The 57,671-nt window shown below is 71.6% G+C and carries 47 protein-coding genes, 2 tRNA genes and 2 pseudogenes (2 of these 51 cut by a window edge); 29 read left to right on the top strand and 22 right to left on the bottom strand.

The annotated features are described in order from the left end of the window. Both OG559_RS11950 and OG559_RS11945 read right to left on the bottom strand, forming a co-directional pair. Nucleotides 1–2,746 carry the 5' portion of a transglycosylase domain-containing protein gene (locus OG559_RS11950; RefSeq protein WP_405115164.1) on the bottom strand. It extends 161 nt beyond the left edge of the window, so 2,746 of the gene's 2,907 nt are visible here — the first part of the coding sequence; the start codon lies at nucleotides 2,744–2,746; the stop codon falls past the left edge of the window. Nucleotides 2,747–2,937: 191 nt separating this feature from the next. Beyond that, complete coding sequence (locus OG559_RS11945) at nucleotides 2,938–3,402, bottom strand: DUF5318 domain-containing protein (RefSeq protein WP_405115162.1); 465 nt, start codon at nucleotides 3,400–3,402, stop codon at nucleotides 2,938–2,940. Nucleotides 3,403–3,577: 175 nt separating this feature from the next. On the opposite strand from OG559_RS11945, the gene OG559_RS11940 reads away from it, so the two are divergent. The 3 genes from OG559_RS11940 to OG559_RS11930 all read left to right on the top strand — a co-directional run bounded on the left by OG559_RS11940 (nucleotide 3,578) and on the right by OG559_RS11930 (nucleotide 5,960). Continuing rightward, a complete protein-coding gene (locus OG559_RS11940) occupies nucleotides 3,578–4,216 on the top strand; it encodes a PadR family transcriptional regulator (RefSeq protein WP_387022351.1) in 639 nt (212 codons plus the stop codon). 23 nt (nucleotides 4,217–4,239) lie between these two features. Continuing rightward, nucleotides 4,240–5,319, top strand: coding sequence for an inositol-3-phosphate synthase (locus OG559_RS11935; protein WP_405115160.1), 1,080 nt, complete (start codon nucleotides 4,240–4,242; stop codon nucleotides 5,317–5,319). A 110-nt stretch (nucleotides 5,320–5,429) separates the two neighbouring features. Continuing rightward, on the top strand, nucleotides 5,430–5,960 hold the full coding sequence (locus OG559_RS11930) for a hypothetical protein (RefSeq protein ID WP_405115158.1): 531 nt from the start codon (nucleotides 5,430–5,432) through the stop codon (nucleotides 5,958–5,960). Between the two features lie 22 nt (nucleotides 5,961–5,982). On the opposite strand, the gene OG559_RS11925 is transcribed toward OG559_RS11930, so the two are convergent. Continuing rightward, entirely contained in the window at nucleotides 5,983–6,462 is a 480-nt protein-coding gene (locus OG559_RS11925) for a methylated-DNA--[protein]-cysteine S-methyltransferase (protein ID WP_405115156.1), read from the bottom strand. 100 nt (nucleotides 6,463–6,562) lie between these two features. Between OG559_RS11925 and OG559_RS11920 the strand changes: the two genes are divergently transcribed. The 4 genes from OG559_RS11920 to OG559_RS11905 all read left to right on the top strand — a co-directional run bounded on the left by OG559_RS11920 (nucleotide 6,563) and on the right by OG559_RS11905 (nucleotide 10,406). Further along, nucleotides 6,563–7,084 carry a SigE family RNA polymerase sigma factor gene (locus tag OG559_RS11920; RefSeq protein ID WP_405115154.1) on the top strand — a complete coding sequence of 174 codons (522 nt, stop codon included), beginning with the start codon at nucleotides 6,563–6,565 and terminating at the stop codon, nucleotides 7,082–7,084. Then, nucleotides 7,081–8,181, top strand: a complete 1,101-nt coding sequence (locus OG559_RS11915) for a hypothetical protein (RefSeq protein WP_405115152.1) — start codon at nucleotides 7,081–7,083, stop codon at nucleotides 8,179–8,181. Before OG559_RS11920 ends, OG559_RS11915 begins: the two co-directional genes overlap by 4 nt. Before the next feature lie 134 nt (nucleotides 8,182–8,315). Beyond that, on the top strand, nucleotides 8,316–8,828 hold the full coding sequence (locus OG559_RS11910) for a hypothetical protein (RefSeq protein ID WP_405115150.1): 513 nt from the start codon (nucleotides 8,316–8,318) through the stop codon (nucleotides 8,826–8,828). A gap of 51 nt (nucleotides 8,829–8,879) precedes the next feature. Beyond that, nucleotides 8,880–10,406: a flotillin family protein gene (locus OG559_RS11905; protein WP_405115148.1), complete on the top strand. Its 1,527-nt coding sequence runs from the start codon at nucleotides 8,880–8,882 to the stop codon at nucleotides 10,404–10,406. Between the two features lie 131 nt (nucleotides 10,407–10,537). Here OG559_RS11905 and OG559_RS11900 read toward each other — a convergent pair whose 3' ends face one another. Next, entirely contained in the window at nucleotides 10,538–12,610 is a 2,073-nt protein-coding gene (locus tag OG559_RS11900) for a S8 family serine peptidase (RefSeq protein WP_405115146.1), read from the bottom strand. A 231-nt stretch (nucleotides 12,611–12,841) separates the two neighbouring features. Further along, entirely contained in the window at nucleotides 12,842–14,302 is a 1,461-nt protein-coding gene (locus tag OG559_RS11895; RefSeq protein WP_405115144.1) for a CCA tRNA nucleotidyltransferase, read from the bottom strand. Between the two features lie 126 nt (nucleotides 14,303–14,428). On the opposite strand from OG559_RS11895, the gene murJ reads away from it, so the two are divergent. The 7 genes from murJ to OG559_RS11860 all read left to right on the top strand — a co-directional run bounded on the left by murJ (nucleotide 14,429) and on the right by OG559_RS11860 (nucleotide 23,129). Next, nucleotides 14,429–16,174 carry a murein biosynthesis integral membrane protein MurJ gene (gene murJ, locus OG559_RS11890; protein ID WP_405115142.1) on the top strand — a complete coding sequence of 582 codons (1,746 nt, stop codon included), beginning with the start codon at nucleotides 14,429–14,431 and terminating at the stop codon, nucleotides 16,172–16,174. A 461-nt stretch (nucleotides 16,175–16,635) separates the two neighbouring features. After that, nucleotides 16,636–18,237: a protein kinase family protein gene (locus tag OG559_RS11885; protein WP_405115140.1), complete on the top strand. Its 1,602-nt coding sequence runs from the start codon at nucleotides 16,636–16,638 to the stop codon at nucleotides 18,235–18,237. A 43-nt stretch (nucleotides 18,238–18,280) separates the two neighbouring features. Then, nucleotides 18,281–19,162: an RNA polymerase sigma factor SigM gene (sigM, locus tag OG559_RS11880; protein ID WP_405116595.1), complete on the top strand. Its 882-nt coding sequence runs from the start codon at nucleotides 18,281–18,283 to the stop codon at nucleotides 19,160–19,162. Further along, nucleotides 19,159–20,163 carry a hypothetical protein gene (locus OG559_RS11875; RefSeq protein WP_405115138.1) on the top strand — a complete coding sequence of 335 codons (1,005 nt, stop codon included), beginning with the start codon at nucleotides 19,159–19,161 and terminating at the stop codon, nucleotides 20,161–20,163. Before sigM ends, OG559_RS11875 begins: the two co-directional genes overlap by 4 nt. Before the next feature lie 219 nt (nucleotides 20,164–20,382). Continuing rightward, entirely contained in the window at nucleotides 20,383–21,336 is a 954-nt protein-coding gene (gene trxB / locus OG559_RS11870; RefSeq protein ID WP_405115136.1) for a thioredoxin-disulfide reductase, read from the top strand. Between the two features lie 78 nt (nucleotides 21,337–21,414). Then, nucleotides 21,415–21,738: a thioredoxin gene (gene trxA / locus OG559_RS11865; RefSeq protein ID WP_405115134.1), complete on the top strand. Its 324-nt coding sequence runs from the start codon at nucleotides 21,415–21,417 to the stop codon at nucleotides 21,736–21,738. A 221-nt stretch (nucleotides 21,739–21,959) separates the two neighbouring features. Continuing rightward, a complete protein-coding gene (locus OG559_RS11860) occupies nucleotides 21,960–23,129 on the top strand; it encodes an N-acetylmuramoyl-L-alanine amidase (RefSeq protein ID WP_405115132.1) in 1,170 nt (389 codons plus the stop codon). A gap of 111 nt (nucleotides 23,130–23,240) precedes the next feature. Here the strand turns inward: OG559_RS11860 and OG559_RS11855 are convergent, their stop codons facing one another. Next, nucleotides 23,241–23,906, bottom strand: coding sequence for a GNAT family N-acetyltransferase (locus OG559_RS11855; protein WP_405115131.1), 666 nt, complete (start codon nucleotides 23,904–23,906; stop codon nucleotides 23,241–23,243). A gap of 300 nt (nucleotides 23,907–24,206) precedes the next feature. Between OG559_RS11855 and OG559_RS11850 the strand changes: the two genes are divergently transcribed. After that, on the top strand, nucleotides 24,207–25,520 hold the full coding sequence (locus OG559_RS11850; protein WP_405115129.1) for a PLP-dependent aminotransferase family protein: 1,314 nt from the start codon (nucleotides 24,207–24,209) through the stop codon (nucleotides 25,518–25,520). Between the two features lie 7 nt (nucleotides 25,521–25,527). After that, nucleotides 25,528–26,520, top strand: coding sequence for a D-alanine--D-alanine ligase (locus tag OG559_RS11845; protein ID WP_405115127.1), 993 nt, complete (start codon nucleotides 25,528–25,530; stop codon nucleotides 26,518–26,520). Between the two features lie 47 nt (nucleotides 26,521–26,567). Here the strand turns inward: OG559_RS11845 and OG559_RS11840 are convergent, their stop codons facing one another. The 9 genes from OG559_RS11840 to rpmH all read right to left on the bottom strand — a co-directional run bounded on the left by OG559_RS11840 (nucleotide 26,568) and on the right by rpmH (nucleotide 35,791). Beyond that, entirely contained in the window at nucleotides 26,568–27,314 is a 747-nt protein-coding gene (locus tag OG559_RS11840) for a hypothetical protein (RefSeq protein ID WP_405115125.1), read from the bottom strand. Nucleotides 27,315–29,472: 2,158 nt separating this feature from the next. After that, a complete protein-coding gene (locus OG559_RS11835) occupies nucleotides 29,473–30,534 on the bottom strand; it encodes a ParB/RepB/Spo0J family partition protein (protein WP_405115123.1) in 1,062 nt (353 codons plus the stop codon). A gap of 27 nt (nucleotides 30,535–30,561) precedes the next feature. Then, nucleotides 30,562–31,917, bottom strand: coding sequence for an AAA family ATPase (locus tag OG559_RS11830; RefSeq protein ID WP_405115121.1), 1,356 nt, complete (start codon nucleotides 31,915–31,917; stop codon nucleotides 30,562–30,564). A 265-nt stretch (nucleotides 31,918–32,182) separates the two neighbouring features. Next, nucleotides 32,183–32,956, bottom strand: a complete 774-nt coding sequence (gene rsmG / locus OG559_RS11825; protein WP_405115119.1) for a 16S rRNA (guanine(527)-N(7))-methyltransferase RsmG — start codon at nucleotides 32,954–32,956, stop codon at nucleotides 32,183–32,185. Nucleotides 32,957–33,107: 151 nt separating this feature from the next. Continuing rightward, nucleotides 33,108–33,701 (bottom strand): protein jag, encoded by a 594-nt coding sequence (locus tag OG559_RS11820; protein WP_405115117.1) that lies wholly within the window; start codon nucleotides 33,699–33,701, stop codon nucleotides 33,108–33,110. Nucleotides 33,702–33,918: 217 nt separating this feature from the next. Further along, nucleotides 33,919–34,914 (bottom strand): membrane protein insertase YidC, encoded by a 996-nt coding sequence (gene yidC / locus OG559_RS11815; protein WP_405115115.1) that lies wholly within the window; start codon nucleotides 34,912–34,914, stop codon nucleotides 33,919–33,921. 3 nt (nucleotides 34,915–34,917) lie between these two features. Then, the gene (yidD, locus tag OG559_RS11810; RefSeq protein ID WP_396671843.1) at nucleotides 34,918–35,205 is read right to left on the bottom strand and encodes a membrane protein insertion efficiency factor YidD; all 288 of its coding nucleotides are present in this window, start codon (nucleotides 35,203–35,205) and stop codon (nucleotides 34,918–34,920) included. After that, nucleotides 35,202–35,618, bottom strand: a complete 417-nt coding sequence (gene rnpA / locus OG559_RS11805) for a ribonuclease P protein component (protein ID WP_405115113.1) — start codon at nucleotides 35,616–35,618, stop codon at nucleotides 35,202–35,204. Before rnpA ends, yidD begins: the two co-directional genes overlap by 4 nt. Nucleotides 35,619–35,653: 35 nt before the next feature. Continuing rightward, a complete protein-coding gene (rpmH, locus tag OG559_RS11800; protein WP_088959667.1) occupies nucleotides 35,654–35,791 on the bottom strand; it encodes a 50S ribosomal protein L34 in 138 nt (45 codons plus the stop codon). A gap of 587 nt (nucleotides 35,792–36,378) precedes the next feature. Here rpmH and dnaA point away from each other — a divergent pair. The 5 genes from dnaA to OG559_RS11775 all read left to right on the top strand — a co-directional run bounded on the left by dnaA (nucleotide 36,379) and on the right by OG559_RS11775 (nucleotide 43,025). Continuing rightward, a complete protein-coding gene (gene dnaA, locus OG559_RS11795) occupies nucleotides 36,379–38,232 on the top strand; it encodes a chromosomal replication initiator protein DnaA (RefSeq protein ID WP_405115111.1) in 1,854 nt (617 codons plus the stop codon). Nucleotides 38,233–39,091: 859 nt separating this feature from the next. Next, nucleotides 39,092–40,225, top strand: coding sequence for a DNA polymerase III subunit beta (gene dnaN / locus OG559_RS11790; protein WP_405115109.1), 1,134 nt, complete (start codon nucleotides 39,092–39,094; stop codon nucleotides 40,223–40,225). A 41-nt stretch (nucleotides 40,226–40,266) separates the two neighbouring features. Further along, nucleotides 40,267–41,139 carry a phosphogluconate dehydrogenase (NAD(+)-dependent, decarboxylating) gene (gene gnd, locus OG559_RS11785; RefSeq protein ID WP_405115107.1) on the top strand — a complete coding sequence of 291 codons (873 nt, stop codon included), beginning with the start codon at nucleotides 40,267–40,269 and terminating at the stop codon, nucleotides 41,137–41,139. Nucleotides 41,140–41,155: 16 nt separating this feature from the next. Then, a complete protein-coding gene (gene recF / locus OG559_RS11780) occupies nucleotides 41,156–42,289 on the top strand; it encodes a DNA replication/repair protein RecF (RefSeq protein WP_405115105.1) in 1,134 nt (377 codons plus the stop codon). Between the two features lie 172 nt (nucleotides 42,290–42,461). Next, nucleotides 42,462–43,025, top strand: coding sequence for a DUF721 domain-containing protein (locus OG559_RS11775; protein WP_405116592.1), 564 nt, complete (start codon nucleotides 42,462–42,464; stop codon nucleotides 43,023–43,025). Nucleotides 43,026–43,028: 3 nt separating this feature from the next. Here the strand turns inward: OG559_RS11775 and OG559_RS11770 are convergent, their stop codons facing one another. Beyond that, the gene (locus OG559_RS11770; protein ID WP_405115103.1) at nucleotides 43,029–43,256 is read right to left on the bottom strand and encodes a hypothetical protein; all 228 of its coding nucleotides are present in this window, start codon (nucleotides 43,254–43,256) and stop codon (nucleotides 43,029–43,031) included. A 103-nt stretch (nucleotides 43,257–43,359) separates the two neighbouring features. On the opposite strand from OG559_RS11770, the gene OG559_RS11765 reads away from it, so the two are divergent. Then, nucleotides 43,360–43,860, top strand: coding sequence for a MarR family winged helix-turn-helix transcriptional regulator (locus tag OG559_RS11765; protein WP_405115101.1), 501 nt, complete (start codon nucleotides 43,360–43,362; stop codon nucleotides 43,858–43,860). Here the strand turns inward: OG559_RS11765 and OG559_RS11760 are convergent. After that, on the bottom strand, nucleotides 43,845–44,399 hold the full coding sequence (locus tag OG559_RS11760) for a hypothetical protein (protein ID WP_405115099.1): 555 nt from the start codon (nucleotides 44,397–44,399) through the stop codon (nucleotides 43,845–43,847). The two genes, OG559_RS11765 and OG559_RS11760, sit on opposite strands and share 16 nt — an antisense overlap. A gap of 528 nt (nucleotides 44,400–44,927) precedes the next feature. On the opposite strand from OG559_RS11760, the gene gyrB reads away from it, so the two are divergent. The 6 genes from gyrB to OG559_RS11730 all read left to right on the top strand — a co-directional run bounded on the left by gyrB (nucleotide 44,928) and on the right by OG559_RS11730 (nucleotide 50,958). Further along, nucleotides 44,928–46,874: a DNA topoisomerase (ATP-hydrolyzing) subunit B gene (gene gyrB / locus OG559_RS11755; RefSeq protein WP_405115097.1), complete on the top strand. Its 1,947-nt coding sequence runs from the start codon at nucleotides 44,928–44,930 to the stop codon at nucleotides 46,872–46,874. Between the two features lie 130 nt (nucleotides 46,875–47,004). Continuing rightward, entirely contained in the window at nucleotides 47,005–49,527 is a 2,523-nt protein-coding gene (gene gyrA, locus OG559_RS11750; RefSeq protein ID WP_405115095.1) for a DNA gyrase subunit A, read from the top strand. Between the two features lie 3 nt (nucleotides 49,528–49,530). Beyond that, entirely contained in the window at nucleotides 49,531–50,442 is a 912-nt protein-coding gene (locus tag OG559_RS11745; protein ID WP_405115093.1) for a DUF3566 domain-containing protein, read from the top strand. Between the two features lie 151 nt (nucleotides 50,443–50,593). Then, nucleotides 50,594–50,667: transfer RNA gene (locus OG559_RS11740), tRNA-Ile, on the top strand. A 43-nt stretch (nucleotides 50,668–50,710) separates the two neighbouring features. After that, entirely contained in the window at nucleotides 50,711–50,839 is a 129-nt protein-coding gene (locus OG559_RS11735) for a DLW-39 family protein (protein ID WP_350880278.1), read from the top strand. A gap of 43 nt (nucleotides 50,840–50,882) precedes the next feature. Next, nucleotides 50,883–50,958 (top strand) — tRNA-Ala (locus OG559_RS11730). 179 nt (nucleotides 50,959–51,137) lie between these two features. Here the strand turns inward: OG559_RS11730 and xerC are convergent. The 4 genes and pseudogenes from xerC to OG559_RS11710 form a co-directional block, all read right to left on the bottom strand. Beyond that, a pseudogene (xerC, locus tag OG559_RS11725) lies at nucleotides 51,138–51,521 on the bottom strand (tyrosine recombinase XerC); the annotation flags it as partial. 243 nt (nucleotides 51,522–51,764) lie between these two features. Next, on the bottom strand, nucleotides 51,765–52,163 hold the full coding sequence (locus OG559_RS11720) for a hypothetical protein (protein ID WP_405115091.1): 399 nt from the start codon (nucleotides 52,161–52,163) through the stop codon (nucleotides 51,765–51,767). 112 nt (nucleotides 52,164–52,275) lie between these two features. Further along, a complete protein-coding gene (locus OG559_RS11715; RefSeq protein WP_405115089.1) occupies nucleotides 52,276–52,407 on the bottom strand; it encodes a hypothetical protein in 132 nt (43 codons plus the stop codon). Nucleotides 52,408–53,085: 678 nt separating this feature from the next. Beyond that, nucleotides 53,086–53,268, bottom strand: a pseudogene (locus OG559_RS11710) (uridylate kinase); the annotation flags it as partial. A gap of 210 nt (nucleotides 53,269–53,478) precedes the next feature. Between OG559_RS11710 and OG559_RS11705 the strand changes: the two are divergent. After that, nucleotides 53,479–54,444 (top strand): L-threonylcarbamoyladenylate synthase, encoded by a 966-nt coding sequence (locus OG559_RS11705; protein WP_405116590.1) that lies wholly within the window; start codon nucleotides 53,479–53,481, stop codon nucleotides 54,442–54,444. A gap of 60 nt (nucleotides 54,445–54,504) precedes the next feature. Here OG559_RS11705 and OG559_RS11700 read toward each other — a convergent pair whose 3' ends face one another. Continuing rightward, nucleotides 54,505–57,671: the 3' portion of an HAD-IC family P-type ATPase gene (locus OG559_RS11700; protein ID WP_405115087.1), read on the bottom strand. 1,375 nt of this gene lie beyond the right edge of the window; only the last 3,167 of its 4,542 coding nucleotides appear in the window; its start codon lies off the right edge, out of view; the stop codon is at nucleotides 54,505–54,507.

Below are 57,671 nucleotides of genomic sequence, written 5' to 3'. Positions count from 1 at the left end.
TACCGGGGGTCGGCGGGCACAGGATGTTCAGTGGGTCGCAGTTCGGCTGCCCCGGCTGGGTCGGCGGGGTCGGCGGGGGCGGCTCGGTGCCGTTGCCGGCGTTCGGGTCGCCCATCCCGGTGACCGAGGGCAGGCTCTCCTTGTTCCTGCCGTCGAGCGCGGCGTTCATGTACCGCTGCCAGATGGCGCCGGGGAGCATGGAGCCGCCGATGTCATCGCCGTTCTTGGCCCTGATCTGCGGCTTCTTCGGATCCTTGCTGCCGACCCAGACCGCGGTGGCGATCTGTGGGGTGTAGCCGACCATCCAGGCGTGGGCGTTGTCCTTGCTGTCGTACTCCCAGGTGCCGGTCTTGCCCGCCGCCTCCCGGCCATTCGCCAGCGACCGGCTGTTGGGACCGGGAATCTGCTTGAGGACGCTGGTGACCTCCTTGGCCACCTCCGCGCGGATCTTCGGCTGGGGATTGAGCTTCTCCCCCTTGACCAGCTCCCACTCGCCGGTGTCCACGTTCTGCTTCTCGACCTTCATCACGAAGTGGGCCTTGTTGTACATGCCGGCGTTCGCGAGGGTGGCCAGGCCGTTGGCATGGTCGAGGACCGTCACCGGGTACTGGCCGTAGCCGATCACGTGGTAGAAGGGCTCGGGGGCGACATCCTCGCCCTTCTTCTTGGTCAGGTCGACCGGCTTCGGCGGGTTGTCGGAGGTGGTCCACATGGTGGTTACGCCGGCCGCGCGGGCCATGTCGACCACCTTGGCCGGGCCGATCTTCTCGGTGACGTGGAAGAACGGCACGTTGTACGACCGGATCGTCGACTCCTCCAGGGTGCACCACGTCTTACAGACACCGGCGCCCCGGCCCGCGTTCTGCACCTCGTTCTTGAAGCCCTCCGGCTTGAACGGGGTGGCGTCCCAGTGCGACTTCACGGAGATGCCGGCGTTGATCGCGGCGGCCAGCGTGTAGACCTTGAACGACGAACCCGGGGCGTGGCCGCCGGTCAGGTTGCCGGCAGAGTCGGTGTTCTTGCCGGCGTAGTCGAAGTCTGCGCCGCTGTCGCCGCCGTAGTAGGCGAGCACCCGGCCGGTCTTCGGCTCGATCGAGACCACCGCCGCCATCAGGTTCTTCGGCTGATCGGCCAGCTCCGAGTTCTTCTTGGCCCGCATCGCGGTGTTCTCCGCCGCGCCCTGGAGCTTCGGGTCGATCGTGGTCTGGATCCGGTAGCCGTCCTCACGCAGCGCGTCTCCACAGCTGATCTTGCCGGCCGCCCCTGAGTTGGAGCAGATGCCCCACTGCTCCATCTCCTCGCGGACGTAGTTGATCACGTTGCCGCGGGAGGTCTTCACGCCGAACGCGGCCGAGCCGGCGGCCTTCGGGCTGAGTACGTTCGGGTACTGCGCGTCGGTCGGTCGTTGTGGCTTGTTCGGGGCGTTGATCCAGCCCTTGGCGGCCATGCCGTCGAGCACATAGGTCCACCGGGACTTCGCGTCGGCCGGGTTGACCGCCGGGTCGTAGCCCCTGTGGGTCTCGCTGGCGACCGGCTGCTTGATCAGCGCGGCGAGCACCGCGGCCTGGGCCACGGTGAGCTTCTTGGTCGGCACCGCGAAGTAGGTCTGCGCCGCCGCCTCGATGCCGTACGCGCCGCGCCCGAAGTAGATCACGTTCAGGTAGTGCTCCATGATCTCGGCCTTGGTGTAGTCCTCGCTGAGCTTGGAGGCGAGGATCGCCTCCTTGACCTTCCGGGCGTACGTGTCGTCCTTCAGGCTCGCGTAGGCGTTACGGGCGTACTGCTGGGTGATGGTCGAGGCGCCCTGCTTGTCGCCGTTGGTGAGGTTGTTCCACGCGGCCCGGGCGATGCCCTTGTAGTCCACGCCGGAGTGCTCGTAGAAGCTCTGGTCCTCCGCCGCGGCCACAGCGTCCTGCACGTGCTTCGGGATTTCGTCGATCTTGACGAGCTGCCGGTTCTGGTCGCCGAGCCTGGCCAGGACCGTCTTGTTGTCCTTGGCGTACACCGTGGTGGACAGCGGCAGCGGCAACTGCTCGGGCAGCACGACGGTGGTGGAGTAGTACGTGAAGCCGACGACGCCGATGCCGGCCAGCATGATGAAGATCGCGAAGCTGGCGATCAACATGTTGATCCGACGACGCTTCTTCGCCCGCGCGATCGCCTTCGGGTCGCCCGCGCCGCGACCACCACGACCGCTCCGCCCCGGCCCGGTGGGCCCGCCGGGGCCCCCCGGCCCGCCCGCACCGCCGCCGGACACCGGGGCCACCCCGGCCCGGCCGACGGTCGCCCGGCCGGCGAGCCCGCCCACCGCAGCGGACCCGACGCTCGCCCGCCCGGCGGAGCCGACCCCGACCGAGGCCCGCCCTGCCGGGGCGCCGCCGGGCGCCGGGGAGACGGGCACCGAGGCCCGGCCCGCGCCGGCCCGCCCGGCCGCCGGGGCGCCGGGGACCGGCACCGAGGCCCGGCCCGCACCCGCGCGCCCGACCGAGGCGGACCCCACCGAGGCGGAGCCGGCGACGCCGCCGCGCGGCGGCGGCACGGACGCCGAGCCGCCCACCGAGGCGCGGCCACCGGCGCCCCGGGGCGCGACCGAGGCACGGCCGCCCTGTGCCGTACCCTCTGGTGACCAGCCGTTGCCGCGGGCGTCGTCGCCGCGGCCGTGCGCGTCGGGCGTGCCTGAGTCGCCGTTGGCGCCCGGGATCTGGGCCCGCCCGCGCGAGGAGCTGGGATCGCCGTACGAGTTCATTCCTCACACCCTGCCGGTCGCGGTGGGACGCGATCGCGCCGCCACCGGGTTGCCGTGAGCTGAAACACGCGACGTCCCCGCCCGAGCGTGTCGGGTCGGGGGCGTTACTTCAGGATCAATCGGGCCAATCAGGCCAAAGGGCTGTCGGTCGTCCCGTCTTCTCCACACCGGGTCAACCGAACCAGCTGGATTCACCGTTGCGCCTCTCGCCTCCGCCGAACGGCCGGACCGGCGCCCGCGGCCGAACCGCCCACCACGCCCTGCTCCGACCCGGCCTCCGTGTCACCGGCCAGCCCATCCCGGCCGAGCAGGTACTGCTCGACGAGGTGGTTCCAGTCGCAGCCGAGGCACACCTCCACCACGAAGACCTGGAACTCACGCAGCGTCATCGCCAGGACGGGCAACTCGGTCAGAGTACGCGCCTGCCCGGCGGACTGCTTGAGCTCGTCCCCGTAAATGTAGTGGACGTGGGTGAGGTTCTCGCTGCGGCAGATCGGGCAGCGGTTTTCGGTCGGTTCCCCGTGGAACCGGGCGGCGTTCTTCAGGTACGGGGAGGCGTCGCAGACGTCGTACGTGCCGACCCGGCCGGCGAGGAGTTCGCGCAGCACCGCCCGCTTCCGGAGCGAGTAGTCGACCACCTGGCGCTGCGTACGCATGCGGAGAAGGGTACGCGGTCGGGCCCGACGGGGCGACCACCGTCACATTCCGTCACCCCGGGAACTCGCTTCGAAAGGTTTGCCCTGATCCTGGGTGAGCCGCTAACGTGCGATGTATCGGTCCGATACATCGCGGTGGTTACGCCCACGCATCAGGGGTAAGAAGGGGTGGCCCGTGCTCGAGCTCGCCATCCTCGGCCTCCTCCAGGAGTCCCCGATGCACGGCTACGAGCTCCGCAAGGAGCTCGCGGCCAAGTTGGGCGCGATCCGGGCGGCGATCAGCTACGGCTCGCTCTACCCGACGCTACGCAGGTTGCAGGCGGCGGGATGGATCACCGAAGCCGCCGAGACCCCCGCGACCGCCGAGGAGGTTCCCGCGCTGACCAGCCGGCGAGGTCGGGTGGTCTACAAGATCACTGCGGAGGGCAAGGAACGCTTCGCCCAGCTCATCGGGCAGGCCGGTCCCGAGACGTACGACGACACGGGCTTCGGTGTGCACTTCGCGTTCTTCGCCCGCACTGACCAGGCGACCCGACTCCGCATCCTGGAGGGTCGCCGCCGAAAGATCGAGGAGCGTCGCGAAGGTCTTCGCGACGTGCTGGGCCGGGCGGCCGAGCGCCTCGACGCGTACACCCTGGAACTGCAACGCCACGGTCTCGACGCCTGTGAGCGCGAGGTCCGCTGGCTGGAGGAGCTCATCGCCAATGAGCGCTCCGGCCGTGCCCCGACGGTCCCGCGAGCCGGGACGGTTGGCGGCCGACGAGATAACGACAGCCCGCCTCCGCCTGGAGAGTCCAGGAAAGAGCGGCCGTGATGAAGAAGAAGGAGGCAGACGCTATGGGCTCCGTCCGCGTCGCCATCGTCGGTGTGGGAAACTGCGCCTCGTCCCTCGTGCAGGGCGTGGAGTACTACCGCAACGCCGACCCGAACGACCGCGTCCCGGGTCTCATGCACGTCACCTTCGGCGACTACCACGTCTCGGACGTGGAGTTCGTCGCGGCGTTCGACGTGGACGCCAAGAAGGTGGGCATGGACCTCGCGGAGGCGATCGTCGCCAGCGAGAACAACACCATCAAGCTCTGCGACGTGCCGCCGACCGGCGTCAGCGTGCAGCGCGGCCCGACCTTCGACGGTCTGGGCCAGTACTACCGCGAGATCGTCGAGGAGTCGGACGCCACGCCGGTCGACGTGACGCAGGCGCTGCGCGACGCGCAGGTCGACGTCGTCGTCTGCTACCTGCCGGTCGGCTCCGAGCAGGCCGCCAAGTTCTACGCCACGGCCGCGATCGACGCCGGCTGTGCGTTCGTCAACGCCCTGCCGGTCTTCATCGCCTCCGACCCGGAGTGGGCGCAGAAGTTCACCGACGCGGGCCTGCCGATCGTCGGCGACGACATCAAGAGCCAGGTCGGCGCCACCATCGTGCACCGTGCCCTGGCGAAGCTCTTCGAGGACCGCGGGGTCGAGCTGCTGCGCACGTACCAGCTCAACTTCGGCGGCAACATGGACTTCATGAACATGCTGGAGCGCAAGCGGCTGGTCTCGAAGAAGATCTCGAAGACCCAGTCGGTCACCTCGCAGATCCCGCACGAGATGCAGAAGAGCGACGTGCACATCGGCCCGTCGGACCACGTGCCGTGGCTCGACGACCGCAAGTGGGCGTACATCCGCCTGGAGGGCCGCTCCTTCGGTGACACCCCGCTCAACGCCGAGCTCAAGCTCGAGGTGTGGGACTCGCCGAACTCGGCCGGCGTCATCATCGACGCCGTCCGGGCCGCGAAGATCGCCCTGGACCGGAAGATCGGCGGCCCGATCCTGTCGGCCTCGTCGTACTTCATGAAGTCCCCGCCGGTGCAGTACTCCGACCACGACGCGCACGCCGCCGTCGAGTCCTTCATCAAGGGCGAGGTCGAGCGCTGACGCGCTGACCACCAGCACCACCGCGAGGGCCGGGTCCGTCGGGACCCGGCCCTCGCGTTTCGCGCCGACCACCGCCCTTCCTCCTCCGGCGCGGTAGTAAGGAGCAAACCGTGGATTCCTCGCAGATCGTCGCCCAACTCGCGCACCGGGCCCGCGACACCCCGTACGCGGTGACCCCCGTCCCGGGCGGCGCGCGGGTCGGGCTGGCCGTGGCCGACATGCGCTGGCACACCCTGTTCCACCGCAGCGGGCTCACCATCGAGCACGCCGTCGTGCTGCGGTTCGACGACGCGAACCGGATCTACACCCGGCAGCAGGAGAACCGGAGGCTGAGCTACCGGTTCGGCATCGACGGGCGGGTGATCGGCGCCTCCCTGAGCGCGAGCGTCTTCAAGGGCACCCAGATCAACTTCCGGCGCGGCGCGGTCGTCGGCCGGCACGACGACGGCAGCCTGGTGCGCGGCTACCGGTTCGACTCTCGCGAGCTGACCTCGTTCGTTGACTCTGTGCTCGTCCCGTCGGGGTGGAAGCGGGCCATGGACCGGAGCACGAAGATCGGGCTGGTCGCGGGGATCGCGGGGGGCGGGATCGCGGTGCTGACGCTGATCTGCCTGGGCGTCGCGATCCTCGTCACGGGCTGAGTCGCCCCCGCCGGCCCGCCGGTCACGACCAGGCGCGTTGCAGGGCGATCCGGGCCTCCAACTCCAGCAGCGTCACCTTGCGGGGCAGGCCGCCGCCGAAGCCGACCAGCTTCGCCCCCGCGCCGACGATCCGGTGGCAGGGCACGATCACCGGGATCGGATTGCGGTTGCAGGCCACCCCGACCGCTCGCGCCGCGCCCTGGTCCCCCACGGCCTTCGCCACCGCCCCGTACGTCATCGTCTCCCCGTACGGGATGCGGGTCATCTCCCGCCACACCGCCCGCTCGAACTCGGAGCCCCGGCGCACCGCCACCGGCACCGTGAACTCGGTCAGCTCGCCGGCGAAGTACGCCCGCAACTCCTCCACGGCCCGCCCGGACAACTCGTCGCCGGGCGTCTCGGCCGCCGCCGCCACCCGCCCGAAGTGCGCGCCGCACACCCCGGCGTCGTCGGTGGCCACGGAGAACTCGCCGATCGGCGAGTCGAGGACAGTCCAGCGCACACCCCCATTCTTCCCTCCCGGTCCGACCTCGCCGCGATCAGGCCGCCCGACGAGGCAAGATTCCGGCTCCGGTGGGCGTCTTGACCATCGGAGGTGGGCGGTGACTGAGGTGACCGACGGGGAGTTCACCGCGTTCGTCAACGAGCGGGGCGCGGCCCTGCTGCGCTTCGCGTACGCCCTGGCCGGCAGCCAGCACGGCGCGGAGGACCTGCTCCAGAACGCGCTGGCCAAGGCGTACGCGCGGTGGCCGCGAATCCGGGGTGACGCCGAGCCGTACGTGAAGAAGATCCTGTACCACGACCAGGTCTCCGGCTGGCGACGCCGATCCCGGCGGCCCGAGGTGCCGGTCGACGTGCTGCCCGAACCCCCGGCCGAGCGGGACAGCGGGCACGACGTCGACCTTCGGATGCTGCTGCGGGACGCACTGCTGACGCTGCCGCCCCGGCAGCGGGCGGTGCTGACCCTGCGGTACCTGGAGGACCTGAGCGTGGAGCAGACCGCCGCCCTGCTCGGCTGCCGGACCGGGACGGTGGCCAGCCAGGCGTCCAGGGCGTTGGCCAAGCTCCGGCAGTTGGTGCCCGACTTCGCCGACCACGCCGACAGGCCGGAGGTGAACCGATGAACTCCTCCGCCGAGGAGGCGCTGCGGGCCGCCGTACACGAACTCGCGGGCGAGGCCCGTGCGGTCCCGGACCTGGCGGCCGGTGCGCTGCGGCGCGGCCGGCGGGTGCGGGCCCACCGCCGGGCGATGGTGGTGGCCGTCTCAGTGCTCGCCGTCGCCGCCATGATCCTGCCGTTCGTGCTGCTGCGGCATCGCCCGCCGGTCCTGCCGGCGGTGCCCGAGCCGACCGTCAGCGCAACCCCCGGCCCGGACCTGCTCCCGACCCCGGGCCGGGACTGGACGACGTCGCCGCTGGTCCTGCCGGGAGGCTGGGTGGTCGGCAGCGCCCTGCGCGACGGCACCGGCTGGGTGCTGGACCGGAGCCGGAACCGCTACCAGCGCGCCGCCGGCTACGCCGGGGTGTGGCCGGCACCGAGGGGCGCGTTCAGCGCTCTCGTCGACGCCAACCGGCCCCTGGAGATCGGCCTGGGCGACACGGCCCGGGGCCGGACCACCTGGATCCGCGTCGGCCCTGGCGTCGGGCCGCTGCAGTGGTCGCCGGACGGTCGGCGGCTGGTGGTGACGATCAGCGACAAGGACACCGGGGGACGGTTCATCGGCGTCCTCTCCACGGACGGCGGGTTCCGTCGCTACCCCGTCGACACCGTGCGCTACTTCTGCACCGACCACTGCTTCTTCACCTGGACCCGGGACGGCCGGGAGGTGGCGCTCCAGCAGACCGACGCGTTCGCCCCCCGGTCCGAGTCGGCGCGGCACCCCCGCCGGGGCGTGCAGCTCTTCTCCGCCGACGACGGCCGGCCGACCCGGTTCGTGGCCGTGCCCGGCGACCCGGTCGGCCCGTGGGCCTGGTCGCCGGACGGCCGGCTGGTGGTGGTGCAGGGCCAGGCCGAACCACTGCTGGTGGAGACTGCCACCGGCCGGGTGCTCCGGGCCCTGCCGACGGCAGACACCGTCTTCGTCTCCGACGACCGTCTCCTCTACCGGCGTCCGTACGGCTACCGGGACTACGTGCTCGCCGATCCGACCGGGCGGGAGCTGGCCCGGCAGCCCGTGCCGCGCGAGGTGGCCACCCTGGACCTCTCCGCCACCCCGCGCTGAGCGTGCACCGGCCCCGCCTCCGCCGGTGCGCCCTGCCCCGTGACCTCCACCTGACGCGCCCTGCCCCACCGCCTCCGCCAGGGTGTGGGCACCGCCGCCGGGTGACCTTGCGCGGCGGCGCTACCGTGCAGCTCATGGCCCCGGGGACGCTCATCTTCCTGATCATCGGCGGGGCGGGCGTCGCCGTGCTGGCGCTGGCCCTGCTCGGCGCGGAGCTGTTCCAGTTCGGCCATCCCGACGTCGACGGGCCGGTGTCCGTCGAGGCGGTCGCCGGTTTCACCGGCGCGTTCGGCTTCGGCGCCGCGATCGTCAACGAACTGCTCGGCGGGCGTACCCCCGGGATGATCACGGCGGCGGTGGCCGGCGGCGCGCTGGCGGCGGTGCCCACGGCCTGGGTCGCGGTCCGGCTCAGCCGGGCGGCCCGTACCATGCGGACCGACCCCACCCCGACCCGCAACGACCTGGTCGGCGCGCTCGGCCTGGTGGTGACCCCGGTGCCGGTCGACGGGTACGGCGAGGTCCGGGTCCGCGTCGCCGGCCAGCCGGTGAAGCTCAACGCCCGCGCCGACGAGCCGATCCCGGTCGGCGCCCAGGTCTTCGTTGTGGAGGCCCTGAGCGAGACCAGCGTGTACGTCGAAACCTACTGAGCCCTGCCGCAGGGACCCACCAACCCCTCACCCCCTCGGAGCGGAAGTCGCATGCCCCTTCTCATCGCCATCGGCGGCGTGGTTCTCCTCGTCGTCTTCCTCCTCCTCTTCGTGCTCTCCCGGATCAAGGTCGCCGGGCCCAACGAGGCGTTCATCGTCACCGGCCGCAGGGGCCGGACCACGCACACCGCCGACGGCGGCCGGTCCACCGACAACTCCGGGCAGAAGGTCGTCCTCGGCGCGTCGGTCTTCGTCCTGCCGGTGGTGCAGAAGATCCAGTCGCTGGACCTGTCCAGCCGTCGCATCGACGTCGGCATCAAGGGCGCGGTGAGCAAGCAGGGCATCCGGGCCGACCTGCACGGCGTCGCCATCGTCAAGGTCGGCGGCACCGAGGACGCGATCCGCGCCGCCGCCCAGCGTTTCCTGCACCAGCAGGCCGAGATCGACAACTTCACCCGCGAGGTGCTGGCCGGCGCGCTGCGCTCGATCGTCGGCCGGCTCACCGTCGAGGAGGTCATCCGGGACCGGGCGGCGTTCGCCAGCGCGGTGGCCGAGGAGGCCGAGCACTCGATGACCAACCAGGGCCTGGTGCTGGACACCTTCCAGCTCCAGGACATCGTGGCCGAGGGGTCGTACCTGCAGGACCTGGGACGCCCGGAGGCGGCCCGGGTGCTCAAGGACGCCTCGATCGCCGAGGCCCGGGCCCGGCAGCAGGCCGAGCAGGAGCGGCTGCTGGCCGAGGAGGCCATCGCCGAGGCGAACCGGAACCTGTCGCTGAAGCAGGCCGCCATCCAGGCCGAGATCGACGCCGCGAAGGCGAAGTCGGCGGCGGCCGGCCCGCTCGCCCAGGCCGAACGGGACCAGGCGATCCTCTCCGAGCAGCAGAAGGTCGCCGAGCGCAACGCCGAGCTGAAGCAGCGCCAGCTCGACACCGAGGTGCGCAAGCCGGCCGACGCCGCCCGGTACAAGGTGGAGCAGGAGGCCGAGGCGGCCCGCAACGCGGCCGTGCTGAACGCCGACGCCCAGCGGCAGGCCACCATCGCCGCCGCGCAGGCCGTCGCCGAGCAGTCCCGGCTCACCGGTGAGGGCGAGCGGGCCCGCCGGGCCGCCCTGGCCGAGGCGAACGCGATCGAGGGCGCCAAGGAGGGCGAGGCCGAGCAGCGCCGGCGCTCCGCGATCGCCGAGGCGGTCGAGCGGGAGGGGCAGGCCGAGGCCGCGGCCATCCTGGCCAGGGGGCAGGCCGAGGCCGACGCGATGGCCCGCAAGGCCGAGGCGTTCGCCGCGTACGGCGAGGCGGCGGTGCTGGACCTGCTGGTCCGGGTGCTGCCGCAGGTGGTCGAGGCGGCCAGCGCGCCGATCGGCGCGATCGACAAGCTGACGGTGATCTCCACCGACGGGGCGTCCTCGCTGACGAAGTCGGTGGCGAGCAACGTGGCGCAGGGGCTCCAGCTCGGCACCGACCTGACCGGCATCGACCTGGCCGGCCTGCTCGCCAAGCTGGGCGGAGGGCAGAACGTCACTGCGGCGGCCGACCACGGCGGCCGGGCCGCTGTGGACGGAAGCGCCAGCGACCGCTGAGTCACGCCGAGGCCGGCCGGACCCTTGCGGGTCCGGCCGGCCTCGTCTGTGGGGCGGGAGAAAACCGGCGCCCGCCGGACCTCCCCGGTGTGGGGCGGTACCGACGGGCGCCGGGTTTGGTGCGAGGGCCGTCAGGCGAGAGCGATGGTGAACTGCTCCGAGGAAGTCACCGAGGTGCTCTTGGCGATCAACGGCTTGGTGCCACCGGCCTCGGCCGTAACGATCATGCCGTTGGCGTTCGAGTACAGGTGGACAGTGCCGTCCGGGTGGTGCCAGCCGACGAAGAAGGCTTCCCCGTCGATGACCTCGGTGCTCTTGGCCAGCAGCGGCGCAGCGCCGCCGTTCTGTGCGACCACGTACTTGTTGTTGACCAACGCGCGGAGGGCGACCCACCCGGAGCCGAGGTCGACGAGCTCGTACTTCTCCCAGGCGCCGGCGGAGGTGCCGCGGGCGATCAGCGGCTTGTTGCCGCTGCTCTCCGCCGTGACGAAGTTGCCGTTCACCTTGGCCTGCATGCCCACGATCGGGTTCGGTGCCTCGAAGTCGAACTTCTCCCACGCGCCGATCGAGGTGCCGCGGGCGATCAGCGGCTGGTTGCCGGCGTTCTCCGCCACAACGTACTTGCCGTTGATCTGCGCCTTGAGGCTGATGCTGCCGTCGGTGTTGTTGAACAGCTCGAACTTCTCCCACGGACCGATCGCGGTGCCGCGGGCGATCAGCGGCTTGCTGCCGGCGCTCTCCGCCACGACGTACTTGCCGTTGATCAGCGACTTGAGGGCGACCAGCCCGCTGCCTGCGGAGACGACGTCGAACTTCTCCCACGCGCCGAGCTGCCAGCTGCGGGCGATCAGCGGCTTGCTGCCAGCGCTCTCCGCCACGACGAGGGAGTCGTTGATCCGGGCCCGGAGGCCGACGGAGCTGCGGCTGACCGGGGCCGCATTCACGTGCAGCAGCCGGTCGATGCTGCCCGCCGGGCCGAGCACCGCGCCGGAGATGCCGTTGGTGACGATGGCGTTGCGCACCTGCTGCGGGGTCCAGCTCGGGTGCTGGGCGAGGAGCAGTGCGGCGGCGCCGGCCACGTGCGGCGCGGCCATCGACGTGCCGTTGATCGTCTCCTGCGCGTCGGTGCCACCGATCCAGGCGGAGGTGATGCCGACGCCGGGGGCGAACGTGTCCAGGCAGGAGCCGTAGTTCGAGAAGGCGGCCATCATGTCCACCCGGTCGGTGGCGCCCACGGTGATCGCGGCCTCGGCCCGGGCCGGCGAGTACGAGCAGGCGTCGTCCGCCTCGTTGCCGGCGGCGACGGTGTAGCTGACGCCGGAGGCGATGGAGGCGGCGAGCGCGTCGTCCAGCGCCACGTCCGCCCCTCCGCCGAGGCTCATGTTCGCCACCGCCGGCTTCTGGGCGTTGTTGGTCACCCAGTCGATGCCGGCGACGACCTCCTCGGTCGTGCCGTAGCCCTCGCAGTCGAGGACCCGCACCGCGACGAGGTCGATGTCCTTGGCGACGCCGTACGTGGTGCCGCCCACGGTGCCCGCCACATGCGTGCCGTGCCCGAGGCAGTCGGACTCGATCCCGTCGGCGACGGCGTTGAACCCGAAGCTCGCCCGGCCACCGAAGTCCTGGTGGTCGATGTTGATGCCGGAGTCGATGACGTACGCGGTGACGCCGCTGGCCGACGTCGGGTACGTGTACGAGTTGTTCAGCGCGGGTGCGACCTGGTCGATCCGGTCCAGGCCCCAGGAGGGCGGGTTGGTCTGGGTGCCGCTCGCGGAGTACTTGCGGACCGGCTCGACGTACGCGACGTCCGGATCCGCCGCCAGGCGCTTCGCCTGGGCGGGGGTGAGCTGCGCGGAGTAGCCGCGCAGGGCACCGGTGAAGACCTTCCGGACCTTGCCGCCGTTGGCCTCCGCCAGGGCCTTCACCGTGCTGCGGGTACTACTCGGGCTGGCCTTGCCGTTCTTGAGCTTCACGATGTAGCGGCCCGGCACGACGCCCTTGTCGGCGCCCTTGCCCGCCTGCGTGCGCTTCGGAGCGGTCAGGGCCGGCCGCACCGGCCCGCCGGCGGCGTCCGGGCTGACCGCGCCCGGGCTGGCCTGGGGGTTCGGGGTGGTCGGGTTGGCCATCGCGGCACCAGTTGTGGTGGCGCAGACGATGGAGGTCACGGAGGCGAGCGCGAGGCCGGCCACCGTAGAGCGGCGCATTACGCCACGACTTCTCAAAGAAAACTCCCCGTTGCAGCATCAACCATCCAGCTCGGATGGCCGAGGAATGATGATTCCGGCCTCACACTGATGGACAGGAGGCCTGGATGATGTTGCACCATCATGGACGCTCGGCAAGGGGAATTACCTCAGCCGATCGGTCGATACGATGCCGACTCGTCGTCAACTTCCCGACTGTAAGGGCCATCGAAACCTCGGCGGAGCCCTCGGTCAGCCGACGATGCCCTGCTCTCGGGCCCAGCGCAGCAGCTCCGCCTCCGCCTCGTCGCGGTCCAGCGGGCCGCGCTCCAGGCGCAGCTCCTTCAGATGCTTCCAGGCCCGGCCGACGAGCGGCCCCGGTGGCACGCCGAGCAGTTCCATGATCGCGTTGCCGTCCAGGTCGGGGCGGACCCGGGCCAGGTCCTCCTCGGCCTCGATCCGGGCGATCCGCTCCTCCAGCGCGTCGTAGTCCGCCGCCAGGGCGGCGGCCTTGCGCCGGTTCCGGGTGGTGCAGTCCGAGCGGGTCAGCTTGTGCAGCCGGGGCAGCAGGTCCTCGGCGTCGGTGACGTAGCGGCGCACCGCCGAGTCCGTCCACTCGCCCCGGCCGTACCCGTAGAAGCGCAGGTGCAGGCCGACCAGCTTGACCACCTGCGTGATGACGTCCTTCGGGTACTTCATGGCCTTCATCCGGGCCTTGGTCAGCCGGGCGCCGACCACCTCGTGGTGATGGAAGCTGACCCGGCTGTCCGACCCGACCGCCTTGGTGGCCGGCTTGCCGACGTCGTGCATCAGCGCAGCCATCCGCAGGACGAAGTCGCAGCCGTCGGTCTCGTACGACACGGCGTTGCTGACCACGGTAAGGGTGTGCTCGTAGACGTCCTTGTGCTGGGCGTGCTCGTCGATCTCCAGCTTCAACCCGGTCAGCTCGGGCAGGAAGCGGTCGGCCAACTCGGTGTCGACCAGCAGCCGAAGGCCGGTGATCGGGTCCGCGCCGCAGAGCAGCTTGGTGAACTCGTCGCGGATCCGCTCGGCGGTGATCCGGTCGAGGTCGGCTGCCATCCGGGCCATCGCGGCGCGCACGTCCGGGTGGACGGTGAAGCGGAGCTGGGCGGCGAACCGGGCCGCCCGCAGCATCCGCAGCGGGTCGTCGCCGAACGACTCGGCGGGGGTGCCGGGGGTGCGGATCACCTTGGCGGCGAGGTCGTCGAGGCCGCCGTGCGGGTCGGTGAACCGGTGTCCGGGCAGGCTGACCGCCATCGCGTTGATCGTGAAGTCGCGGCGCCTCAGGTCGTCGGCGAGGTTGGTGCCGTACTCGACGACGGGGTTCCGGCTGACCTGGTCGTACGCCTCGGCGCGGAAGGTGGTGATCTCCAGCCGCAACCCGTCGCGCTGGCAGCCGATGGTGCCGAAGTCGCGGCCGGTCTCCCAGACCGACTCGGCCCAGCCCTTGATGATCCGCAGGGTCTGGTCGGGGTGGGCATCGGTGCAGAAGTCCAGGTCGTCGCCGAGTCGACCGAGCAGGGCGTCGCGTACCGACCCGCCCACCAGGTGCAGCTCGTGGCCCGCCCTGGCGAACCGGCGGCCCAGCTCGTCGGCGACGGGGGAGACGCGGAGCAGTTCGGCAACGGCGTTGCGCTGCGCGGCGGTGAGCTCGCGGCGGTCAGCGGCGTGGGGAACGGAGGCTTCGGACATGGGATCGCCAGCGTATCGGGCCGGTGGAGGAACTGATCCGCCGGGCGCGGGTAGGCGGTGGGGTTGACTATGGTCATGTGGTGCGGGCCGGTGCCCGGCTCCGACGTACCCCATGGAGGCTGGAAGATGAGCGGCGGTCTCTACCGCAGCGCGAACGCCGCGCAGGGCGGCGGCCGACCCCCGGGCGACGACGCCATCTTCATCTCGGCGGAGCCGTTGAACCAGCCCGCCGTGGAGGCGACCGCGCCCCCGCAGGAGGTCGTCGCGGAGACGAGCGCCGCGACCAACAGCGCGGTGATGGCGATCGGCAGCCTGGTCAGCCGGGGCACGGGCTTCCTGCGCACGCTCGTGCTCACCGCCGCGCTGGGTGGTGCCCTGGTCGGCGACGCCTACACCACGGCGCAGATCTTCCCGGGGATGGTCTACGAGTTCCTGCTCGGCGGCATCCTGACCAGCGTCCTGGTCCCGGTGCTGGTGCGCCGGCGCAAGACCGACGACGACCGGGGCCAGGCGTATGCCCAGCGGCTACTCACCCTGGCGGTGATCGCGCTGGCCGTGGCGGCGGTGATCGCGGTCGCGATCGCCCCGGTGCTGACCTGGCTGTACGCCAGCGACCAGCAGACCGGCGACTACCGCGGCCTGGTCAACGCGCTGTCCCGACTGATGCTGCCGATGATCTTCTTCACCGGCCTGAGCGCGCTGATCAGCGCGGTCCTCAACACCCGGGGCCACTTCGCCGCCCCGATGTGGGCGCCGATCCTCAACAACATCGTGGTGATCGCGACCGGCGGCCTCTACATCGCGATCTTCGGTGCGAAAATCGTCGAGCCGGACGAGATGACGTTCGGGCGCATCCTGTTGGTCGGCGGGGGCACCCTGCTCGGCGTGGCGATCCAGGCGGCCGGCCTGCTGCCGGCGCTGCGCAAGGTCGGCTTCCGCTGGCGGTTCCGCTTCGACTTCGGCAAGCTCGGCCTCGCCGAGCTGGGCCGGCTCGGCGCCTGGATGTTCTGCTACGTCGCGGTCAGCCAGCTCGGCCTGATCGTGGTGTTCAACCTGCTCAGCCGGGCCAGTGGCGAGAAGGCGGCCGGCCCGCTGATCTACAACAACGTCTTCCTGCTGCTGATGATGGCGCACGGGATCATCGCCGTATCGATCATCACGGCGCTGATGCCCCGGATGAGCGCCGCCGCCGCCGACGGCCGGTACGCCGACCTCGCCGCCGACCTGTCCCGGGGCACCCGGACGGTCACGGCGGTCCTCGCCCCGATCGGGGTCTGCTACGCGGTGCTCGCCGCCCCGATCGCCTTCGCCCTGTTCCAGCACGGCGCGTTCACCGAGCAGAACGCCCGGGACACCGTCCCGGTGCTGGTCGTGGCGGGCATCGCGCTGGTGCCGTTCGCGATCAGCCAGCTCTTCACCTTCGCCTTCTACGCGCTGCCGGACACCCGGACCCCGGCCCTGATCAACATCCCGGTGGTGGGGCTGCGGGCGGCCGTACAGATCGGCCTCTTCTCGCTCTTCGCGGCGAGCTTCGCCGCCGCCGGGATGATGCTCGGCAATGCCGTCTCGTACGTGGCGGCAGCCGTCATCTCGGCGTGGCTGCTGCGCGGCCGGGTGGGGCGGATCGGGATGGGGCAGATCAGCGGCACTTTCGTGCGGGTGGCCGCCGCCGCCGCCGGGGCCACCGTCGTCGGGTTGCTGGTAGTGAAGCTGCTGCCGGGCGACGACGCACCCACACTGGTCCAGTCGGCGGTGCAGATCGTGGTCGGCGGCGCGGTCATCGGTGGGACTTACCTGGGGCTGGCCCTGGTGCTGCGGATCAGGGAGATCACCGAGGTGATCGGGATGGTCCGCAGCCGAATCGGGCGCTGACCCGGGACCACGCCGGGTCCGACCGGCAGGTGCCCGGCCCGGGCTGGCACGCAGGGTGACTGGGGATCACCAGGCTGGGGATACACCTGTGGATAACTCAGCGATTCGCGGGTCAGCGACCGTAAGTGCCTGTGGACAACCAGCCGAAAGGTTGAGCATGGCGGGCCGTTGGGTGGGGAATTCGGGCGGCGGAACTGGCCCGCCACACCGGTACGGCCCCTGCGACGACTACTTGCGGTCAACCTCTAGATTGGCCAGTACATGTGCCAGCAACGCGGCCGACAACGGCCGTAACCGGACGAGTCCGGCATGTCCCGGCACCTCCGCCGGGTACGGCGGGAAGATGACATGTCGGCGAGACGGGCAACCCGGGTAAGGTCGCTCTCGACGGGTACGGCTGAGCCAGGCGTTCCACGTCGGCACCGTCGGCCGGTTCCTCAACAGGCAGAGCGGGAAGCCACATGCCCAGCAGCGCGGGTCCATCGATCGACACGATCACCGAGGGAGGACGGGTGACCCAGGTCGGCGAGGGTCAGGAGGCAGCGGAGAGCGCGCCGCCGATCATGACCTTCGGTGCTCCCACGGCGGGTGAGATCCTCGCCGAGCGGTACGAGCTGGTCGAGCACATCAACAACGACAGCGCTGGCCGGCTGGTCTGGCGCGGAGTCGACGTCGTGCTGCGCCGTCCCGTCGCGGTCGTGCTGCGCTACCCGGGCGGCGACTCGGCCACCGAGATGCTCCAGGCGGCCGTCGCGGCCAGCCGGGTGATCCACCCGAATCTGGTCGGCGTCTACGACGCCATCGACGAGGCCGAGCGGGCGTACGTGGTCCGCGAGTGGGTGGACGGGCAGTCCCTGCGGGAGCTGGTCGCGGACGGCCCCCTCGACCCGGGCCGGACGACCGCGATCGGCAACGCGGTGGCCAGTGCGCTGGCCGCCGTGCACGCCACCGGCATGGTGCACGGCAACATGCACCCCGGCACCGTGATGATCAGCGAAGAGGGCCGGGTGGTGCTGGCCGACGCCCGCACCGACGGCGCCGACAGCCAGGACAACGACGTCCGGGCGATCGGCGGCATCCTCTACTTCGCCCTGACCGGACACTGGCCGCACGCCGAGGCTCCGCTGCACGGCGCCACCGCCGGGCACGGCCGGGCCGCCATCCCGGACGCCGTCCGCGATGCCAGCGGAGCGATCGCCGCGCCGAGGCAGGTCCGCGCCGGCGTGCCGGCCTACCTCGACGACCTGACGATGGATCTGCTCGACGCCGGGATCGCCCCGCCCCCGTCGGACGTGCTCGCGGCCGAACTGGGCCGGCTCGACATCCCGATCGAGGAAGAGCCGTACCTGGAGCCGGCCGGCCCGCTGCGGTTCGCCGCGGAGACCGGCGACGAGCCGTCCCCACTGGCGTCGGTGGGCGGCCGGAAGGTCGCCATCGGCATCGCCGGCCTGCTGGCGGTCGCCCTGGTCGGCCTGCTCATCGGGATCAGCGCGCTGGGCGGGGACGACGATCCTCCGCAGACCGAGCCGGTGGCCCGGCCGTCCAGCAGCGCCCCGCCCAGCGAGGCGGCCCCCGCCGCCACGCGCAAGCTCTCGCCGAGCGACGTACGCATCATCGACCCGGACAGCAAGCTCCGCGACGAGCTGGGCGGCGCCGAGAAGGTGATCGACGGCGACCAGGACAAGGGCTGGGACACCGACACCTACACCCAGCCGAACTTCGGCAACCGCAAGAGCGGCATGGGGGTCTGGATCGACCTCGGCGAGGAACGCACGGTCAAGTCGGTGCAGGTGAACCTCTCCGCCACCGGGGCGTCCGCCCAGCTCTTCGCCGGCAAGACCGACCCGCCCTCCACCTCGGCCGGCGACAAGTCGCTGTTTACGAGCTATAAAACGAGCCCGGTCGGCCAGCCGTTCGAGGAGCACGACGGCACCACCATGACCTTCAACGGCTTCGACGCCGACACGAAGTACCGCTTCCTGCTGTTCTGGCTCACCGCGCTGCCCTCGAACGACCGGGGCTACCAGGTCACGGTCCAGGAGATCACGGTCCAGGGGTCGTGAACCGACGACCGTCGACGGGTCGCCACCCGGGGCGGGCGTGGTGATGGACGGCCACGGCGAGCGGACCACAGACGTACCGGTGGACGGCCAGCGCCGTCCGCCGGTCGCCGTTCCGGCCGGCTCCGTCCCGGGCGTCGGACCGAGCGACGTGGAACTGCTCCGCGCCCACGTCGCCGGCGACCGGTACGCCTTCACCGAGCTCTTCCACCGACACCGGGACCGGCTCTGGGCGGTGGCCCTGCGGACGGCCGGCGACCGAGAGGAGGCCGCCGACGCGCTCCAGGACGCGCTGCTCTCCGCCCATCGCGCGGCAGCCCGTTTCCGGGGCGATTCCGCCGTCACCACCTGGCTGCACCGGATCGTGGTGAACGCCTGCCTGGACCGGATCCGTCGCCGGCAGGCGCACCCGACCGTTCCGCTGCCGGACGGGACGTACAGCCCCGACGACGGCCCGTCGACCGGCGGGGTGGAGCCGGCCGCCCCCGTCCAGGACCACGACACCGCTCTGGTGGTCCGCCAGGCCCTCGCCGAGCTGCCGGTCGAGCAGCGGGCCGCGCTGGTGCTGGTGGACGTGCAGGGCTACCCCGTCGCCGAGGTGGCCCGGATCCTCGACGTCGCCGAGGGGACGGTCAAGAGCCGCTGCGCCCGGGGCCGCGCCCGACTCGCCGTGGCCCTCGGCCACCTGCGAACGGGCGTCGTTCCCGGCGGGACGACCGACGAGCGCCCGAACCTCCGGTCCGGGCGGGTCGCCCCGCCGCAGGAGGGGCGGGCCGGAACGCGCGGCCGGGACGCCGCCGAACCCGACGGCGGGAGCATGGCCGGGCCGGACGTGCCCGTCGTCACCCGGGGGAACCCTCGGCAGGCGGGGGGCGTCCGATCTGGGTCGGGGCACTCCCGGCGCGACGCCAACCAGGAGGAATCGTGACGGCCGGGGGGTTCAGGGAGGTCGACCACGACCTGCTCGCCGACTACCTCGGTGGTGCGCTCGACAGCACGCCGGACGAGGCAGTCGTGGCCCGGCTGGTCGAGCAGGACCCGGCCTGGGCCGAAGCCCACGACGCGTTGGTGCCGGCTCTGGCCCGGGTCGGTGAGGACCTCGCGGCCTGGGCCGGTCCGGCCCCCGAGATGCCGCTCGCGGTCGCCGACCGGATCGCCGCCGCGCTGGCCGGCGCCGGCCCGGGTACGCCCACCGCCAACCCCACCACCGTGCCGGACGCCACGGACCGGACCGGCCCCGACCACGCGACCCACGTTCCGGCCGCGCTGGTCCCGACCCAGCCGTCGGGCGGGTCACGCCGGGCCGCCGGCGGGTCAGGGCCGACGACCGGGCGTACCGGGACCGCCGGTCCCGGCCGGCGCGGACGACGCTGGGCCCGGATCGCCGGGCCGGTGGCGCTGGCCACGGCGTCGGTGTTCGCCATCGGGCTGGGGCTCAACCGGTTCGTCACCGAAACCACGCAGTCCGACAGCGCGTCGACCACCGCCGCCGGGGCTGCACGGGGCGCGCAAGACTCGTTCCGCGCGGCCGGCACCCCACAGCGCAGCGGCACCGACTGGACGCCGGAGGCGCTGGCCACCGGGGCCACCAAGGCCACCGGCGTGCCGCCGACCGGGCCGGCCAAGTCGTTGGGGCAGGGATCGGCGGGGCCGCCGGCCGTCGGGGGGGAACGCCTCCCGGCGGCTGATGGCCTCTACCGGCTCACCACACGGAGCGCCCTGGACTCCTGCCTCGCGGCGGTCAGCACCGAGCACGGGGCCGGTCCGCTCACCGTCGACCTGGTCGACTATGCCCGGTTCCGGGGGGACCCGGCGCTGGTGGTGCGCTTCGTCGACCCCTCCGGGGCGCGCTGGGCGTGGGTCAGCGGCCCGGAGTGCGGCGTACCCGGATCCGGGGCCGACACCCGCTACCGGGCGCGGGTAGGGTGAGGTCGCGGTGCGCCGGCCGGCGTGACCGGCCGGGCCCGGCGAGACGGAATCGGCGTTGCCGTCCTTCCACGTGACCTGACCCACCGGATGACCGGCTCGGGAATCCCCACTTCGTACGATGGCGTTCTGCAAGTCAGGAGCCGGCGTCCGCGTGGCGGCGGCACTCAGACCGACATCGGTGTGCGCGCCGATGGCGACCACACACATCGGGAGACGGCAGTGGACGAGGTCCGCAACCTGATCATCATCGGCTCCGGGCCGGCCGGTTACACGGCGGCGGTCTATGCCGCGCGCGCCAACCTCAATCCCCTGATCATCGAGGGCGTGCAGTCCGGTGGCGCACTGATGACGACGACCGAGGTGGAGAACTTCCCCGGGTTCGCCGACGGCATCCTCGGCCCCGAGCTGATGGACAACATGCGCAAGCAGGCCGAGCGGTTCGGGGCCGAGTTCCTCACCGACGACGTGACCCGGGTCGAGCTGAAGGACACCGGCAGCGTCGGCTCCGACGCGGTGAGCACCGTCTGGGTCGGCGAGACCGCATACCGGGCCAAGGCTGTCATCCTCTCCACCGGTTCGGCCTGGCGTCCCCTGGGCGTGCCGGGTGAGCAGGAGTACCTCGGCCACGGCGTCTCGTCCTGTGCCACCTGTGACGGCTTCTTCTTCCGCAACCAGCACATCGTGGTGGTCGGCGGCGGTGACTCGGCGATGGAGGAGGCCAGCTTCCTCACCCGGTTCGCCGAGTCGGTCACCATCATCCACCGGCGCGACTCGTTCCGGGCCAGCAAGATCATGGCCGAGCGGGCGCTGGGCAACGACAAGATCAAGGTCGAGTGGAACGCGGTGGTCGAGGAGGTCCTCGGCGCCGACGGCAAAGTCACCGGTGTACGGGTCCGCAACGTGCACACCGGGGAGAGCAAGGTTCTCGACGTCACCGGCGTCTTCGTGGCGATCGGTCACGACCCGCGCAGCGAGCTGTTCCGCGACCAGGTCGAGCTGGACGACGAGGGCTACGTGAAGGTGCAGGCCCCGAGCACCCGGACCAGCATCCCGGGCGTGTTCGCGGCCGGCGACGTGGTTGACCACACCTACCGGCAGGCGATCACCGCCGCCGGCACGGGCTGCGCCGCCGCCCTGGACGCCGAGCGCTTCATCGCCACGATCCAGCCCTGAGCCGGCAGCACCAGCGACGCCGGCGCGGCGTGGCACCGAACGACGAATGAGTCGAACCGCATCTGGAGGAGAGTCATAGTGGGAGCGACAAGGGCGGTCACCGACGCGAGCTTCGCCGCCGACGTGTTGAAGTCCGACAAACCGGTGCTCGTCGACTTCTGGGCCGAGTGGTGCGCGCCGTGCCGCAAGGTTTCGCCGCTGCTGGAGGAGATCGCCGGCGAGATGGGCGACCAGGTCAGCATCGTGAAGCTCAACATCGACGAAAACCCGGAGACGGCCCGCGCCTACCGGGTGATGTCCGTGCCGACCCTGACCGTCTTCAAGGACGGCGAGCCGGTCCGGTCCATCGCCGGCGCCAAGCCGAAGGGCGAGCTGGTCAAGCTGATCCAGTCCGCGCTCTGACCGACGCGTTCCGAAACCCCCGCGCCCCTCCCGGGTGCGGGGGTTTCGGGTTTCCGGCCCTTGACCTGCGCGGACATCGCACCTCGACGGGCCGGACCGCATAGCCTCAACCAGGGGGCGTCCGGTGGTCGGCCACGCCGCGCCCCGTCGCCGCCCGGGTCGTAGGCCCGCCTCCGGCGTCGCGGGACGACCGGCCGGCAACCGTGCGAAGGGGGTCGAGCGTGCGTCCGATCCGACCCGGTGACCGGGGACCGGCGGTGACCGAGATCCGCGGTGTGCTGACCGGCCTCGACCTGCTCCCCGCGACGCCCACGGGCGACGACGACAATTTCGACGCCGTGACCGAGCGCGCGGTCCGGGCGTTCCAGCAGTCCCGCGGGCTCAGCGTGGACGGGCGGGTCGGCGCGGAGACGTGGCGCGCTCTGGACGCCGCCCGCTGGCGGCTCGGCGCGCGGACCCTGTACCACGCGGTGCCGGAGCCGCTGATCGGCGAGGACGTCCGATCGCTGCAGGAACGCCTGCTGGAGATGGGGTACGACGTAGGTCGCGCAGACGCCATCTACGGCGTGCGCACCTCCCGGGCGGTGGCCCAGTTCCAGCGGGAGATGGGGCTCAAGCCCGACGGCTCCTGCGGCCCGTACACCATGGGGGCGCTGCGTCGCCTGGGGCGCAAGGTGGTGGGCGGCCGGCCGCAGTGGCTGCGCGAGTCCGACGCGATCCGGCAGACCGGCCCGGCCCTGGTCGGCCGGATCGTGGTCATCGACCCGGGGCACGGCGGCACCGATCCGGGGGTGGTGGTGCCGGACGGGCCACTGCGCTGGACCGAGTCCGACCTGGTGCACGACCTGGCCAGCAGGCTGGAGGGGCGGCTCGCCGCTTCCGGGGTGCGGGTGCAGCTGACCCGAGGGCCGGCGCCGGGGAGCTGCCTGCCGGACATGGAGCGGGCGCAGCTGGCCAACTCCCTGGGCGCGGACGTGTTCATCTCGCTGCACACCGACGGGCACGCCAATCCGGAGGCTGAGGGCGTGGCGACCTACCACTACGGCACCGACAACGGGGTCACCTCGGCCACCGGTGAGCGGCTGGCCGGGCTGGTACAGCGGGAGATCGTGGCCCGTACGGGGCTGCGGGACTGCCGGACCCACGCCAAGACGTGGGACCTGCTCCGGCTGACCCGAATGCCGGCGGTACGGGTGGAGGTGGGCTACCTGACCTCCCCGGCGGACCGTGGACGGCTGATCGACCCGCGCTTCCGGGACCGGATCGTCGAGGCGATCGTGGCCGCCGTCCAGCGGATGTACTTCCCGGTCGAACGGGACGTGCCCACCGGCTCGATCGACGTCAGCGAACTGCGCGCGGCGGTCGCGGCCGGCCGGGTGGCGACTGCCTGATCCGGCCGATCCGCTGCCCGAGCACGTGAGCGGGGCCGGCCCCGGACGTCCGCCTGCACGATTCCCGACCGGTCGGGGCGCCCGCGCGGCGGTGACCGCGTTGGTGCGGCGTCAGCCGCTGGTGGAACGGGTGGCCGGGGCGGGCCGGACCGGCCGGAGCAGGGTCTCCGGGCTCATCGAGCCGAGCAGCTTCTCCAGGGCGTACTCGACGTCGGACTTCCAGCTCAGCGCGGTACGCAGTTCCAACCGCAGCCGGGGATAGCGCGGGTGCGCGCGGACCGTCTTGAAGCCCACCGAGAGGAAGTAGTCGGCGGGGGCGACACAACTGCCGGGCGGGTCACCGTCGTCGCCGAACTTCGCGTCGCCGAACGCCTCGATCGCCTTGATCCCCCGCTTGGTGAGGTCCCGGGCCACGCCCTGCACGAGCATCCGGCCGAGCCCGCCACCGGCGAAGGGAGCGACCACGTACGCGGTCATCAGCAGCGCCGCGTCGGCGGAGACGGGCGAGGTGGGGAACGCCATAGCGCGGGGCACGTACGCCGGCGGCGCGTACATGACGAAGCCGGCGGGCATGCCGTCGACGTACGCGAGCTTGCCGCAGGAACCCCACTCCAGCAGCGTCTGGGAGACCCAGGCCTCCTTCTCCAGCCCCGGGTCGCCAGCCGCGCAGGCTCGGTCGGCGGACACCGGATCAAGCTCCCAGTAGACGCACTGCCGGCAGGTGCGGGGCAGGTCTTCGAGGGTGTCGAGGGTCAAGCTGACCAGACGTCGAGACATTGGCGCATCCCCACAAATAGGCTCGGAGGCGAGACCGGCGTGCAACGACGCCGCCTCGGACCCCCGACGAGCGATCGTACGCCGACTGACGACGCTACGGGAGGAGACGCGCGAATGCACCCGGGGTGCCCCGCCGGCCGGTCCACCGGTCCGGGATGTGGACTCGGGGGTCACGTCGTGGCACCGATCGCCGCCAACCGGACTACCATCGGGCATCTGCGTCCCGCGCCGCCATGGTCTGCGGCGTCCCGGGTAACCCGGGCAGGCGGAAGCCGCCCGACACGCGATCGAGGTGATGTCATGACCGGCACGACGCTCGACGACTACACCGACCGGTACGCCCGGCGCGTCCGGGGCATGACCGCCTCGGAGATCCGTGCGCTGTTCGCGGTGGCCAGCCGGCCGGAGGTGGTCTCCCTCGCCGGAGGCGCACCCTACATCGCCGCCCTGCCACTGGACGCGGTGGGCGAGATGCTCGGCCGGCTCGGCTCCGAGCACGGGGCCACCACCCTCCAGTACGGCATCGGCCAGGGCACCCTGGAGCTGCGCGAACGGATCTGCGAGGTGATGACCCTCTCCGGCATCGACGCGGCCTGCGGGGCGTCGCCGGAGGACGTGGTGGTCACCGTCGGCGGCCAGCAGGCGCTCGACCTGGTGGCCCGGCTCTTCCTCGACCCGGGTGACGTGGTGCTCGCCGAGGGGCCGACCTACGTCGGCGCGCTCGGGGTGTTCCAGGCCGCCCAGGCCCAGGTGGTGCACGTGCCGATGGACGACGACGGGCTGATCCCGGAGGCGCTGGAGGTCGCCGTCGCGGAGTTGGCCCGCGCCGGCCGGCGGGTGAAGTTCCTCTACACGATCCCGACGTACCAGAACCCGACGGGCGTGACGCTCAGCGAGGAACGACGCGAACGGGTGCTCGACATCTGCGAACGCGCCGGCCTGCTGGTGGTCGAGGACGACCCGTACGGTCAGCTCGGTTTCGAGGGTGACGCCCCGCGCCCGCTGCGGGCCCGCCGCCGCGACGGGGTGTTCTACCTGAGCACCTTCTCCAAGACCTTCGCCCCGGGGTTGCGGGTGGGCTGGATCCTGGCCCCGCACGCCGTGCGCGACAAGCTGGTGATCGCCAACGAGGCACAGATCCTCTGCCCCAGCGGGTACGCCCAGGCCGCCGTCTCGACCTACCTGGGCACGATGCCGTGGCGGGAGCAGCTCAAGGTCTACCGGGAGGTCTACCGGGAACGCCGGGACGCGATGCTGGCGGCCCTGGACGACCTGATGCCCGCCGGCACCACCTGGACCAAGCCCGCCGGTGGCCTGTTCGTCTGGGCGACGCTGCCCGAGGGCCTGGACTCGAAGGCGATGATGCCGCGGGCCATCGCGGCGCGGGTGGCGTACGTGCCCGGCACCGGCTTCTACGCCGACGGCACCGGCACCGGCAACATGCGGCTGAACTTCTCCTTCCCGTCACCCGAGCGGATCCGGGAGGGCGTGCGGCGGCTGGCCGGCGTGATGGAGCAGGACATCGCCATGCGTCGGGTGTTCGGCACGGTCAACCGTCCCGAGGTGCGACGCGGGCAGGCCGGCGCGGACGCGCCGGGACCCGACTTGGCATGATTCCGGCATGGCTTCGACCCCTGCCGAGCGCATCACCGTGACCGCCCCCTCCGCCGAGCCTCACGTGCTGGTGCTCGCCGGTGGGCTCTCCTACGAGCGGGACGTCTCCCTCCGGTCCGGCCGCCGGGTGCTCGACGCGCTCCGGGCCGTCGGGGTGGAGGCGGAGCTGCGGGACGCCGACATCGCCCTGCTGCCGGCGCTGGTCGCCGACCCGCCCGACGCCGTGGTGATCGCCCTGCACGGCGCCACCGGCGAGGACGGCTCGCTGCGCGGCGTACTCGACCTCTGCGACGTCCCGTACGTCGGCTGTGACGCCCGCGCGTCCCGGCTGGCGTGGGACAAGCCGTCGGCCAAGGCGGTGCTTCGGGAGGCCGGCATCCCCACCCCCGACTGGGTGGCGCTGCCACACGACCGGTTCTCCGAGCTGGGCGCGGTGGCGGTGCTGGACAGGATCGTCGACCGGCTGGGCCTGCCGCTGATGGTGAAGCCGGCGCAGGGCGGTTCCGGGCTGGGCGCCGCCGTGGTCCGGGCGGCGGCGTCGCTGCCGGCCGCGATGGTCGGCTGTTTCGCGTACGACTCGACGGCGCTCGTCGAGCGGTACGTCCCCGGCATGGACGTCGCCGTCTCGGTGGTCGACCTCGGGGAGGGGCCGCAGGCGCTGCCCGCCGTGGAGATCGTGCCCCGCAACGGCGTGTACGACTACGCGGCCCGGTACACCGCCGGCCGGACCACCTGGCACGCCCCTGCCCGGCTGGGCCCGGAGGTCGCGGCCACGGTGGCCGAGGTGGCCGTGGCCGCGCACATCGCGCTCGGGCTGCGCGACCTGTCCCGGGTCGACCTCATCGTGGACGCGGACGGCCAGCCGCATGTGCTGGAGGTCAACGTCTCGCCGGGGATGACGGAGACGTCGCTGCTGCCGCTCGCGGTGCAGGCCGCCGGTCTGGACTTCGGCCGGCTGCTCGGGTCGTTGGTGAGCCGGGCCGCCGCCCGTCCCGCCTGACTTTCCCGCGCGCCTGACTTTCCCGCGCGCCTGACCGCTGCACGGTGTCAGGGGCGTCCGGGCTCACCGGTCGGCTCGTCGGTCGGCGGGGCGGCGGCGTCCTCCGCGCCGTCCGGCTCCGGGATCTCCTCGGCCGCTTCGATCACCCCGATCGTGTCGTCCTCGTCCGGGGCGGGGGCGGGGGCGGACGACTGCGCGGCGATGCTCGACGGTGCCTGCCACTGGATGCGGGGCGGCTCGGCCAGCGGCCGGCCGCCGAAATCGGCCAGCCAGGCGGCCACCAGGGCCAGGTTCTCCCGCCATTGTTCCTCGGAGATGGGCGGCAGGATCGAGTCCCACAGCGACAGGAACGTGCCCCGGAGCTGGAGTCGCCCGTACGGCCGGGCCAGGAACCACAGGTGCAGGTGGGCGGAACCGTCACCCCAGCGGTTGACGTGGACCCGCGCGACGCCGTCGAGGGAGCGGATGGCCCGTTCCAGCCGGACCGTCATCACGCCCAGTTCGGCGGCGAGCAGGTTGGGCAGGTCACCGAGGTCGAGGTGGGAACGGGCCTCCAGGATCAGCACCATCGGTAGCCCGGTCGGCCGGTCCATGGCCCGAACCCGCCAACGCTCGCCGACCCAGATGTACGCGTCGTCCGGCGCACCGCACGCCGTGCATTCCTGAGCTCCCTCGCCCTTGCGCGGGGGCTCCACCGCGACCGGGGCGTCGAGGTGCTTGACCTGAAGATCGCCCTCGAAGGGAAAAGAGGGCCAGGAGGTGAAATCGGGAACTGAGGGAGGGGTGTCGTGCACGACGCTGACCCTAACCGAGCGAGCCACGGCTGTCCCTACCTGATTCGCCTGCCCTCGGGTACGCCGGGCCGGCCACAGCCACTCGCCCCCGCTCCGGTCAGCCCGCTCCGGCTCGACAACGCATCGGCTATCCACACGTTATCCACAGGCCCCCAGGGCCATCAACACTCCGCGTCATCCACAGGCTGGCACCGCGTTTCACGCGGGGTTTCACGTGAAACGGGGGGTGCCTGTGGAAAACCGCTGTGGATAACTTGGCGGCTCGGCAGCAAAGTTGTACACAGCCCACCAGCTCCCTCGTACCTAACGAACCGAAGCGAGATGGGTCGCTGTCCCAGCCACCAGAATGTGAGTACTTCGAGCCCCGTTCAGGGGCGCGCGGGACGAGCCGAGGGGCGAGTGTTCTGGTGGACGAGATCTATCGCGGTGCTGCGGCCGGGCGCGAAACCGGGCCGCCGCGACGCTGCCTCGCGACCGGTCGGCCATCCGGCCTCTGCCGGCCACGGGTGCCCCCGCCGTGATCCGCTCCGCCCCGGCACGCTGACTTCCATGGCTTCATCCGGCTCGGCGGCTACTCCCCGAAGGAACAGGTCGCGCGGGAGGTGGAGTGCCCGGGGTCGGCCACGGAATGCCGCCACGTGACCTCCGGCGGCCGGACAGAGTCCGGCACGGCAAGCGGGACTAGAGCCTGGCACCGCGGCGGGCACCGAGCCGGCTGGGGCTTACGAGAGCGAGCCCGATGACATGGCACCACACGGTGCGCCCGTCCGACCCAGCGCGCTCCCAGGGACCGGCCGACTGTGTATGCCGCCCAGGACGCACGCACGCCCCCGCACCGGGCGTGCCGATGCGTCCCGCCCTCCCGGCTTCCTGGTCGTCGGCCCCGTCCGCGGTTCCACGTGAAACCGACGGTGGCGATCCGAGTAGCGCCCGGCCCACACGGGCTGGCGGGACCCGAGCGCTGGCCCCGCCGACTCTCGCCCTCTCGTGGCCGCCCGTACTGGCCGGACCCCGGCCTTCGGCTCTGGGCCCGATCTCCGCTCCACCGCCGGCGCCCAGCCCTGCCCCCTCGGTCCTGCCCCCTCGGTCCTGCCCCCTCGGTCCTGCCCCCTCGGTCCTGCCCCCTCTGCTACTAGTCCTACTCCTCGGCATGTGCCGCTCTTCGTCCCCGGCCGGTCCGGCCCGAAGCCAAGGCGACGCGCCCCACCCGCTTCTGGTCACCTCCGTCAGCGGGTCCGGCCTCGTGGGGCCACCACGCCGCCGTCGACCGATGTGACTTCACTCGTCGACGGCCCCACCGCAGGGGCCCGTTTCACGTGAAACGGGCCCTCCCTCGCGGGCGGCGCTTCGTTCCCGCTGGCGAACCACCTGCGCCCAGAGGCAGGGCCGGGCGGCTCGCTGCGGCGGGAGGCCGGCTCCATCCACGGCTGGCGGCCTCACCTAAACGGGATGGCGTGGAACGGGACGCCCGTTCGCGTCCTTCAGTCCGCACACCGATGCCACCGATGCCACTGGAGCCACGACTGTGGGCGCGTTGGCAGGCGGCATGCAGGCCGCTTGGAGAGGGCCGCAATGGCGGTGTGGTCGCAGAGCCCGGCGGGCTGGGCTTTCCCGGGACGGATTCCTGACGGCGCCCGCCGGGCGTAGCGGAAGTTTCACGTGGAACGTCGCCCCGGGCGCTACCGGGCACACATGATTGGTTCCGAGCCGCCGCGCCGTCACCCCTACCATCAGGGCGGGCTTCCTGGCGGCCCTGGGGCCTCGTGATTGATCCCGGCCACCCCCGAGGCCGCGTCACGCCAATCATGTCCGCAGGGGCCCACACAGAGGGCTGCTCTGCCGTCCGCGTTCAGAACCCCGCGTCGCCCCGGTTCACCGACTAACAGGTCCCGCCATCGCGGGGCTCAGCCCCGCAACACACGGACCGGCTTCTCCTTCACGAATCCACGTGCTCGCCTCGGTCCACGCCGAGCACTTCCGGGCGGGGGCAGGTTCGAGTCGACCCGGAGCCGCTGCGGCGAGGCTGACCGTAGCCGGCCGCCTGCTGCGGTTGTTGCGTAACTTGTGATTACGGTGGCGCCTCCCGTGCCGGGAGGGGCCGGAAGACAATCCGGCCGCGCCGTCCTGCACGGATGGCGCGGCCGGGGTCCAATCCGGGTCAGTCCTCGGCTTCCTCCTGGCCGACCCCGATGAGGCCGACGATCCTCTCGAGGTCGTCGACCGTGGCGAACTCGATCGTGATCTTGCCCTTGCTGCGTCCGATGTCCACCTTCACACGGGTGTCGAACCGGTCGGAGAGCCGGTCCGCGAGATCGGTCAGGGCGGGGGCGTGCGGCTTGGTCCGTCGCTTCGCGGCGGGGCTGTTGGCCGGACCGTCCGCCAGCGCGAGCGCGACGATCTCCTCGGTGGATCGGACGGAGATCCCTTCGGCGACGATGCGCAGCGCCAGTTGCTCCTGGGCCTCAGCCTCGTCCAGGCTCAGGAGCGCGCGGGCGTGACCGGCGGACAGCACCCCGGCAGCGACCCGCTGCTGCACCGGGGCGGGCAGGTTCAGCAGCCGGATGGTGTTGGAGATCTGCGGTCGGCTGCGGCCGATCCGCCGGGCCAGCTCCTCGTGCGTCGCGCCGAACTCCTCCAGCAGTTGCTGGTAGGCGGCGGCCTCCTCCAGGGGGTTGAGGTTGGCCCGATGAATGTTCTCCAGCAGCGCGTCCCGGAGCATGGCGTCATCGCGGGTGTCCCGGATGATCGCCGGGATGTTCTCCCGACCGACCGCCTGTGCGGCCCGCCACCGGCGCTCGCCCATGACGAGTTCGTACTTCTCGCCGTCCAGCGCCCGTACCACGATCGGCTGGAGGAAACCGACCTCCTGGATGGAGGTCTTCAGTTCCTCCAGCCCCTCCTCGTCGAAGACCTGGCGGGGCTGCTTCGGGTTGGGCATGATCGCGTCGACCGGGATCTCGGCGAACCGGGCGCCCGGCACCGGGCTGAGCTGAAGCTCGGGCTCCGTCGACTCGGGCCCCGTCAGTTCGGACTCGGTCACCACCGGCTCCGGCGCCGCCATCGGTTCGGTCGCTGCGGACCCGGCGATCGCCGGCGGAACCTGGGCGGCGCGTTCACCGGCCTCAGGCGTCGCCGTCATCGTTCCGGCGGGCTGGACCGGACCGGTGGGAATCAGGGCACCGAGACCCCGACCCAGACCGCCCCGAGGACGGTTCTTCATACGACGCCTCCCAGCGACTCGTCCGCACTACACATTCCGGCTCACCGGTGCCTTGACCCCACGCTCGGCGATTTCCTGGGCGGCCTCGAAATAGCTCGTCGCCCCCCGTGAACCGGGATCGTAGGTCACCACCGACTGGCCGTAGCTCGGAGCCTCCGAGACGCGGACGTTCCGGGGGATGACCGCCTGGAGCACCTTGTCGCCGAAGTGGTTCCGGACGTCCTGCTCCACCGCGTCGGCCAGCCGGGTACGCCGGTCGTACATGGTGAGCAGGATGGTGGAAACCTCCAGCCTCGGGTTGAGGTGCTGACGGACGAGGTTGATGTTGTTGATCAACTGGTTGAGCCCTTCCAGCGCGTAGTACTCGCACTGGATCGGAATCAGCACCTCCTGCGCGGCCACCAGCGCGTTAACGGTGAGCAGGCCGAGCGACGGCGGGCAGTCGATGAAGACGTAGTCGAAGTGCCCGGGGTAGGCGGCGATTGCCCGGACCAGGCGAGACTCCCGGGCAACCACCGACACCAGCTCGATCTCCGCACCGGCCAGGTCGATCGTGGCCGGCACGCACCACAGATTGGGGATGCCCTCGACGCCTTGGGCCACCTCCTCCAGCGGCACGCTGTTGATCAAGCAGTCGTAGACGTCCGGGACCCCGGTATGGTGCGGGACGCTCAGCCCGGTCGACGCGTTGCCCTGCGGGTCGAGGTCGACCACGAGGACCCGGTTTCCGTGCAGGGCGAGCGCCACCGCCAGGTTCACCGTGGTCGTGGTCTTACCCACGCCGCCCTTCTGGTTGGCGACGCACATCACCCGGGTCCGCTCAGGGCGGGGCATGGTCACCTCGCCACTCGGATTAAGGATCTGCACGGCGCGCATAGCCTCCATAGCCAACGGTGGGTCATCCTCTTCGCGCGTCGGGGTTTCACGTGAAACGTACGCGGCATCCGCCGGATCGGGCCCGAAGGCCCCGGCCGGCGGTACCGGCGTGTCGACAGGAACAGCGACTCCGGGGGTCGCATCGGGCACCGCACCGGGTGCGGGATGTCGGGGAACAGCAGCCACGGCCGAGTGTGACGGCTCGAACCGGACGGGCGCGGCGGTGTCGCGCTGTTCCGCCGCGGCGCGCTTGGCGACGGCCAGGTCATCGGGGCGGCTCGCACCGTAGACCGTGCCGGGCCTTCCCACGGAATGCGGGGCGCCACCCGAGCCGGTCGGCACGTCGCGGCGAACCGCCGGATCGCAGTCGACTGACGGCGAGCCCGGGTCCGGGGGGTGGGTGGCCCGATCACGCTGGTCGGTTTCACGTGAAACGGGGTCGGCCGCGGAGTGTCCCCCGCGGCCGGTCGTCACCCGTGGATCGTCGTACCTGCCGTCGTCATGCACCTGTCATCCCTGCCCGCTCCGGATGGTCGGTCCGCACCCGTCGTCTTGGCCACGCTCGTCGCACCACGGAGCCTACGGCCCGGCGGAAGCGGCCGGGGTCCCACGGGGCGCAGATGCCGCCCGCTCCACACTATCGACGCGCGGCCAGCCTACGGCGGACAGGCACGGCCGGTCCACGTCGGGTTCTTCAGACCACCGCACACCCGTCTCACTATCAACGACGCGACCTGCGGTGGGAAGCCAGCGGAGATTCAGGGAAGTCGGATCAGCGACCCCGGCGTGACCCACCACGCGTCCGCTTCGCCGCGGGCTTGACCCGCGGCTGGTTCACGACCCGCTCCCGGACAATCTCCACCACCGTCGCGGGCGGCTCGATCACCCCGACCCCGCAGTGGTGCACCTTGGGCTCACCCCCGCCCAGTTTGGCAACCGCCTTGGCATGCTCGGCGATCTCGTCGCCGGCGGACGATCCCTTCACCGCCAACAGGCGTCCGCCGGACACCACCAGCGGTAGGCACCAGGCGGAGAGCCGATCGAGTGGGGCCACCGCTCGCGCGGTGACGATCTCCGCGCGGAACGGCCCGACACCGGTGGACCCCGTTGACGCCTCCTCGGCCCGGCCCCGGAACACCCGGACGGCCTTCGTCAGACTTAGCCTCTCGACGACCTCGACGAGGAACGAGGTACGCCGGGCCAGCGGCTCGACCAGCGTCACTGTCAGGTCGGGGCGCGCGATCGCGAGTACCAGGCCGGGCAGACCCGCGCCGGATCCGACGTCCAGCACCGACGCGCCCTCCGGGATGCGCTCCGCCACCGCGGCGCAGTTCAGCAGGTGCCGCTCCCAGATCCGTGGGGCCTCGCGCGGCCCGATCAGGCCCCGGAGCACGCCGTCGGTGGCGAGCACCTCCGCATACGCGGCGGCGAGGTCGAGCCGGTCGCCGAAGAGAGAACGCGCCGCCTCGGCCAACTCCGGCGGCAACGCCGCAACGGCCGGGTCCGGCGCGTCGCTCGCGTCCGGCACGTCGTCCCGATCTGGCACGTCGCTTGGGTCCAGTACCCCGTTCCGATCTGGCACGTCGCTAGGGTCCGGCGCGTCGGCGTGTTGGCGGGACCCGACAGGCGACGGCCCGGGCGGCGTGCCACCCGGGCCGGTCACGGCGTCAGCCGTGGTGTCGTCGTGTGTCACCCGATCAGTCCGCCGGCTGGACGATGATGCGGCGGTTCGGCTCGACGCCCTCGGACTCGCTCTCCACCCCGCTCATCGCGTTGACGACGTCGTGGACGCACTTGCGCTCGAACGCGGACATCGGCTCCAGCCGCACCGCCTCGCCGTACTCCTTGACCTTTTCCACCGCGTTCTTGGCGACGGCGGCGAGTTCCTTGCGGCGGTTGGCCCGGTAGCCACCGACGTCGAGCAGCAGCCGGCTCGGGGTGCCGGTCTGCCGGAACACCGCCAGCCGGGCCAGCTCCTGGAGCGCCTCCACCGTGGCGCCGCGCTGACCGACCAGGTTCTGCAGCCCGTCGCCGACCACCTCGACTACCGGGCGGCCACCGGACACCAGCTCGTCGATGTCCCCGTCGTAGTCGAGAATGTCGAGCAGCCCCTCGACGTAGTCGGCCGCGATCTCGCTCTGCCGGAACAGTTCGCTCTCGGCCGGGGCCTTCTTCTCCCGCGTGCCCGAGCCGGCCTTGCCCTCCTCCGCCTCGGTGTCGTCGGTGGCCTCGATCGGTGCGCTCTCCTCGTCCACGGACTGGTCAGCGCTGGGGATGCTGGTCTCGGTCACGGTCTCATCTCCGTACTCGCTCGGCCGGACCGTCGGGTCCGCTGGTTTCCCGGGTCCGGCGGGAGATCACCGGTGCCCTGGGCACGTCTGTACGGGCCACTCTCGCCCGTGTCCGCGCTGGGCGCGGCGGTTCCGGCCCGGCGCCTGCCTTGGGGGCGGCTGCCAGGGGGCCGGGTCCGTCCGTCGCCGGCCGGGCCGGCGACGGACGGCGGGAGGATCAGCCCTGACGCTTGGCCGGGCCGCCCTTCTTCGGGTTGACCGGCTTGGCACCCGGCTTGGGGCCGGCGATCTTCGGGGCGGACGGGGCCTGCTTGACCGGGGCCGGGGCGGCCTTGCGGCCGAGCAGCCCGCCGATCTTCTTGGCCGGCTGGACCGGCCCGCGGGACCCGGGGGCACCGGTGCGGCCCGGGGTGGGCGGCGGCGGGTACTTGCGCAGCACCCACTGCTGCTGGCCGAGAGTGAACATGTTGTTGGTGACCCAGTAAATGATCACACCGATCGGGAAGATCGCACCCGAGACGAGCAGCGACAGCGGGATGCCGTAGAGCATCAGGCGCTGGATCATCTTCTGCTGCGGGTCCTCCGCCCAGCCGGTCTTGAGGATCATCTGGCGGCTGGTGAGGTAGGTGGTGCCCATCATGATCAGAACCAGGATGCCAGCGATCACCTTCACGGTGGTGCCGTTGGCGTTCAGCGCCGCCAACTCGTCAGCGGTGGAGCCGAACTTGCCGGCGATCGGGGCGGTGAAGATCTTGGCGCTGGAGGCGCTGTTGAACTGTTCGACCGCCCAGCCGTAGAGGGTCTTGTTGTTCTCGCTCTTCCCCGGGTCGAGGCGGCGCAGCACGTGGAAGAGACCGAGGAAGACCGGGATCTGGAGGAACATCGGAAGGCAGCCCATGAGCGGGTTGGCCTTTTCCTTCCGATAGAGCTCCATCATCTCTTTCTGGAGCGTCTCCCGGTCACCCTTGTGCTTCTCCTGGAGCTCCTTCACCTTGGGCTGGAGCGCCTGCATGGCCCGCTGGGACTTGATTTGCTTGACGAAGACGGGGAACAGGATCACCCGGACGGTGACCACCAGGAAGACGATGGCCAGGATCCAGGACCAGTTCGTACCGATCACCGCGTTGACCGGCACGCCGATGGCATCCCAGGCCGAGTGCCAGGTCAGCAGGATCCACGAGATCGCGTAGTAGATCCAGTCCAGACTGAACAATTCTCAGGCTCCAGTCACATCGGCACGGCGGCGACCGCCCGGCTCGGGCACCGGGTCGTATCCACCTGGGTGAAAGGGGTGGCAGCGCGACAACCGCCGGACCGTCAGGCCGACTCCCCGGAGCGCGCCGTGCCGGGAGACCGCCTCGAGGGCGTATGCACTGCACGATGGGTAGAACCGACAGCGGGCCGGCAGCGCCGGGCTGATCCAACGACGGTACGCGACGATGGGCCAGGTCAGCACCCGGGCACCCGGGCTCGTCGGCCGTGGCGCGGCGGAACCGCTGCTCATCGGGACCGCCGCCCCCGGGGTGTGCGGGCGGTGGCGAGCGCCCCGTCGAGGTCGGCCCCGAGCCGGGCGTACGACGCCTCGGCTGCGGCCGGCAACGCGCGTACCACCAGGATGCTGCCGGCCGGCAGGGCCGCCAGCCGCTCGCGGACCAGATGCCGCAACCGACGCCGAACCGTGTTACGTACCACGGCAGGGCCGACGGCCTTGGACACGACGAAGCCGGCGCGGGTCGGTACGGAGGTTTCCTCCGCACCGGGGGTCCGCGCCGGCTTCGGCGAGGTATCGATGGTGGTGCCGGGTGTGGCGGGCAGTGTCAGGTGGACGACGAGTGAGCCTCGGCCGGCTCGACGGCCAGCCCGGACCGCTGCGGCGAAGTCGCTGCTGCGCCGCAGTCGTTGCGCGGCCGCCAGCACTACTGCCCACGTCCCCCGGACCGGACCGGTCGGCCTCAGGCCGACAGGCGGGTGCGGCCCTTGGAACGACGGGTCGAGAGGATGGCGCGGCCGGCCCGGGTGCGCATGCGCAGCCGGAAGCCGTGGGTCTTCGCGCGCCGGCGGTTGTTCGGCTGGTAGGTGCGCTTGCTCACGTCAGGCTCTCCGTTTTCATACGCCCCGCGCGTAGGCCCGCAGGGGTCGTGTGGTGGTCCAGGCCACCCTCGGCGGTGGCCCCGATCGGTGCTGCCCGAGGGCGCGGGACCCCGACTATGCGGGGAGGACGACCGCGGACAGCAAGCACGCACCACCCTAGCAGAGGGCGGTAGAGCAGCCGCTCCAGCCTACGCAGGGGGGCAATGACCGTCAAACACCTCGTACGACGGCCCCGCCAGGCCGCGAGCGCGACCGAAGCGGTGGTTTTCACTGATGCCGACAAGGGTGCCACGCGGTGACGGTTGATGGGCCCCGCCCCCCGCTGTTAGCGTGCGCGTTTGCGGTCCGCGCCGGCAGCCGATTGGCGTCGGCAGGCAAGACCGGACAAGGTAGTGAATCGTTCGGCACGGTGGAACCCGCTTCAGCGCCCGCCCAGACCGGGGGCAGGTCCGACCCGCGTCCGGCGGGAGGCCACAATCGGTCGGTACACAGGCTGTGGATAACTTGTGGATAACGACGACGACCGGTCAGCCGTTCGGGCTGGACCAGCGGCGGTCGGGAGCAGAGGCGAGGGGGTGGCACGACGGTGGCCGGTACTACCGACCTTGCCGCGGTGTGGACCGCGACCACGGACGAGCTCGCCGATGAGATCATCTCCGCGCAGCAACGCGCGTACCTGCGGCTCACCCGCCTCCGCGCGATCGTGGAGGACACCGCACTGCTCTCCGTCCCGGACGCGTTCACCCGCGACGTGATCGAGTCCCGGCTGCGGCCCGCCATCACCGAGGCGCTGACCCGGCGGCTCGGCCGGCCGATCCAGGTGGCCGTCACCGTTCGGGTGGCCGAGGACGCGGCCGGACGCCCGGCGGGCACGGTCTACCGCAGCGTCCCCGACGCCGACGGCCCGCCCGGCTTCGACGCCCCGCCCGGCTTCGACGCCCGCGGCTACAACGGGCAGGGAGCGGACCGGCACGAGCCGGAGCCCGGCTTCCCCGCCCCCGGGTACCCGGACCGGGGTGAGCAGGCCCACGCCGGCCGCGGCCGGCCGGCCGGTTCCGGGCGCGAGGACGCCGGTTACCCGGAGCGCGACACGTCGGAGCACTTGTCGGCGGATGACGCCCCCGGGCGCTCCGACGGTCACCGGCCAGGGCTGGTGCCGGCCAGCCGGGACGCCCAGGAGCCGCTGTTCAGCGCCGCCTTCGCCGAACCGCCTCCGCCGGGCCGGCGCGGCTACGAGGGGCGCTCGGGTGCCGACAGCCGGCCCTACGAGCCCCGGTACCGCGACGCCGGGCCGGCGAGCGGCCCGCGGCTGCCCCGCGACGGCGCGACGGACAGCGGTCCGGGGCGCAGCGTCGCGGATCACCGGCCCGGCGGCCGGGACGACCGGCGGCCCGGCGGCGCGGAGGCCGGTGGGAACCGGCTCAACCCGAAGTACATGTTCGAGACGTTCGTCATCGGCTCGTCCAACCGGTTCGCGCACGCCGCCTCGGTCGCGGTGGCCGAGTCGCCCGCGAAGGCGTACAACCCGCTGTTCATCTACGGCAGTTCCGGGCTGGGGAAGACCCACCTGCTGCACGCCATCGGCCATTACGCCACCACGCTCGGCAACGCCCGCTCGGTCCGGTACGTCTCGACCGAGGAGTTCACCAACGACTTCATCAACTCGCTGCGGGACGACAAGACCAGCGCGTTCCAGCGCCGCTACCGCGACGTCGACATCCTGCTGATCGACGACATCCAGTTCCTGGAGAACCGCGAGCGGACCCAGGAGGAGTTCTTCCACACCTTCAACACCCTGCACAACGCCAACAAGCAGATCGTGATCACCTCGGACCGGTCGCCGAAGCAGCTCGCCACGCTGGAGGACCGGCTGCGAACCCGGTTCGAGTGGGGGTTGCTGGCCGACATCCAGCCACCGGACCTGGAGACCCGGATCGCGATCCTGCAGAAGAAGGCGGCCCAGGAGCGGCTGTACGCCCCGCCGGACGTGCTGGAGTTCATCGCCTCGCGGGTGTCGAACTCGATCCGTGAGTTGGAGGGGGCGCTGATCCGGGTCACCGCGTTCGCCAGCCTCACCCGGTCGACCGTGGAGCTCTCGCTGGCCGAGGAGGTGCTGCGGGACTTCATCCCCGACGGCGCCGGCCCCGAGATCACCGCCGACCAGATCATGGTCTCCACCGCCGACTACTTCGGGGTCAGCCTGGAGGACCTGCGCGGGCACTCCCGGTCCCGGGTGCTGGTCAACGCCCGCCAGGTGGCCATGTACCTGTGCCGCGAGCTGACCGACCTGTCGTTGCCCCGGATCGGGCAGGCGTTCGGGGGTCGCGACCACACCACCGTCATGCACGCCGACCGGAAGATCCGTCAGCAGATGGCGGAGCGTCGCTCGCTCTACAACCAGATCGCCGAGCTGACCAACCGGATCAAGCAGACCACCTGAGCCGTACGCCCGCCGCCTACCCGCGCGGCGCGAGAACCCGACGCCCGGCCGGATCCGGCCGGGCGTCCGCGCGTTCCAAGGTGGGTGACCCCGGACACATTCCGCCTGACGGGTCCGTTGTCCACAGGGCCTCCCGAGCGGTTCGGGCTCGACCCTCGACCGGGTTGAGGCCACAGAATCGGGCGATGCCCGTCCACCACCGCTGCTCGTTGTCCACAGCCACAGCCAGTTTTCCACAGCTGGTTTTCCACAGTCGGTGGAAAACTACCGTCCGCTCCCAGCCGGTTACCCACAGGCTGTGGAAAACCCTGGGGACGAGCCTGTGGACGCCTGGGGACAACGCCTGCGTTGTCCACCGATCTGAGGGGTCCTGTGGATTTCCTGTTGAAGGTTCTGGGGACGACGGCGATCCGAACGGGTCGGTCCGTCCACAGGTCTGGGGAGAAAGTCGGTGGATAACCGGTGGATAACCGGTGGACAGCTGTGGACAACTGGGCGCTGCCGGGCGGCCTGTGGATCGAGGGGCCGGTTGTACCCCTGGTTCTCCACAGCCAATCCACCGGTGGATAACCTGCCTGAGCTGCCAAAACGTCGGTTTTCCACAGTTTCCACAGGTGCGATGAAGACGATGAGTTTCTTCTTCTAAGAGAACAAAAACCAATCATCACCGTTGGGCTTCCTGTGGATCGGGTTCGGAACGGCCGGGACAGCCCGCCCGGCACCGACGCGATCTGCGGGGTCGGGCGCACAGCCGATGCCCCCGCGCCCTAAGGTGCGATGGGTACCCGCACGGTCGGGCGGGACGGTAGGCAGCGGTCGGCATGAGAGAGTTGTCGCTGACGTCGACGCGGAGGCATTGATGAAGTTCCGAGTAGAGCGCGACGCGCTCGCCGAGGCCGTGGCGTGGACCGCGAAGAGCCTGCCCAGCAGGCCTTCCGTACCGGTGCTGGCCGGCGTGATGCTCCGGGTGACCGACGGCAACCTGCAGGTCTCCGGCTTCGACTACGAGGTCTCCAGCCAGGTGACCGTCGAGGTGCAGGGCGACGCCGACGGTGCCGCGCTGGTCTCCGGGCGGCTGCTCGCCGAGATCACCAAGGCGCTTCCGGCCAAGCCGGTCGACATCGCTGCGGTGGGCGCGCATCTGGAACTGGTCTGCGGCAGTGCCCGGTTCACCCTGCCCACCATGCCGGTGGAGGACTACCCCGCCCTCCCGGAGATGCCGGAGAGCGCCGGCACCGTCGACGCCGCGGCGTTCGCCGCAGCCGTCGCCCAGGTCGCCGTGGCCGCCGGCCGGGACGAGACCCTGCCGATGATGACCGGCGTCCGGATCGAGCTCTCCGGCGGCAACCTGGCCATGCTCGCCACCGACCGGTACCGCCTCGCCCTACGCGAGATGGAGTGGAACCCGGACAACCCCGAGATGAGCATCAACGCCCTCGTGCCGGCCCGGACCCTGCACGACACCGCCAAGGCCCTCGGCCCGCTCGGCGGCCAGGTCACCATGGCGCTCTCCCAGGGCGCAGCCGGCGAAGGCATGATCGGTTTCTCCGGCGGCACCCGGCGCACCACCAGCCGGCTGCTCGACGGCGCGAACTACCCACCGGTCCGCTCGCTGTTCCCGAGCAGCCACAACGCCGAGGCCCGGGTGGCGGTGAGCACCCTGATCGAGGTCGTGAAGCGGGTCGCCCTGGTCGCCGAGCGCACCACCCCGGTGCTGCTCAGCTTCAGCTCCGACGGGCTCGTCGTCGAGGCCGGCGGCACCGAGGAGGCCCGGGCCAGCGAGGCCATGGACGCCACCTTCACCGGTGAGGCGCTGACCATCGGCTTCAACCCGCAGTACCTGATCGACGGCCTGAACAACCTGGGTGCCCAGTTCGCGCTGCTCACGTTCGTCGACGCGTTCAAGCCGGCGGTGATTTCCCCCGCGGGCGAGGATGGTGAGGTCATCTCGGGGTACCGGTACCTGATCATGCCGATCCGCGTCTCCCGCTGATCGCACACTTCTTGATCCAGACGCAGCGGAGGTAGGAACAGATGCAGCTCGGCCTGGTAGGGCTCGGCCGGATGGGCGGCAACATGCGTGAGCGGTTGCGCGCCGCCGGGCACGAGGTGGTCGGCTACGACCGCAACGCGGAGCTGAGCGACGCCGCGAGCCTGGCCGAGCTGGTCGACAAGCTCGACGCGCCCCGCGCCGTCTGGGTGATGGTCCCGGCCAGCGTCACCGACACGACCATCGACGACCTCGCCGGCGTGCTCGGTGCGGGCGACATCATCATCGACGGCGGCAACTCCCGGTTCAGCGACGACGCGCCCCGCGCCGAGCGGCTCGCCGAGCAGGGCATCGGCTACCTCGACGTCGGCGTCTCCGGCGGCGTCTGGGGCAAGACGAACGGGTACGGCCTGATGGTCGGCGGCGCGCAGGAGCACGTCGACCGGCTGCTGCCGATCTTCGAGGCGCTCAAGCCGGCCGGCGAGTTCGGCTTCGTGCACGCCGGCCCGGTCGGTGCCGGCCACTACGCCAAGATGGTGCACAACGGCATCGAGTACGGCCTGATGCACGCCTACGCCGAGGGCTACGAGCTGCTCGCCAAGTCGGAGATCGTGACCAACGTGCCGGGCGTGTTCAAGTCCTGGCGCGAGGGCACCGTCGTCCGCTCCTGGCTGCTCGACCTGCTCGACCGTGCCCTCGACGAGGACCCGGAGCTGGCCGAGCTGAGTGGCTACACCGAGGACACGGGCGAGGGCCGGTGGACGGTCGACGAGGCAGTCCGGCTGGCCGTGCCGTTGAACGTCATCACCGCGTCGCTGTTCGCCCGGTTCGCCTCGCGGCAGGACGACTCACCCGCGATGAAGGCCGTCGCCGCGCTGCGCCAGCAGTTCGGCGGGCACGCCGTCCACAAGCGCTGAGCGGTATCCACAGCCTGTGTACGTCCGCCGGCTCGAACTGGTCGACTTCCGCTCGTACGAGCGGGTCGGCGTCGATCTGGAGCCGGGTCCGAACGTCCTGACCGGCGCCAACGGCGTCGGCAAGACCAACCTGGCCGAGGCGCTGGGCTACGTGGCGACCCTGGACTCGCACCGGGTCGCCACGGACGCGCCCCTGGTCCGGATGGGGGCGTCCTCCGCGGTGATCCGGTGCGCCGTGGTGCACGACGGGCGCGAGCTGCTGGTCGAGCTGGAGATCGTGCCGGGCAAGGCCAACCGGGCCCGGTTGGGGCGCTCGCCGGCCCGGCGGGCCCGCGACGTCCTCGGCGCGCTGCGGCTGGTGCTGTTCGCCCCGGAGGACCTGGAACTCGTCCGGGGCGACCCGGGCGAGCGCCGCCGCTACCTCGACGACCTGCTGGTCAACCGCCAGCCCCGGTACGCCGGGGTGCGCGCCGACTACGAGCGGGTGGTCAAGCAGCGCAACGCCCTGTTGCGTACCGCGTACCTGGCCCGCAAGACCGGCGGGTCGCGGGGCGGAGACCTGGCCACCCTCGCCGTCTGGGACACCCACCTGGCCCGGCACGGCGCTGAGCTGCTCGCCGGCCGGCTGGAGCTGGTTGCCGCGCTGGGCCCGCACGTCACCAAGGCGTACGACACGGTGGCGGCTGGCCGGGGCGCGGCCGGCGTCACGTACCGGCCGTCGGTGGAGCTGACCGACCCGACGCCCGACCGGGCGGCGCTGGTCGAGGCGTTGACGGCGGCGCTGGCCGAGTCCCGGTCGGCCGAGGTCGAGCGGGGCACCACCCTGGTCGGCCCGCACCGCGACGATCTGGTGCTCAACCTCGGCCCGCTGCCCGCGAAGGGGTACGCCAGCCACGGCGAGTCCTGGTCGCTCGCGCTGGCGCTGCGGCTGGCCGGGTACGACCTGCTCCGATCCGACGGCATCGAGCCGGTGCTGGTGCTCGACGACGTCTTCGCCGAGCTGGACGTGGGTCGCCGGGAGCGGCTGGCGGAGCTGGTCGGCGGGGCCAGCCAGGTGCTGGTGACCTGCGCCGTGGACGACGACGTGCCGACCGGCCTGCGGGGCGCCCGGTACCAGGTCGGCGAGGGGACGGTGCGTCGTGTCGGCTGATCGGGAGCTTCCACCGGCCCGCCTCGGGCCGCCGCGCCCGGGACGTACCCCGGCCGGCGCGACGGCCGGCGGGGACGCGGCCGGGGGTGGGGGCGCGCCGCGCCGGGCCGGGCGGCGCGACGGCGGCCAGGCGGCACCGCCGGCCGAGGGTGCCGGGCGGCCCGACGGTCCGGTGGCCGACGGTCCAGCGGCCGCCGGCACCGGTGCCGGCGGCAACGACGTCTCCGCAGGGGCGGCGGGGCCGGAGTTGGCCCGGGCGGTGCTGGACGCCGCGAAGGCCCGCCGTGACTCGGCGGCCCGGACCCGCCGGCGCAGCGTGGTGTCCGGCGACGGCGACGGCGGTCGGCGGCTGCGCGGCTACTCGGGCCCGGGGCCGGATCCGCGTGACCCTCAGCCGCTGAGTGCCGTGCTCAACCGGCTGGTCAAGGCGCGCGGCTGGGAGCAGCCGGCCGCCGAGGCGACGGTCTTCGGCGCGTGGGAGCGAGTGGTCGGCTCCGAGGTGGCCCAGAACAGCCGCCCGGTGAAGCTGGAGAACGGCGAGCTGACCGTGGAGGCCCGGTCCACCGCGTGGGCGACCCAACTACGGCTGCTCGCCGGTTCCCTGCTGAAGAAGATCGCCAGCGAGGTGGGCCACAACGTGGTGCGCAAGCTGCACATTCATGGCCCGGCCGCGCCGTCCTGGTCGCGTGGGCCGCGCAGGGTCCGGGGGCGGGGCCCACGCGACACCTACGGCTGACGGTCAGTGGCCGGGACGCTGGGACTCTCGCTCGGCGCGTTTGCGTTCCCGCTGCTCACGGCTCCACTGCTTACGCCTTTCCAGGTCCTGCTTCCACGCCTCCCGGGCATGGCGCGAGCCGCCCTGTACCGCTCCCTGCACCTCGGAAGGGCCGGCGAGGTTGCGGAACACCCAGCCCATGAGGCGGCCGCCCCTGCCCGAGGAGTCGCCCACCTGCTTGTCGTCGCTCATCCGCCTGGCCCTTCCCACACCGCGCCCGGAAATGCTTCGCGCACCAATAATTGGTACACCAATCGTTGCTAGGATCGCAACGGCGACGACGAGGAGGCCTGCGGTGTCCGACCAGCTTGAGGGCGATCCCCTGGCCCTGGAGGAGCAGGTGTGCTTCGCGCTCTCCGTGGCGGCCCGGGGCGTGGTCGCCGTCTACCGTCCACTGCTGGAGCCGATGGGGCTGACCCATCCGCAGTACCTGGTCATGCTCGCGCTGTGGCAGCACGCGCCGCTGTCCGTACGGGAGCTCAGTCGCCTGTTGCAGCTCGACCCGGGGACGCTGTCACCGCTGCTCAAGCGCCTGGAGGCCAACGGGTACGTCCGGCGGGAGCGCGACCCCGCCGACGAGCGCAGCCTGGCCGTGACGCTCACCGCGGGCGGCGAGGCGCTGCGTGCCCGCGCCGAGGAGATCCCGCCGGCGATCGTGCGGCGGCTCGGGATGCCGATCGAGGAGCTGCGGGACCTGCACGCCGTCCTGACCCGGGTGATCGCGGCGACGAACCGGGCCGGCGCGGGCGGTGCCAACCCCGGTCAGGCGTCGGCCCCGGGTCAGGCGTCGGCGTAGACCGCGAAGCCGCGGTCGGCGCAACGGCGGTAGAAGGCCGCCAGCACGCCCAGCTCGGCGCAGGTGAAGTCCCACTGCGGCGGGTTGCCGTTCTCGTCGCGCAGCGCGTCCAGCCGGCTGCCCAGCCAGCGCAGCTGCTGCTCGGCGAGGCGACCGTCGCCGAGCAGGCCGCGCAGCACGGTGCTCACCGAGTCGAAGTCGACCGTCTCCCCGTGCGGGCGGTGCCCGGCCACGAAGCGCTCGATCCCGCCGGCGACCCAGGCGCAGCCGTCCGGGTCGATCACCGGGTCCTCGTCCTCGGCGGCGGCGTCCGTGGCGTAGAGCACATTCTCCAGCCCGAGCAGGAGATCGACCAGCTCGGTGTACGCCGTGGCCCGGACGGTCCCGGTCTTGGCGATGTGTTCCGCGAGGGCCGCCGTCGGCGCGGAGATTCGCGGGAGGTCGACGATCTCGCCGAAATCGACGAACTCGGCCGGTGCGACCGGGTCGTAGAAGCGGCCGGTCCGCGGCCAGTGCACCGCGACGTTGTCCAGCCCCATCTGGCGTCACCCCTTGAGAGCACGTGTCGGATCGTTCGGGTCGATCGTCCGGTTCCGACCGGAAAAGATCAAGACCAGCCACGCTGGGCGCCGCAAACGTACGCCCGTCGCGGTCCCCGGCGCGACCCCGGCCCCCGAGCGTCCCGGCCCGATCGGCGGCGACGCCGCCCGCCGATCGGAGCTTGGCGTGTAGGGGGAGTCGCGGGTGGCGCGGTTCGGCCGGCTACGGAGGTCTCAGCCCCGCGAAAGGGGTGCCGAGTGGCGGTTCTGTCGTCCGCGCACAGTAAGATTGAGGCGAGACGAAGACCCGACACGGAGCGACGGACGCGGGCCCACCAAAGGTCCGAGATCATTGTTCCACGTCGGGTCGAGCCGATCGCGATCCGCGGGCAACCGCGGCGACCGGCGTTCCGGCCCGTACCCCGGTTTCCACCGGTCTCGGGCCGCGCGCCGACGTCGCGTCCTGTCCGCCGAACCCGCGTCCGACGCGCCGCTTGCCGGCTCGGGGGCGCGAGAAAGTGGCCGAGGGTGGCAGCGCAGGACAAGCAGGAGTACGGCGCCGAGTCGATCACCGTCCTCGAAGGGCTGGAGGCGGTCCGCAAGCGGCCCGGCATGTACATCGGGTCGACCGGTGAGCGCGGTCTGCACCACCTGGTGTGGGAGGTCGTCGACAACGCCGTCGACGAGGCGCTGGCCGGATACTGCGACACCATCGACGTGGTGCTGCTGGCCGACGGCGGGGTCCAGGTCACCGACAACGGCCGGGGCTTCCCGGTCGACCTGCACCCCAAGTTGAAGAAGCCGGGCGTCGAGGTGGCGCTGACCGTGCTGCACGCCGGCGGCAAGTTCGACGGCAAGGCGTACGCCGTGTCCGGCGGTCTGCACGGCGTCGGCGTGTCCGTCGTCAACGCCCTCTCCAGCCGGATGGCGGTGGAGATCCACAAGTCCGGCTTCGTCTGGCGGCAGAAGTACACCAACTCCAAGCCGGGCCCGCTGGACAAGGGCGAGACCACCGACCGCACCGGTTCCACGGTCACGTTCTGGCCCGACCCCGACGTGTTCGAGACCGTCGACTTCGACTTCCAGACCATCTACCGCCGCATCCAGGAGATGGCCTTCCTCAACCGCGGCCTCACCATCCACCTGCTCGACGAGCGGGTCCCGGAGGGCGAGGAGGGCAAGCCGCGCGAGGTCACCTTCTGCTACAAGGGCGGCATCGCCGACTTCGTCCGGCACCTCAACGCCTCGAAGAGCCCGATCCACAAGACGGTGGTCGAGTTCGGTGCCGAGGAGGAGGGCATGTCGCTCGAGATCGCCATGCAGTGGAACGAGTCGTACGGCGAGTCGGTCTACACCTTCGCCAACACGATCAACACGCATGAGGGCGGCACCCACGAGGAGGGCTTCCGGTCCGCGCTGACCAGCGTGGTCAACCGCTACGGCGCGGAGAAGAAGCTGCTCAAGGGCGACGAGAAGCTCTCCGGCGAGGACATCCGGGAGGGCCTGGCGGCGATCATCTCGGTCAAGCTGGCAAACCCGCAGTTCGAGGGCCAGACCAAGACCAAGCTCGGCAACACTCCGGTGAAGAGCTTCGTACAGCGGGTCTGCAACGACCGGCTGGTCGACTGGTTCGACCGCAACCCGGCTGAAGCCAAGATGATCATCACCAAGGCGTCCCAGGCGGCCCGGGCCCGGATCGCCGCGCAGCAGGCTCGCAAGCTGGCCCGGCGCAAGTCGCTGCTGGAGTCCGGCTCGATGCCGGGCAAGCTGGCCGACTGCCAGTCCACCGACCCGCGCGAGTCCGAGGTGTTCATCGTCGAGGGCGACTCGGCGGGCGGCTCGGCCAAGCAGGGCCGGGACCCGCGCACCCAGGCGATCCTGCCGATCCGCGGCAAGATCCTCAACGTGGAGAAGGCCCGGATCGACCGGGTGCTGAAGAACACCGAGGTCCAGGCGCTGATCACCGCGCTGGGCACCGGCATCCACGACGACTTCGACATCGAGAAGCTGCGGTACCACAAGACCGTGCTGATGGCCGACGCCGACGTGGACGGCCAGCACATCCAGACGCTGCTGCTCACCCTGCTGTTCCGCTTCATGCGGCCGCTGGTCGAGCTGGGCCACGTCTACCTGGCCGCCCCGCCGCTCTACAAGATCAAGTGGAACAAGAAGGGCGACGACGCGCAGTACGCGTACTCGGACCGGGAGCGGGACGGACTGATCGCGCTGCGTCAGCAGAAGAAGCCGAACGCCAAGCCGGACGACATCCAGCGGTTCAAGGGTCTCGGCGAGATGAACTATCCCGAGCTCTGGGAGACCACGATGAACCCGGGCAGCCGCACCCTGCGCCAGGTCACGCTCGACGACGCGGCGACCGCGGACGAGCTGTTCAGCGTGCTGATGGGCGAGAACGTCGAGGCGCGTCGCTCGTTCATCCAGCGCAATGCCAAGGACGTCCGCTTCCTGGACATCTGACGGACCGGGCGGGCCGTCCCGGTCGTCCACCGGGCGGTCCGCCGATCCACAGGGTTATCCACAGCCTGGCCGGTTTCCACAGCGGTTATCCACAGCACGAAACCGACTCTGATTCTGATAAGGGTTAACAGTGACCGATACCCCCGAGTCCACCCCGAGCGAGCCCGAGGTCCCCGAGACCCCTGCCGCCGCAGTCGTGGAGCATGACCGCATCGAGCCGGTAGGGCTCGAGGTGGAGATGCAGCGCTCCTACCTCGACTACGCGATGAGCGTCATCGTCGGGCGGGCGCTGCCGGACGTCCGGGACGGGCTCAAGCCGGTCCACCGCAAGATCCTCTACGCCATGTTCGACTCGGGCTACCGGCCGGACCGCGGCTACGTCAAGTGCTCCCGGGTCGTCGGCGACGTGATGGGCCAGTTCCACCCGCACGGCGACTCGGCCATCTACGACGCGCTGGTCCGGATGGCGCAGCCCTGGTCGCTGCGCTACCCGCTGGTCGACGGCAACGGCAACTTCGGCTCGCCCGGTAACGACCCGGCTGCCGCCATGCGCTACACCGAATGCAAGCTCGACCCGCTGGCGATGGAGATGCTGCGGGACATCGACGAGGACACCGTCGACCTCCAGGACAACTACGACGGCCGGGCCAAGGAGCCCACCATCCTGCCGTCCCGCATCCCGAACCTGCTGATCAACGGCTCCGAGGGCATCGCGGTCGGCATGGCCACCAAGATCCCGCCGCACAACCTGCGCGAGATCGGCGCGGCCGTGCAGTGGTGCCTGGAGAACCCGGAAGTCGACGAGGCGACCACCCTCGACGCGCTCATCGAGATCGTCAAGGGTCCGGACTTCCCCACCCACGGCCTCATCGTCGGCACCCAGGCCATCCAGGACGCGTACCGGACGGGCCGTGGGTCGATCCGGATGCGGGCCGTGGTGGAGGTCGAGGAGGACAAGCGGGGCCGCCCCTGCCTGGTGGTCAGCGAGTTGCCCTACCAGGTCAACCCCGACAACCTCGCCGAGCGGATCGCCGAGCTGATCAAGGAGGGCAAGCTCGCCGGCATCGCCGACATCCGGGACGAGTCCTCCGGGCGTACCGGCATGCGGATCGTGCTCGTGCTCAAGCGCGACGCGGTCGCCAAGGTGGTGCTCAACAACCTCTACAAGCACACCCAGCTCCAGGAGACCTTCGGCGCCAACATGCTGGCGCTGGTCGACGGCGTGCCGCGCACGCTGAACCTGGCCCAGTTCCTCCGCTACTACGTCGAGCACCAGATCGAGGTGATCCGGCGGCGGACCGCGTTCCGGCTGCGCAAGGCCGAGGAGCGGGCGCACATCCTGCGCGGCCTGTCGAAGGCGCTGGACGCCCTCGACGAGGTGATCGCCCTGATCCGGCGGTCGCCGACCGTCGAGGACGCCCGGCAGGGCCTGATCCGGCTGCTGGAGATCGACGAGATCCAGGCCACCGCGATCCTGGACATGCAGCTGCGCCGGCTCGCCGCCCTGGAGCGGCAGCGGATCCTCGACGACCTGGCCAAGCTCGAGATCGAGATCGCCGATCTCAAGGACATCCTGGCCAAGCCGGAGCGGCAGCGGCGGATCGTCTCGGAGGAGCTCGGCGAGATCATCGCGAAGTGGGGCGACGAGCGGCGGACGAAGATCCTGCCGTTCGACGGCGAGGTCTCGATGGAGGACCTCATCGCCCGCGAGGACGTGGTGGTCACCATCACCCGTACCGGGTACGCGAAGCGGACCAAGGTCGATCTGTACCGCTCCCAGCGCCGCGGCGGCAAGGGCGTCAGCGGGGCCACGCTGCGGCAGGACGACATCGTCAGCCACTTCTTCGTCTGCTCCACGCATGACTGGATGCTGTTCTTCACGAACAAGGGCCGGGTGTACCGGGCCAAGGCGTACGAACTTCCGGAAGCCAGTAGGGTAGCCAAGGGCCAACACGTGGCCAATCTGCTCGCGTTCCAACCAGACGAGCAGATCGCGCAGATCATCGAAATCCCGAATTACCAGGTGGCCCCCTACCTGGTACTGGCCACGAAGAACGGCCTGGTGAAGAAGACGCGGCTCGAGGAGTTCGACTCCAACCGTTCCGGCGGAGTCATCGCGATCAACCTGCGCGATGAGGACGAGCTGGTCGGTGCTGCCCTCGTCGCCCCGTCCGACGACTTGCTGCTGGTCTCCAAGAACGCCCAGGCGATCCGCTTCAACGCCACCGACGAGGCGCTGCGGCCGATGGGCCGGGCCACGTCGGGCGTGATCGGCATGCGGTTCAGCGACGACGACGTCCTGCTCGCGATGGAGGTCGTCCGCGAGGGGTTGGACGTGCTGGTGGCCACGAACGGGGGATACGCGAAACGTACCCCGATCGAGGAATACCCGGTCCAGGGCCGGGGAGGTAAGGGTGTGCTGACTGCGAAGATCACCGAGCGACGCGGTGGTCTGGTCGGCGCTGTGGTGATCGACCCGGACGACGAGCTGTTCGCGATCACCAGCAACGGTGGCGTCATCCGGACTCCGGTGAAGCCTGTACGCCGTACGCGTGACCGGAACACAATGGGGGTCAAGCTGATGGACCTCCCGGACGGCGTGACTATCGTGGCGATTGCTCGCAATGCCGACGAGCCTGACGAACAGGACTAGTTGATGACGGAGACACAGGCGAAGTCGGGGAACAAGGGGACCTCGGCCAACCCGGTCGACGAGGAGGCCGCCGCGAAGGGCGGCGCACCAGCGACCGGCCGCACGGCCGTGGGCCGGGCGACGGTCCCCGCCGACGCGCCTGCCCCGAAGTTCACCCGGGCTCCCGGGATGACGCCGCCGCCGGAGACCCCCGGCGACGACTCGGGGACCGGTGACAAGGCGGAGACATCCGGCGTCGACGCGCCCACCTCCGCGGCTGCTCCGGCCGCGGGGGCGGGCAGCGCCGGCCGCCCGGGGACGACAGCGCCGATCCGGACAGGAAGCGGCCAGTCGACCGGCAGCGCCGCCACCGGCACACTGCCGCGTGTCGGTGGCGGCACGGCCAACCCGCGCCCGGACGGCGCCCGTCCGAGCGCGGGGGGACGCCCCGCCAACGGTGGCGGGCTGCCGCCGGGGGTCGCCGGGTCGTCGGCCTCGGCCGTCGGGGCTGCCCGGGTCGGTGAAGCGGTACGTGCCGCGCGTACCTCGGTCAGCTCCGCCGCGTCCCGTGGGCCGCGGCGCGCCCGGCTGAACCTGAAGCGGATCGACCCCTGGTCCGTGATGAAGTTCGCCTTCGCCGTCTCCGTGGTGCTCTTCATCGTGGTGGTCGTCGCCACCTCGGTGCTCTACCTGGCGCTGGACGCCATGGGTGTGTTCCAGAGCGTCAACGAGAGCCTGAGCGACCTGGTCAACGCCGGCGGGCAGAGCACGAGCGGCTTCCAGATCACCGCCAAGGGCGTGATCCTCAGCTCTGCCCTGATCGGTCTGGTCAACGTCGTCCTGTTCACCGCGCTCGCCACCCTCGGCGCGTTCGTCTACAACGTCTGCGCCGACCTGGTCGGCGGGATCGAGCTGACGCTCGCCGAGCGGGACTGATCACACCCGACGCCGGGGCGCGCCGCGTAAAGCGGTCGCCCCGGCGTCGTGCGTCCGGGTAGTTTCAGGGGGTACGGCGAGCACGGACTCGTCACCGGCCCCCGATTTGGGGCGCGGCGGGCGGATGCGTTAACCTTGGCCGTCGCCACGCGGGGCTATAGCTCAGTCGGTTAGAGCGCAGAGCTGATAACTCTGAGGTCGCTGGTTCGATTCCAGCTAGCCCCACCGCACATGGTTCCGACGGCTGTCGAGCGCAAGGGGTCGCCCCATGTTCAAGAAGCTTCTGATTCTGGCCGGCATTGTCGGCGTGGCCGCCGTGGTGGTCAGGAAGATCAAGGTTTCGAACGACGAGCGTGCCCTGTGGCATGAGGCGACCACCGCCCCTGACCTGCGCTGATCATTTCTCCGACACTCAGCTCCCGGCGGCTTCGCCCGCCCTCGGGGCCCTAGCTCAACTGGCAGAGCACTGCCTTTGCAAGGCAGGGGTTAGGGGTTCGAGTCCCCTGGGCTCCACCAGCACTTTCATTGGTTGATCTCGGTCCCGGGTGTAGCCATTTGTGCAGCCAGGCGGTCACGCCGTCCTCTCCTCGCCGAGAACCCGGTCCGATTGCTGAGGCAGCCTGACGAGCCCGTGCGGGTAGGACGTGCCCGTAGGTGTCGGCGGTCATCCGGATCGTGGAGTGCCCGAGCAGTTCCATCACCGTCCGCAGCTCCTCGCCCTGGTCGAGGAGGAACGTGGCGAACGCGTGTCGTAGGGCGTGTGGGTGCAGCCAGCCCAACCCGGCCGCCGCGCGGATCTGCTCGAAGCGGCGGTTCACGTTCCGCGGTTCCGTCGGTGTACCGATCGTGCTGGCGAAGACCGGGCCGTGATCCGACCACACCTCCCCGGCGGCAAGTCGCTCCTTGGCCTGCCGCACCCGCTGCGACTCCAACGCCCGGACCGCCAGGCCCGACAGCGGCAGCGGACGACTTGACCGGTGCGTCTTCGGCGGCACGAACTCAAGACCACGATCGGTCCGCTGGAGAGTCTGGCGCACGAACAACGCCTTCCCCGGCGCGTCGACATCCGACCAACGCAGCCCCAGCAGCTCAGCCCGCCGCAGGCCGGTCGCCAGGCCAGCACGAACAGCGGTTCCAACCGGTCACCGGCGAGCACCGACAGCAGCGTCTTGGCTTCCTCAGGCGTCAGGGCACGCCGCTCGACCCGACCGAGGGCCGGAGGCTTGGCTGCCTTGGCGACGTTGCGCGGCACCAGGTCCATTCGTTCGGCGTCGGCCAGGGCGACGCGGAGGACCGCTCCGTGAGGGGACGGTTGAGGGCTGTCATGACGCACGTCCTTCCTGGTCGACAGAGTCGGAGCGGGTCAACATTGAGGCACCCTGCGCGGCCTGGTATCGGGCGGCGAGGAGCGCGGCCTTCCACTGCGCGCGTTGAGACAGCGCCTTGAGGAGCCGGTGGCGCAGGGGTGGGATGTCGGGGTCATCGGGTCGGGCGAGTTCCCAGGCGAAGGCGGGTGGCCCGTCGGGGCCGGCGGGCGGGGCGTCGTCGGAGGGGACGGTGACGCCGAGGAGGTTGCGGACCCAGGCTTCGGCGTCGGTGCGGTGGTGATGCCAGCCGAACCCGCCGAGCCAGTTCATAAGCTGCGGCATCCAACCCGGCAGGCAATCGGCCGGGTTCTCGGTGATCCCGGGTTGGCGAAGACCCGGACCGGTTTCGGCCACACGTGAGACCCTGCCCCTGGCATAGGCGGCGCAAGAACCGACAGAGGGCGGCACGCAGTGAGAGGCGCGCGCCCACCGAGATCCACAGTTCGGTGGGCGCGCGGCCAGCTCGTTACTTCAGTGCGACCAGCAGCCCGGAGATCGCCCCGATGATGCCGGCGATCCCGCCCAGCAGGGCAGCCCACTCGCCCAGAGTGGCCCTCCGCCAACGCGACCGGTCGTCCTGTCCATTCGTTACTCTCATCGAACCTGCACTTCCTTGCCGGATGCAGGTTAGGGGGCGGCACCCGCTCCAACGGTTTTGTGCCGCCCCTGCCCCCAACGGACCTGCGGCCCGTCCCTTTGCGTAACGAGGGACGGGCCGTCGCGGTATGTCCGCACGAAACAGATCAAGATCAACTAATCGCACAATTCTGTGCGTTTTTTTCTGTCTGTCATGCGCGGCTTGCAGTTGATTTATGGGCATTTTTAGCAGGCGTTGTGCAAGTTGCATACCGCGCGAGCCTGACCGATATGTGAGGAAAAATATACCCGCACAGGTGTAGAGCTATCGTTTACGATAAAAGGCCAATAGAGGCGAATAGGCCGCATACTGAGATTTTTTCGCAGTCAATGTGATCTCCGCCACTCACATTTGGTGCCGTACCGACTTTCTGACGGCGGCGAAACTATGGGCTCCAGCACCCGCTGCGGGTGGAGGTGTCGGGCGGTGGGTGGTGTCGTGTTGGCCTTGGTCGGCTCGGAGCTCCTGTGATCTGTTGCCGAATTGGCCTGTACTTGGATCAAGGCGCTCCGCGCGGCGCGGGCCTGGGCGCGGCAACCGGCTCCTGACGGAGCCGCCGCCCCGGCCGCCTACGGCGCCGGGGCGGAAAGTCAGCCGGCCCGCAAACCACGCCCCGCCCCGCGCGTCACCCCTGGGTCCGATCGTCGCGCGGATGACGTCGCGGCCCTGTTCGCGCAAGACGACGGCCAGCTCGTCGGCGAGGGTGGTCTTGCCGGCGGCGGGCGGTCCGTCGATGGCAACCCGCGTCGGGTACGCGACTGTGACGGACCCGACTGCCTCAGCCAGGCGGCCGAGCATCTCGTCGCGGGCGCCTTGGTCCATGTCCTGCCCGTCCTAGTCTCGCGAAGGTCGCAGTGTCGGGCCGACCTTATGTGCGGCAGCCCTTTCGCGCCTGCCAATGCCCGAGGGAGCGAGATTGCCGCATACGGAAGTGGCTGCTGGTGGGGGGCTCGGGCGGGCACGCCCCCACCAGCCGTGCCCTCGGGACGGGCAGGTTAGCGTCGGGGCGTGAGCACCGGATCCCCACGCCTCCTGCCCGCCGAGGGCGGCATCGCCGAAGCCGCCTGCGTCCTGCGCGCCGGAGGGCTGGTGGCGTTCCCCACCGAGACCGTCTACGGGCTGGGCGCCAACGCCCTCGACGCCCGTGCGGCGGCCCGGATCTTCGAGGCGAAGCAGCGGCCGAGCTTCGATCCGCTGATCACCCACCTGGCCGACGCGGCTGACCTGGCCGGGCTGGTGGGGCGGGTGCCGGCGGCGGTGGAGGCGCTGGCCGAGCGGTTCTGGCCGGGTCCGCTGACGTTGATCGTGGACCGCCCCGCCGTGATTCCGCCGATCGTCACGTCGGGGCTGGACACGATGGCCGTCCGGGTGCCGGACGAGCCGTCCGCCCGGGCGTTGATCGCCGCGGCCGGGGTGCCGGTGGCCGCGCCCAGCGCCAACCGGTTCGGCCAGCTCAGCCCCACCCGCGCCGAGCACGTGGTGGCCGGGCTGGGCGCGGCGGTGGACGTGGTGCTCGACGGCGGGCCGACCCGGTGCGGAATCGAGTCCACGATCGTGGACGCCCGGGGCGAGCGCCCGGTGGTGCTCCGGCTCGGCGCGCTGCCGGTGGAGGCCCTGGTCGAGGCGGTCGGCCCGGTGACCGTACGGTCGGGCAGCTCCGGTCAGCCGGTGGCGCCCGGCACGTTGGCCGCGCACTACGCCCCGCGTACCCCGTTGCGGGTGGTCGGGGCGGCGGAGTCGGTGGCCGGCGACGGTGGCCGGCGAGGGCTGTTGGCCTTCCGGGAGCGCCCGGCGGAAGGCGACTGGGTGGCGGTCGAGGTGCTGTCGCCTGTGGGGGACCTGACGGTGGCGGCGGCCCGGCTCTTCGACGCGCTGCACCGGCTCGACGCGGCCGGGGTGACCGAGATCGTCGCCGAGCGGGTTCCGGACGTCGGCGTGGGCCGGGCGATCAACGACCGGCTGGGTCGGGCGGCCGCGACCTGGCACCAGGGCGGCTGACGGCGGGGCCGGCTGTACTGCCTCAGGCGGGGTCGGGTGGCGGGCTCGGTACGACCGCCCTCACCTGTCGGAGGGAGCCCTGTCGCCATCGGACGCGTCGGCCGGGGTGGCCCCTTCGGCGTCGGCCGAGGTGGCCTCCCCGCTGTCGAGCAGGCGGGTGAGGGCGCCGTTGGCGAGGGTGGCGCCGAGCGCCGAGCCGGCGGCGATGCCCCAGCCGACCGGCCCGAGCGGGGTACAGCCGAAGAACTGGCTGACCCCCGGGGTCTGCACCACGAAGACCAGTACCCCGACCGACGCGGCGGTCGAGGCGAGCACCGTCGGGCTGGTCCCGCCGGCGAGCACGGTCTGCCCGAGCTGGGTGCCGATCAGCGAGGCGAGCGCGACCGTACCGGCCCGGCGCTGCCGTCCGGTGTATCGGGCGAGCGTCCAGCCCACCGTCGCGCCCAGCGTGGTGGACGCCGCGCGCAGCGCGATCTCCCGGTTGAGGGTCGCGCCGAGCGAGGTGTCGGGGCCCTCCCGCAGCAGGTGGTCGGCGTGGTCGGAGGCGGGCGGCCGGACCGCGATGGCCAGCGCCGGCGCGAGGTCGGTGAGCAGGTTGACCAGGAGCAGTTGCCGTCCGGTGAGCGCCGAACGGCCGGTGTGGGCCGCGCTCAGCACGCTGAACGCGATCTCGCCGAGGTTGCCGCCGACCAGGATGCTCAGCGCGTGCCGGACCGACGACCACATGGCCCGCCCCTCGACCAGGGTGGCGATGATCGTCTCCAGCCGGTCGTCGGTCACCACCAGGTCGGCGGCGGCCCGCGCGGCGGGGGTGCCGCGCTGGCCGAGGGCGATGCCGACGTCGGCCAGCCGGATCGCCGGGGCATCGTTGGCACCGTCCCCGGTCATCGCCACGGTCCGGCCGCACTTCTGCAGCGCCTGAATGATCCGGACCTTGTGGGCGGGGGTGCAGCGGGCCACCACGTCGGTGCGGGTGAGCAGCTCGGCGAGCGCGTCATCGTCGAGGCGGTCCAGCTCCGTGCCGGTGGCCACCCGCTGCTCGCCGTGGTCGGGGCTGATGGTCGACGCGATCGCCGAGGCCGTCGCCGGATGGTCACCGGTGATCATGATGGTGTGCACCCCGGCCTGTCGGATCCGGCGGACGGCGGGCGCGGCGGACTCGCGTACCCCGTCGGCGAGCGCCAGGAAGCCGACGAAGACCAGGCCGTCGACCTGCTCGTCGGTGACGGTCTCCCCGGCGACCCGGCGCTCGGCGACGGCCAGGATGCGGTGCCCGGCACCGGCCCGGTCGGCGAGCATCCGGTGCAGCTCGTCCCGGCCGGCGTCGTCCAGCGGTGCGTCGCCGCCGTCGGCGGTACGCCGATCGGCGCACCGCGGCACCACGGTCTCCGGCGCGCCCTTGACGCTGAGCAGCAGGCCGTCGCCGGTTCTGCCGACCGTGGCGTGGTAGCCGCGGGACGGCTCGAAAGGCAGCCCGCCCACCGCCCGCCAGCCGTCCGCGCCGACCAGCTCGTCGACCCCTGCCAACCCGGCGCCCCGGCGGACCGCCCGGTCGGTCTGCTGTGGCAGCTCGTCCGGGTCTCCGGCCGGGGTGGCCCGCAGCGCGACGGCCAGGGTCAGCCGTAGCGAATCGTCCAGCCGGTCCGGCGGGGCGTACCGGGTGCCGCCGCCGTCGCCCACGCCGGCGAGCAGCAACCGGCCCTCGGTGAGGGTGCCGGTCTTGTCGAAGCAGAGCACGTCGACGCGGCCCAGCGCCTCGATCGTGCGCGGGTTGCGGACCAGCGCGCCGTGCTCGGCCAGCCGTCGGGCCGCGGCGAGCTGGGCGGCGCTGACCAGGAACGGCAGCCCTTCCGGCACCGATGCCACGGCCAGGTTCGCGGCGGTCGCCGCCGTCTCCGCCAGGGGTACGCCGCGCAGCAGTCCCGCCCCGGCTACCGCCACCGCCGAGCTGGCGGCCAGCGGGATCGCCGAGCGAGTCAGCCGGCCGAGCCGGGCCTCCACCCCGCTCGCCGGGGGCGACTGCCGGGCCAGCGCCAGGCTCCGCCCGGCCTCGGTGCCCGCGCCGGTGGCCACCACCACGGCCGTGCCGTGACCGGTGGCGATGGTGGTGCCCTCGTACAGCATGGAGCGCCGGTCCGCGACGGCGGCGGCGACCACCGGGTCGGAGGTCTTTCCCACCGGCAGCGACTCGCCGGTCAGCGACGACTCGTCGGCCTCCAGGCCGTCCGTCGCCAGCACCCGGCAGTCCGCCGGTACGGCGTCGCCGGGCCCGAGCACGATCACGTCCCCCGGGACCAGGTCGTCCGCGGGCACCGGCCTTTCCTCGCCGTCCCGGCGGACCCGGGCGGTGACCGCCGAGCGGGACAGCAGCTCGGCCAGCGCCCGTTCGGTGTTGCGCTGGTGCACCGCCCCGACCAGGGCCGACCCGGCCACCACCCCGCCGACGAGGGCCGCGTCGACCAGCGAGCCGAAGCTCGCGGAGAGCACCGCGCCGGCGGCGAGCACCGGCGTGAGCGGGTTGGCCAGCTCGTCGACGAAGGCGCGGAGCAGCCCGGACGGGCCGGTCTCCTCCCCGGCCCTGCCACCGGAGCGGCGCTCCGCCTCGGTGGAGTCCAGGCCATCGGCGTCGGTGTCGAGCTGGCGGAGCACGGCGTCGGCCGGCATGAGGTGCCAGGCGGTCACGGCCGGAACCGGGGAGTCGGCGCGGTCCCGCAGCCGACCCGCCCGCCACACCCCGTGCAGGAAGGCCAGGGCGGCGGTCCCGTTGACGGTGTTCAGCGACAGTCTCGGCAGCCTCCGGGGCTCGGCCGTGAACGCCCCCAGCGCGGCCAGGCCGGTGCCGGCCATGGACAGCCGGATGTTCTGTTCGGTCATTCGGCGGGCCACCCCGGCCGCCTCGATGATCAGCGCGGCGATTCGCAGGTCGGTACCGACCAGCAGGTGCGCGCCCCAGGGCGGCAGGTCCTCCGGGCCCGCCAGCCCCAGCCCGCAGTCGGCCGCGCCCAGCGCCGCCCGGTCGGCGGAGAGCAGCATCACCACCGCGCCCTCGCGCTGCAACCGGCGGACGGTCTCGGCGGTCCGGGTGCCGCCGGGCAGCACGGCGTCGGCGAAGGCGTACCGGCCGTCCTCGTCGCCGGCCACCACCAGGCGCAGGCCGGCCCGGCGGGAGGCGGTGGGCAGCGCGTCCATGGCCGGGGCGGGTTCGGGCTCCACCCGGAGCAGGGCGG

Source organism: Micromonospora sp. NBC_01405 (assembly GCF_045040155.1).
Lineage (GTDB): Bacteria > Actinomycetota > Actinomycetes > Mycobacteriales > Micromonosporaceae > Micromonospora.
This window is presented reverse-complemented; position numbering and strand designations above follow the sequence as displayed.

What these genes read in the sequence shown, in the direction of transcription:
- OG559_RS11850 (WP_405115129.1), top strand. Translation starts at nt 24,207, where the DNA reads ATGACCGGCACGACGCTCGACGACTACACCGACCGGTACGCCCGGCGC.
- OG559_RS11910 (WP_405115150.1), top strand. Translation starts at nt 8,316, where the DNA reads ATGGCCCCGGGGACGCTCATCTTCCTGATCATCGGCGGGGCGGGCGTC.
- OG559_RS11945 (WP_405115162.1), bottom strand. Translation starts at nt 3,402, where the DNA reads ATGCGTACGCAGCGCCAGGTGGTCGACTACTCGCTCCGGAAGCGGGCG.
- OG559_RS11715 (WP_405115089.1), bottom strand. Translation starts at nt 52,407, where the DNA reads ATGAGAGTAACGAATGGACAGGACGACCGGTCGCGTTGGCGGAGGGCC.
- OG559_RS11885 (WP_405115140.1), top strand. Translation starts at nt 16,636, where the DNA reads ATGCCCAGCAGCGCGGGTCCATCGATCGACACGATCACCGAGGGAGGA.
- OG559_RS11770 (WP_405115103.1), bottom strand. Translation starts at nt 43,256, where the DNA reads ATGAGCGACGACAAGCAGGTGGGCGACTCCTCGGGCAGGGGCGGCCGC.
- gnd (WP_405115107.1), top strand. Translation starts at nt 40,267, where the DNA reads ATGCAGCTCGGCCTGGTAGGGCTCGGCCGGATGGGCGGCAACATGCGT.
- sigM (WP_405116595.1), top strand. Translation starts at nt 18,281, where the DNA reads ATGGACGGCCACGGCGAGCGGACCACAGACGTACCGGTGGACGGCCAG.
- OG559_RS11760 (WP_405115099.1), bottom strand. Translation starts at nt 44,399, where the DNA reads ATGGGGCTGGACAACGTCGCGGTGCACTGGCCGCGGACCGGCCGCTTC.
- OG559_RS11935 (WP_405115160.1), top strand. Translation starts at nt 4,240, where the DNA reads ATGGGCTCCGTCCGCGTCGCCATCGTCGGTGTGGGAAACTGCGCCTCG.
- OG559_RS11905 (WP_405115148.1), top strand. Translation starts at nt 8,880, where the DNA reads ATGCCCCTTCTCATCGCCATCGGCGGCGTGGTTCTCCTCGTCGTCTTC.
- OG559_RS11895 (WP_405115144.1), bottom strand. Translation starts at nt 14,302, where the DNA reads ATGTCCGAAGCCTCCGTTCCCCACGCCGCTGACCGCCGCGAGCTCACC.
- OG559_RS11835 (WP_405115123.1), bottom strand. Translation starts at nt 30,534, where the DNA reads ATGAAGAACCGTCCTCGGGGCGGTCTGGGTCGGGGTCTCGGTGCCCTG.
- OG559_RS11745 (WP_405115093.1), top strand. Translation starts at nt 49,531, where the DNA reads ATGACGGAGACACAGGCGAAGTCGGGGAACAAGGGGACCTCGGCCAAC.
- OG559_RS11900 (WP_405115146.1), bottom strand. Translation starts at nt 12,610, where the DNA reads ATGCGCCGCTCTACGGTGGCCGGCCTCGCGCTCGCCTCCGTGACCTCC.
- murJ (WP_405115142.1), top strand. Translation starts at nt 14,429, where the DNA reads ATGAGCGGCGGTCTCTACCGCAGCGCGAACGCCGCGCAGGGCGGCGGC.
- OG559_RS11845 (WP_405115127.1), top strand. Translation starts at nt 25,528, where the DNA reads ATGGCTTCGACCCCTGCCGAGCGCATCACCGTGACCGCCCCCTCCGCC.
- yidD (WP_396671843.1), bottom strand. Translation starts at nt 35,205, where the DNA reads ATGAGCAGCGGTTCCGCCGCGCCACGGCCGACGAGCCCGGGTGCCCGG.
- dnaN (WP_405115109.1), top strand. Translation starts at nt 39,092, where the DNA reads ATGAAGTTCCGAGTAGAGCGCGACGCGCTCGCCGAGGCCGTGGCGTGG.
- OG559_RS11735 (WP_350880278.1), top strand. Translation starts at nt 50,711, where the DNA reads ATGTTCAAGAAGCTTCTGATTCTGGCCGGCATTGTCGGCGTGGCCGCC.
- OG559_RS11915 (WP_405115152.1), top strand. Translation starts at nt 7,081, where the DNA reads ATGAACTCCTCCGCCGAGGAGGCGCTGCGGGCCGCCGTACACGAACTC.
- OG559_RS11855 (WP_405115131.1), bottom strand. Translation starts at nt 23,906, where the DNA reads ATGTCTCGACGTCTGGTCAGCTTGACCCTCGACACCCTCGAAGACCTG.